The organism is Arthrobacter sp. 01N444 (assembly GCF_056399305.1).
In genome coordinates this window covers 220,035-277,705 of sequence record NZ_JBFTRB010000004.1, presented here as the reverse complement: position 1 = coordinate 277,705, position 57,671 = coordinate 220,035, and the positions used below count along the sequence as shown (strand labels likewise).

Annotated in this window: 48 protein-coding genes (2 of these 48 cut by a window edge); 34 read left to right on the top strand and 14 right to left on the bottom strand. The window is 67.8% G+C overall.

What is annotated here, in order from left to right:
• The 8 genes from mltG to nusB all read left to right on the top strand — a co-directional run.
• Positions 1–448, top strand: the 3' portion of a protein-coding gene (gene mltG, locus AC1DKN_RS07660) for an endolytic transglycosylase MltG (protein ID WP_476870921.1). Its footprint begins 1,349 nt before the window's first position; 448 of the gene's 1,797 nt are visible here — the last part of the coding sequence; its start codon lies off the left edge, out of view; it ends in the stop codon at positions 446–448.
• Positions 445–1,356, top strand: a complete 912-nt coding sequence (locus AC1DKN_RS07655; RefSeq protein WP_476870920.1) for a shikimate dehydrogenase — start codon at positions 445–447, stop codon at positions 1,354–1,356. Before mltG ends, AC1DKN_RS07655 begins: the two co-directional genes overlap by 4 nt.
• Positions 1,357–1,382: 26 nt before the next feature.
• A complete protein-coding gene (gene aroC, locus AC1DKN_RS07650; protein ID WP_026266381.1) occupies positions 1,383–2,582 on the top strand; it encodes a chorismate synthase in 1,200 nt (399 codons plus the stop codon).
• Between the two features lie 65 nt (positions 2,583–2,647).
• Complete coding sequence (locus AC1DKN_RS07645; protein ID WP_476870919.1) at positions 2,648–3,202, top strand: shikimate kinase; 555 nt, start codon at positions 2,648–2,650, stop codon at positions 3,200–3,202.
• A complete protein-coding gene (aroB, locus tag AC1DKN_RS07640; RefSeq protein ID WP_079554549.1) occupies positions 3,202–4,293 on the top strand; it encodes a 3-dehydroquinate synthase in 1,092 nt (363 codons plus the stop codon). The genes AC1DKN_RS07645 and aroB overlap by 1 nt, the downstream gene beginning before the upstream one ends.
• Positions 4,293–4,811, top strand: coding sequence for a tetratricopeptide repeat protein (locus AC1DKN_RS07635; RefSeq protein WP_476870918.1), 519 nt, complete (start codon positions 4,293–4,295; stop codon positions 4,809–4,811). Before aroB ends, AC1DKN_RS07635 begins: the two co-directional genes overlap by 1 nt.
• Positions 4,812–4,966: 155 nt before the next feature.
• The gene (efp, locus tag AC1DKN_RS07630; RefSeq protein ID WP_018773146.1) at positions 4,967–5,530 is read left to right on the top strand and encodes an elongation factor P; all 564 of its coding nucleotides are present in this window, start codon (positions 4,967–4,969) and stop codon (positions 5,528–5,530) included.
• The gene (nusB, locus tag AC1DKN_RS07625; RefSeq protein ID WP_018773145.1) at positions 5,530–5,940 is read left to right on the top strand and encodes a transcription antitermination factor NusB; all 411 of its coding nucleotides are present in this window, start codon (positions 5,530–5,532) and stop codon (positions 5,938–5,940) included. The genes efp and nusB overlap by 1 nt, the downstream gene beginning before the upstream one ends.
• Before the next feature lie 103 nt (positions 5,941–6,043).
• Here the strand turns inward: nusB and AC1DKN_RS07620 are convergent, their stop codons facing one another.
• Positions 6,044–7,318 carry a PrsW family intramembrane metalloprotease gene (locus AC1DKN_RS07620; RefSeq protein ID WP_476870917.1) on the bottom strand — a complete coding sequence of 425 codons (1,275 nt, stop codon included), beginning with the start codon at positions 7,316–7,318 and terminating at the stop codon, positions 6,044–6,046.
• A 136-nt stretch (positions 7,319–7,454) separates the two neighbouring features.
• On the opposite strand from AC1DKN_RS07620, the gene pyrR reads away from it, so the two are divergent.
• The 13 genes from pyrR (at position 7,455) to AC1DKN_RS07555 (ending at position 23,045) form a co-directional block, all read left to right on the top strand.
• Complete coding sequence (pyrR, locus tag AC1DKN_RS07615; RefSeq protein WP_476870916.1) at positions 7,455–8,093, top strand: bifunctional pyr operon transcriptional regulator/uracil phosphoribosyltransferase PyrR; 639 nt, start codon at positions 7,455–7,457, stop codon at positions 8,091–8,093.
• Entirely contained in the window at positions 8,090–9,154 is a 1,065-nt protein-coding gene (locus AC1DKN_RS07610; protein WP_476870915.1) for an aspartate carbamoyltransferase catalytic subunit, read from the top strand. The genes pyrR and AC1DKN_RS07610 overlap by 4 nt, the downstream gene beginning before the upstream one ends.
• Positions 9,154–10,542, top strand: coding sequence for a dihydroorotase (locus AC1DKN_RS07605; RefSeq protein WP_223916683.1), 1,389 nt, complete (start codon positions 9,154–9,156; stop codon positions 10,540–10,542). Before AC1DKN_RS07610 ends, AC1DKN_RS07605 begins: the two co-directional genes overlap by 1 nt.
• Positions 10,539–11,060 (top strand): PH-like domain-containing protein, encoded by a 522-nt coding sequence (locus AC1DKN_RS07600; RefSeq protein ID WP_476849297.1) that lies wholly within the window; start codon positions 10,539–10,541, stop codon positions 11,058–11,060. Before AC1DKN_RS07605 ends, AC1DKN_RS07600 begins: the two co-directional genes overlap by 4 nt.
• Before the next feature lie 37 nt (positions 11,061–11,097).
• Positions 11,098–12,357: a glutamine-hydrolyzing carbamoyl-phosphate synthase small subunit gene (gene carA / locus AC1DKN_RS07595; RefSeq protein ID WP_476870914.1), complete on the top strand. Its 1,260-nt coding sequence runs from the start codon at positions 11,098–11,100 to the stop codon at positions 12,355–12,357.
• Positions 12,357–15,656 (top strand): carbamoyl-phosphate synthase large subunit, encoded by a 3,300-nt coding sequence (gene carB / locus AC1DKN_RS07590; RefSeq protein WP_459384934.1) that lies wholly within the window; start codon positions 12,357–12,359, stop codon positions 15,654–15,656. The genes carA and carB overlap by 1 nt, the downstream gene beginning before the upstream one ends.
• Positions 15,649–16,515 (top strand): orotidine-5'-phosphate decarboxylase, encoded by an 867-nt coding sequence (gene pyrF / locus AC1DKN_RS07585; RefSeq protein ID WP_476870913.1) that lies wholly within the window; start codon positions 15,649–15,651, stop codon positions 16,513–16,515. The genes carB and pyrF overlap by 8 nt, the downstream gene beginning before the upstream one ends.
• Before the next feature lie 190 nt (positions 16,516–16,705).
• On the top strand, positions 16,706–17,023 hold the full coding sequence (gene mihF / locus AC1DKN_RS07580; protein ID WP_028276460.1) for an integration host factor, actinobacterial type: 318 nt from the start codon (positions 16,706–16,708) through the stop codon (positions 17,021–17,023).
• 40 nt (positions 17,024–17,063) lie between these two features.
• On the top strand, positions 17,064–17,636 hold the full coding sequence (gene gmk / locus AC1DKN_RS07575) for a guanylate kinase (protein WP_028276459.1): 573 nt from the start codon (positions 17,064–17,066) through the stop codon (positions 17,634–17,636).
• 39 nt (positions 17,637–17,675) lie between these two features.
• Complete coding sequence (rpoZ, locus tag AC1DKN_RS07570) at positions 17,676–17,936, top strand: DNA-directed RNA polymerase subunit omega (RefSeq protein ID WP_018773134.1); 261 nt, start codon at positions 17,676–17,678, stop codon at positions 17,934–17,936.
• A gap of 52 nt (positions 17,937–17,988) precedes the next feature.
• Positions 17,989–19,317, top strand: coding sequence for a bifunctional phosphopantothenoylcysteine decarboxylase/phosphopantothenate synthase (locus tag AC1DKN_RS07565; RefSeq protein ID WP_476870912.1), 1,329 nt, complete (start codon positions 17,989–17,991; stop codon positions 19,315–19,317).
• A gap of 77 nt (positions 19,318–19,394) precedes the next feature.
• Complete coding sequence (gene metK, locus AC1DKN_RS07560) at positions 19,395–20,630, top strand: methionine adenosyltransferase (protein ID WP_028276457.1); 1,236 nt, start codon at positions 19,395–19,397, stop codon at positions 20,628–20,630.
• A gap of 195 nt (positions 20,631–20,825) precedes the next feature.
• On the top strand, positions 20,826–23,045 hold the full coding sequence (locus AC1DKN_RS07555; RefSeq protein ID WP_476870911.1) for a primosomal protein N': 2,220 nt from the start codon (positions 20,826–20,828) through the stop codon (positions 23,043–23,045).
• Positions 23,046–23,294: 249 nt separating this feature from the next.
• Here the strand turns inward: AC1DKN_RS07555 and AC1DKN_RS07550 are convergent, their stop codons facing one another.
• The 4 genes from AC1DKN_RS07550 to AC1DKN_RS07535 all read right to left on the bottom strand — a co-directional run bounded on the left by AC1DKN_RS07550 (position 23,295) and on the right by AC1DKN_RS07535 (position 27,235).
• Positions 23,295–24,386 (bottom strand): glycosyltransferase family 4 protein, encoded by a 1,092-nt coding sequence (locus tag AC1DKN_RS07550; RefSeq protein ID WP_476870910.1) that lies wholly within the window; start codon positions 24,384–24,386, stop codon positions 23,295–23,297.
• The gene (locus AC1DKN_RS07545; protein ID WP_476870909.1) at positions 24,383–25,309 is read right to left on the bottom strand and encodes an alpha/beta fold hydrolase; all 927 of its coding nucleotides are present in this window, start codon (positions 25,307–25,309) and stop codon (positions 24,383–24,385) included. Before AC1DKN_RS07545 ends, AC1DKN_RS07550 begins: the two co-directional genes overlap by 4 nt.
• A gap of 11 nt (positions 25,310–25,320) precedes the next feature.
• Complete coding sequence (locus AC1DKN_RS07540) at positions 25,321–26,190, bottom strand: aldo/keto reductase (RefSeq protein WP_476849290.1); 870 nt, start codon at positions 26,188–26,190, stop codon at positions 25,321–25,323.
• A gap of 82 nt (positions 26,191–26,272) precedes the next feature.
• The gene (locus AC1DKN_RS07535) at positions 26,273–27,235 is read right to left on the bottom strand and encodes a sugar-binding transcriptional regulator (RefSeq protein WP_476849289.1); all 963 of its coding nucleotides are present in this window, start codon (positions 27,233–27,235) and stop codon (positions 26,273–26,275) included.
• 123 nt (positions 27,236–27,358) lie between these two features.
• Between AC1DKN_RS07535 and AC1DKN_RS07530 the strand changes: the two genes are divergently transcribed.
• The 3 genes from AC1DKN_RS07530 (at position 27,359) to glpK (ending at position 31,615) form a co-directional block, all read left to right on the top strand.
• Positions 27,359–29,137: a glycerol-3-phosphate dehydrogenase/oxidase gene (locus AC1DKN_RS07530; RefSeq protein WP_476870908.1), complete on the top strand. Its 1,779-nt coding sequence runs from the start codon at positions 27,359–27,361 to the stop codon at positions 29,135–29,137.
• Between the two features lie 156 nt (positions 29,138–29,293).
• Positions 29,294–30,046, top strand: a complete 753-nt coding sequence (locus AC1DKN_RS07525) for an MIP/aquaporin family protein (protein ID WP_476857068.1) — start codon at positions 29,294–29,296, stop codon at positions 30,044–30,046.
• Positions 30,047–30,100: 54 nt separating this feature from the next.
• On the top strand, positions 30,101–31,615 hold the full coding sequence (gene glpK, locus AC1DKN_RS07520; protein ID WP_476857067.1) for a glycerol kinase GlpK: 1,515 nt from the start codon (positions 30,101–30,103) through the stop codon (positions 31,613–31,615).
• A 75-nt stretch (positions 31,616–31,690) separates the two neighbouring features.
• On the opposite strand, the gene AC1DKN_RS07515 is transcribed toward glpK, so the two are convergent.
• From AC1DKN_RS07515 to AC1DKN_RS07500, 4 genes are read right to left on the bottom strand one after another with little or no spacing between them, the layout of a single operon-like run.
• Positions 31,691–32,629: a hypothetical protein gene (locus AC1DKN_RS07515; RefSeq protein WP_476870907.1), complete on the bottom strand. Its 939-nt coding sequence runs from the start codon at positions 32,627–32,629 to the stop codon at positions 31,691–31,693.
• Between the two features lie 31 nt (positions 32,630–32,660).
• Positions 32,661–35,807 (bottom strand): efflux RND transporter permease subunit, encoded by a 3,147-nt coding sequence (locus tag AC1DKN_RS07510; protein ID WP_476849284.1) that lies wholly within the window; start codon positions 35,805–35,807, stop codon positions 32,661–32,663.
• 1 nt (position 35,808) lies between these two features.
• Positions 35,809–36,267, bottom strand: a complete 459-nt coding sequence (locus AC1DKN_RS07505) for a hypothetical protein (RefSeq protein WP_476870906.1) — start codon at positions 36,265–36,267, stop codon at positions 35,809–35,811.
• Positions 36,264–39,413 (bottom strand): efflux RND transporter permease subunit, encoded by a 3,150-nt coding sequence (locus tag AC1DKN_RS07500; RefSeq protein WP_476870905.1) that lies wholly within the window; start codon positions 39,411–39,413, stop codon positions 36,264–36,266. The genes AC1DKN_RS07505 and AC1DKN_RS07500 overlap by 4 nt, the downstream gene beginning before the upstream one ends.
• A gap of 876 nt (positions 39,414–40,289) precedes the next feature.
• Between AC1DKN_RS07500 and leuS the strand changes: the two genes are divergently transcribed.
• The 3 genes from leuS to AC1DKN_RS07485 all read left to right on the top strand — a co-directional run bounded on the left by leuS (position 40,290) and on the right by AC1DKN_RS07485 (position 44,324).
• Positions 40,290–42,821, top strand: a complete 2,532-nt coding sequence (leuS, locus tag AC1DKN_RS07495) for a leucine--tRNA ligase (protein WP_476849282.1) — start codon at positions 40,290–40,292, stop codon at positions 42,819–42,821.
• A gap of 136 nt (positions 42,822–42,957) precedes the next feature.
• Positions 42,958–44,034, top strand: a complete 1,077-nt coding sequence (locus AC1DKN_RS07490; RefSeq protein WP_476870904.1) for a DegV family protein — start codon at positions 42,958–42,960, stop codon at positions 44,032–44,034.
• Positions 44,035–44,138: 104 nt separating this feature from the next.
• Complete coding sequence (locus tag AC1DKN_RS07485) at positions 44,139–44,324, top strand: hypothetical protein (protein WP_476870903.1); 186 nt, start codon at positions 44,139–44,141, stop codon at positions 44,322–44,324.
• Here AC1DKN_RS07485 and AC1DKN_RS07480 read toward each other — a convergent pair.
• The gene (locus AC1DKN_RS07480) at positions 44,308–44,907 is read right to left on the bottom strand and encodes a hypothetical protein (protein ID WP_476870902.1); all 600 of its coding nucleotides are present in this window, start codon (positions 44,905–44,907) and stop codon (positions 44,308–44,310) included. The genes AC1DKN_RS07485 and AC1DKN_RS07480 overlap by 17 nt on opposite strands.
• A gap of 886 nt (positions 44,908–45,793) precedes the next feature.
• On the opposite strand from AC1DKN_RS07480, the gene AC1DKN_RS07475 reads away from it, so the two are divergent.
• Genes AC1DKN_RS07475 through holA form a run of 3 tightly spaced genes read left to right on the top strand, consistent with a single transcriptional unit; the run spans position 45,794 to position 49,465 of the window.
• On the top strand, positions 45,794–46,465 hold the full coding sequence (locus tag AC1DKN_RS07475; protein ID WP_476858438.1) for a ComEA family DNA-binding protein: 672 nt from the start codon (positions 45,794–45,796) through the stop codon (positions 46,463–46,465).
• Positions 46,466–46,481: 16 nt separating this feature from the next.
• Entirely contained in the window at positions 46,482–48,515 is a 2,034-nt protein-coding gene (locus AC1DKN_RS07470) for a ComEC/Rec2 family competence protein (RefSeq protein ID WP_476870901.1), read from the top strand.
• Positions 48,449–49,465, top strand: a complete 1,017-nt coding sequence (holA, locus tag AC1DKN_RS07465; protein WP_028276695.1) for a DNA polymerase III subunit delta — start codon at positions 48,449–48,451, stop codon at positions 49,463–49,465. The genes AC1DKN_RS07470 and holA overlap by 67 nt, the downstream gene beginning before the upstream one ends.
• A 268-nt stretch (positions 49,466–49,733) precedes the next feature.
• Here the strand turns inward: holA and rpsT are convergent, their stop codons facing one another.
• Positions 49,734–49,994, bottom strand: coding sequence for a 30S ribosomal protein S20 (gene rpsT, locus AC1DKN_RS07460; protein WP_018773112.1), 261 nt, complete (start codon positions 49,992–49,994; stop codon positions 49,734–49,736).
• 203 nt (positions 49,995–50,197) lie between these two features.
• Positions 50,198–50,803: a type II toxin-antitoxin system PemK/MazF family toxin gene (locus AC1DKN_RS07455; protein WP_476870900.1), complete on the bottom strand. Its 606-nt coding sequence runs from the start codon at positions 50,801–50,803 to the stop codon at positions 50,198–50,200.
• A 359-nt stretch (positions 50,804–51,162) separates the two neighbouring features.
• On the opposite strand from AC1DKN_RS07455, the gene lepA reads away from it, so the two are divergent.
• Positions 51,163–53,016 carry a translation elongation factor 4 gene (gene lepA, locus AC1DKN_RS07450; RefSeq protein ID WP_026266375.1) on the top strand — a complete coding sequence of 618 codons (1,854 nt, stop codon included), beginning with the start codon at positions 51,163–51,165 and terminating at the stop codon, positions 53,014–53,016.
• 45 nt (positions 53,017–53,061) lie between these two features.
• The gene (hemW, locus tag AC1DKN_RS07445; protein ID WP_476870899.1) at positions 53,062–54,300 is read left to right on the top strand and encodes a radical SAM family heme chaperone HemW; all 1,239 of its coding nucleotides are present in this window, start codon (positions 53,062–53,064) and stop codon (positions 54,298–54,300) included.
• Positions 54,301–54,426: 126 nt separating this feature from the next.
• On the opposite strand, the gene AC1DKN_RS07440 is transcribed toward hemW, so the two are convergent.
• Positions 54,427–54,846, bottom strand: a complete 420-nt coding sequence (locus AC1DKN_RS07440; RefSeq protein ID WP_476870898.1) for a DUF4870 domain-containing protein — start codon at positions 54,844–54,846, stop codon at positions 54,427–54,429.
• Positions 54,847–54,989: 143 nt separating this feature from the next.
• A complete protein-coding gene (locus AC1DKN_RS07435; protein ID WP_476849275.1) occupies positions 54,990–55,841 on the bottom strand; it encodes a DUF3097 domain-containing protein in 852 nt (283 codons plus the stop codon).
• 318 nt (positions 55,842–56,159) lie between these two features.
• Here AC1DKN_RS07435 and hrcA point away from each other — a divergent pair, with 318 nt between their 5' ends.
• Complete coding sequence (gene hrcA / locus AC1DKN_RS07430) at positions 56,160–57,173, top strand: heat-inducible transcriptional repressor HrcA (RefSeq protein ID WP_476849274.1); 1,014 nt, start codon at positions 56,160–56,162, stop codon at positions 57,171–57,173.
• Between the two features lie 92 nt (positions 57,174–57,265).
• Positions 57,266–57,671, top strand: partial view of a molecular chaperone DnaJ gene (dnaJ, locus tag AC1DKN_RS07425; protein WP_028276700.1) — the 5' end (the start) only. It continues 725 nt past the right edge of the window; only the first 406 of its 1,131 coding nucleotides appear in the window; the start codon lies at positions 57,266–57,268; the stop codon falls past the right edge of the window.

Here is a 57,671-nt window from a genome sequence, read left to right as displayed (position 1 = left end):
CGATCCCGCGAAACAGTACGACGTCGTGACGGTGGCCAGCATCGTCCAGGCCGAAGGCGGCCAGGCCGAATATGGTGACGTCGCCGGCGCCATCTACAACCGCCTCAAGCCCAACAACACCGAGACCAACGGGCTCATCCAGTCCGATGCCACCGTCACCTACGGCCTGGGCATCCGCAGCTTCCACATCGACGAGGCCCAGAAGGCTGACAAGTCGAACCCTTACAACACCTACGCCAACCAGGGGCTGCCCGCCGGACCCATCGGTTCCCCCGGCAAGACGGCCATTGACGCCGCCGCCAAGCCCAAGTCCAACAGCTTCCTCTACTGGGTCACCATCAACCTGGACACCAAGGAGACCAAGTTCTCCAAGACCCTGGCGGAACACAACGGCTACGTGGCGCAGTACAACGCCTGGTGCGAGGCCAACCCGGGACGCTGCGTATGACGCTGCGGGCGGCCGTCCTCGGGCATCCCATCAGCCATTCGAAGTCGCCCGCGCTGCACCGCGCCGCGTACGCCCACCTCGGCGTGGATATCGCCTACTCCGCCATTGACGTGACCGAGGCCGCCCTGCCCGATTTTATGAGGCAGGTCAGGGACGAGGCGCGCGCTGACGGTTCCTGGCGCGGCCTCTCGGTCACCATGCCGCTCAAATCGGCCATGGTGGCGGAAGTGGACGAGGTCCGGGGCGTGGGGCGCGCCCTCGGGGTCGTCAACACGGTTGCGTTCGAATCCGACGACGGCAGTGCCGGCCACACGCGATTGGTCGCGTACAACACCGACGTCACCGGAATCGTCAACGCGCTCCGGCACGCGGGGGCAGCCTCGGCGCCCACCGCCGTGATCCTCGGCGGGGGCGGGACCGCGGCAGCAGCCATCGCGGCGCTCAAGGAATTGGGGTCGGTGTCCGCCGAAGTGTTCGTCCGCGATGTCAGCCGTGCGGCAGAGGCCCACGCGGCCTCCGCCGCCGTCGGCGTCCCCATCCGGGTGCTTCCCCTCGCCGGGGCGGCAGCCGCCGTCGCCGCGGCCGACGTCGTCATCTCCACGCTGCCGCCCCGCGCGGCAGACGCACTGGCCGCGGAACTGGCCGAAGAACTGGCGGCGAAACGTCCAGGAGAACCGCCTCCGCATGGCAGCCCGGGCATCCTCCTGGACGTCGCCTATGATCCATGGCCCAGCCGGATCGCCGCGGTCTGGCAGGAAGCCGGCGGCACGGTGGTCCCCGGACTGGAAATGCTGATCTACCAGGCCGTGGAGCAGGTACGGCACTTCACCGGGCTGGGCGGGGCCCTCCCTGCCGGTGTCACAGATGTGATGTGTGACGCAGTCGGGGCGCCCCGACGGGTGTTCTAACCGCCCGACATGGCAGGATGGAATGTATGTTGCGTTGGTTGACTGCCGGAGAATCCCATGGCCCGGCACTGGTCGGAATAATTGAAGGCGTGCCCGCCGGTGTGGAACTCACCAGCGCCCACATCAGCGAGGCGCTGGCCCGCCGCCGGCTCGGCTATGGCCGCGGCGCCCGGATGAAATTCGAGCAGGACGTGGTCACGATCCTCGGCGGAGTCCGCCACGGCCTGACCCAGGGCGGCCCCGTCGCCATCCAGGTCGGCAACACCGAATGGCCCAAGTGGGAACAGATCATGTCCTCCGATCCCGTGGAGCCCGAAATCCTGGCCGACCAGGCCCGGAACGCCCCGCTGACGCGCCCGCGGCCCGGCCACGCAGACTTCACCGGCATGCAGAAATACGGCTTCGACGAGGCCCGCCCGGTCCTGGAGCGCGCCAGCGCCCGCGAGACGGCCACGAGGGTGGCGCTCGGCACGGTCGCCGCGGCCTTCCTCAAGCAGCTCGGCATCGAGCTCGTCTCCCACACCGTATCCATCGCCAGCGTCGCCGTGCCGGAGGGCCGGCCGCTGCCGGTGCCGGGGAACGTGATCGCCCTGGATGCCGACCCGCTGCGCTGCTTCGACCGCGAAACCTCGGACGCCATGGTGGCCGAGGTCGACGTCGCGCACAAGGAAGGCGAGACCCTCGGCGGCGTCGTCGAAGTGCTTGCCTACGGCCTCCCGCCGGGACTCGGCAGCTACGTGCACTGGGACCGGCGCCTCGACTCGCGTCTGGCGGCGGCCCTCATGGGCATCCAGGCCATCAAGGGCGTTGAAGTTGGCGACGGCTTCCTTACCGCCGCGCGCCGGGGCTCCGCCGCCCACGACGAGATCGTCAAGGACGCGGACGGCAAGATCATCCGTACCTCCAACCGCGCAGGCGGGATCGAGGGCGGCATGAGCATCGGCGATGTCCTGCGCGTCCGTGCCGCCATGAAACCGATCGCCACCGTACCCCGCGCGCTCAGGACGGTCGACGTCAGCACGGGGGAGGCCGCCAAGGCCCACCACCAGCGCTCCGACGTCTGTGCCGTGCCGGCCGCCGGCGTGGTGGCCGAGGCCATGGTGGCCCTCGTGATCGCCGAAGCGGTCGCGGAAAAATTCGGCGGTGACTCCGTGCAGGAGACCGCGCGCAACATCAAGGGTTACCTGGACAGCATTCCGGCGTCCCTGGACTCGATCGGCCACTAGTGCCGGCCGGGAAAACCGACGGGCCCTCCGCCGCGGCGGCGCCCGCGGCAAATAACGTTGGGCCGGTGGTCCTGATCGGACCGATGGCCGTGGGCAAATCGGCGATCGGACAGCAGCTCGCCGAGCACTTGGGGTGCGCCTTCATGGACACCGACGCCCTCGTGGTGGCCCAGCACGGGACGATCGCCGAGATCTTCGCCAGCCGTGGCGAGCACGCCTTCCGCGAGATGGAGGCCCGGGCCGTGGCCCAGGCCATCGAAGAGGCACAGGGCGGCACCGCCGTCATTTCGCTCGGCGGCGGGGCCGTCCTTGATTCCGGTACGCAGCAGCTCCTGGGCCGCTGTACCGTTGTTTACCTCGAATGCGACGCCGAGACTGTGGCGGAACGCATCGCCAGAAATTCGGGCCGGCCGCTCCTGGCCGGCGACGCCATGGGCCGGTGGCGGACCTTGTTCGCCACCCGGCAGCCGGTCTACGAACGGCTCGCCGACCTCGTCCTCGATGTCCGGCGCGGCAGCGTTCCGGAGCTGGCTCACCGGCTGGAAGATGCGCTGGGGGAGCGCGCCGCGGCTAAGGCCGCGGCGGTGCCCATTCCGGCGTCGACAAAGGAAGTTGAATAGTGAGTACCGAATCAACCGTCATCAAAGTCACCGGACAAACGCCGGGTGAGAACTACGACGTCGTAGTGGGCCGCGGCCTTCTGGCAAGCCTGCCGGGCCTGCTGGGTGAGCGCGTCAAGCGCGTCCTGGTCATCCACCCCCGTGCGCTGCGGTTGACCGGGGACACCGTCCGGGAAGAGCTGGCCGCCGCCGGGTTCACCGCGCTGACCGCAGAAATCCCCGACGCCGAAGAGGGCAAACACATCGAGGTCGCCTCGTTCTGCTGGCAGGTGCTGGGGCAGAACGACTTCACCCGCTCCGATGCCATCGTCGCCGTCGGCGGCGGCGCCGTCACCGACCTGGCCGGCTTTGTCGCCGCGACCTGGCTGCGCGGCGTGAAGGTCATCCACATGCCCACGAGCCTGCTGGGCATGGTGGACGCCTCGGTCGGCGGCAAGACCGGCATCAACACCGCCGAGGGCAAGAACCTGGTGGGCGCGTTCCACCCGCCGGCCGGTGTCCTCGCGGACCTCGACACGCTGGAGACGCTGCCGAAGAACGAGATCATCTCCGGCATGGCCGAGGTCATCAAGTGCGGCTTCATCGCCGACCCGGCCATCCTGGACCTGATCGAGAAGGACCCGTCCGCGGTTTCCGATCCGCGCTCGGACATCCTGCGCGAACTGATCGAACGCGCCATCAGCGTCAAAGCCCGGGTGGTGTCCGAGGACCTGAAGGAAACCGGCCAGCGCGAGATCCTGAACTACGGCCACACCCTGGGCCACGCGATCGAACTCGCCGAGCGCTACTCCTGGCGGCACGGCGCCGCCGTCTCCGTGGGCATGATGTTCGCCGCCGAGCTCGCCCGCAGCGTCGGCCGGCTCAGCGACGCCGACGCCGACAGGCACCGGAGCATCCTGGAAAGCCTCGGGCTTCCCATCACGTACCGCCGCGACCGCTGGCAGGCCCTCCTGGACGGCATGCGCCGGGACAAGAAATCCCGCGGTGACCTGCTGCGGTTCGTGGTGCTCGACGGCGTTGGCCGGCCCGGCATCCTCGATGTCCCGGACACGTCCCTGCTGTTTGCCGCCTACCAGGAGATTGCCTCCTGATGCACATGGTCAAGGGCGGCACGAGCGAGTGGCCGGACGCGGGATTTCCCGGGATCCGGATCAACCCGCAGTCCCTGATGCCCCAGGTCGTCAATGACGAGGTCATGGCCGAGGCCCTGGCGGCCTCGACAGACCCCGGGGACCTGATCCTGGTCCGGCTCGTAGAAGGGCACGCGGCCGAAGCCGCCGAGCTCCTCGCCGAGGCCCGCTACAAGGACCCCGGCTCGCTCCGGCTGCGGATCTTCGAGGCGGACGTGCTCCGGGTCTCGAACCGGTTCGACCGGGCGGTGGAGGTGTTCCGCCAACTCCTCGCCGAGACCCAGGGCACCCTGGAGGAGGGCGCCGTCCGCCAGCACCTCGGCCGGTCCTACTTCGCCGGCGGGAACATCGGCGCCGCCGTCGAATCCTTCGCCAAGGCGCTGGATCTGCGCGTCGCCGGGTCCGCCGACGCGGCCCTCATCTATGCCTCCACCGTTGCGTTGCAGCGCGCCAGGGACGTCCTGGAACAGCAGTCCTGAGCCTGCGTCAGGCAGCTGTCCGCCGGAACCGGTAGAATAGATCTTGGATTTTTGACAAATACGCGCTGGCGGCCCGCTTGGCATGCCGGCCCGGCATAGATCGTCCGGCCGATAGCACCGGCCTGATGGAACCAGAGAGAAACTAAGAGGATACAGTGGCAACCACTAACGACATCAAGAACGGAACCGTCCTTAAGCTCGAGGGCCAGCTTTGGAACATCATCGAGTTCCAGCACGTCAAGCCCGGCAAGGGTGGCGCGTTCGTGCGCACCAAGATGCGCAACGTGATGTCCGGCAAGGTCGTCGACAAGACCTTCAACGCCGGACTGAAGATTGAGACCGCCACGGTGGACCGCCGCGACTACCAGTACCTGTACCAGGACGGCGCCGACTTCGTCTTCATGGACACCTCGGACTTCGACCAGCTCACCGTCTCGGCCGCCACCGTCGGCGACGCCACCAACTTCATGCTCGAGAACCAGATGGTCAACATCGCCATCCACGAAGGCAACCCGCTCTACATCGAGCTGCCCCCGAGCGTCGTCCTCGAGATCACCTACACCGAGCCGGGCCTGCAGGGCGACCGCTCCTCGGCCGGCACCAAGCCCGCCACCCTCGAAACCGGGTACGAGATCCAGGTACCGCTGTTCGTCGAGAACAACACCAAGGTCAAGGTCGACACCCGCGACGGCAGCTACCTCGGCCGGGTCAACGACTAGTGAGTGCGCGCGGTAAGGCCCGGAACCGGGCCCTCGATGTGCTCTTTGAGGCCGAGCAGCGCTCAGCCTCCGCGTTCGACGTGCTGAAGTCCCGCCGCGAGCAGACAGACCAGATCGTCAACCCCTACACCCTCGAAATCGTCGAAGGCGTGGTCTCGCACCAGGTGGCCATCGACGAATTCCTGGAGACCTATTCGCAGGGCTGGACCCTGGAGCGCATGCCCTCCGTGGACCGCATCATCCTGCGGATCGGCACGTGGGAACTGCTCTACAACGACGACGTCCCGGACGGCGTGGCGGTCAGCGAGGCCGTGGCCTTGGCCAAGACGCTCTCCACGGACGAGTCGCCGTCGTTCATCAACGGCCTGCTGGGCCGGCTGCAGCAGCTCAAGCCCTCGCTGCTGGCGTAAGCTCTCAGTGCCCCGAAGAACCCCGGCCAGGACATCCTGGCCGGGGTTCTTTCTTTTCCCCGGTTGCCCACGCTGAGCTGGCCCCACTGGGTTCCAACTGTCCCTAACCGACGACGGCGGCCCGGAGCGCGGCGATCCCGGCGAGCTGGTGCTGCTCATCGCGCTGGTGTGCCGGCACGTCCCGGCCGCTGAGGATGCGTTGCCGGGTGAGGGCGAGCTGGGTCGCGGCATCGAGCAGCGCCTTCATCTGCACGCCCCGCCCGGTGGACCTGGCCCAGCGCAGCGCGGAACGGCGGCCGGCGGCGGTGGCCAGCATGTCGACCTCGGCCGAGGTAAACCAGCCCGCGGCCGTGTATTCCGTCAGCCGCTGACGCGTGAGCCTGCGCTCAGCCACCCGCAGCAGCGCGATCACCAGCACCGCCAGCAGGAAGATCGGCACCTGCACCATCACGTACCGGCCCAGGAAGTCCCGGCCCATGCTGTTCCAGGCGCTGTGCAGCAGCATCGCGGGGACGAGGCCGGCGAAGAACGCCAGCACGGACAGCCCGGTGTTCCCGCGGCCGGCTGCGAAGCCCATCACCAGACCGGTCGTACCCGTGAAAATGGCGTGGGCGAAGGGTGAGAGGACCCCGCGGAGAAAGAAGACCACCGCGAGGTCCGTGCCGGGATCGCTGGATTCGGCGATGGCGCGGCCGAAGTAGAGGATGTTCTCGGTAAACGCGAAGCCCGCCGCGATCGTGAAGGCGAACACCACGCCGTCGACCGGTCCGTTGAAGTGTTTCGGGGCAAAGAGCACGAGCAACAGCAGCCCCAGGGACTTGGCGAATTCCTCCACCACCGGCGCCTGGACCGTCACGGCGAACGTCGTATAGTCCAGTCCCGAGGCGGGCCCGGCCACCAGTGAGAAATAGGGCTGGATCAGCATCGTCACCGCGATCGAGACGACGGCTCCCCAGGCAAACGCGAAAAGCAGCAGGGGTTTCGGCTCAGGTTCCCAGCGGTCGATGAAGCGCACCGTCAGCAATACGGTCCCCAGGGGAACCAGCGAGGCCACGAAACCAACGGCAAAGCCGGTGATTCCGGTCCTTTCCAGCAGGAAGGGCACCACCAGGAAGAGGCAGAGGAACGCCAGGAATCCGCCGGCCATCACCAGGCCGAATACGCCGGAACCGCGGCCGTTCTTCCAGCCCGGGCTGCCTCCCGCCGGCCCGGCGGGAGGCAGTGCCGGCTGCAGCTGGCCGCCGTCGTTGGCAGGGGCCAGCCGGTAGTTCGCGGGCTGGACACGCCCCAGCCACGTCGGGTTGGCCTGCCGGGGCAGCGGCCCCTGGCGCGGGCCGCCGGGGTGCTCATGCCCCGGCCGCGGTCCGTTCATCGTCATGGAACCGAGCCTATGTCCGTGTGAGGTTAAACGCATTCCGGCGGCGACGGGGCAGCAGTGCCGTTGTGGTAATTTGAAAGAGCAAATAATCCTTTTTTAATTCCGTCCCGTGAGGCGGGGAAAGGGGAGACGAGCTTTGACTTCCGTGCCTTCAGCACCGGGTCCGGCGCAGGTGGTGCTCACCCGGGTTGTCCTCAACCAGGCTGACATCGACCGCGCGCTCACTCGTATCGCCCATGAAATTCTTGAGGCCAACAAGGGCTCCCAGGACCTCGTCCTGCTGGGCATCCCGCGCCGGGGATATCCCCTCGCCGTCCGCCTCGCCGCCAAGATCGCCGCCGCGGATCCCACCGTGGACGCCGCGGCCATTGTCGGCCAACTCGACGTCACGATGTTCCGCGACGACCTCTCGCACCAGCCCACCAGGCCGCCCTACCCCACCCAGCTGCCGCGCACGGGCATCGACAACAAAGTTGTGGTGCTGATCGACGACGTCCTCTATTCCGGGCGCACCATCCGGGCAGCACTGGACGCCATCATCGACCTCGGCCGGCCGCGGATTGTCCGCCTCGCCGTGCTGATCGACCGCGGCCACCGGGAACTGCCCATCCGCGCCGACCATGTCGGCAAGAACCTGCCTACCTCCTCATCGGAGAAGGTCCGGGTCCGGCTCGAGGAAACCGATTCTGCCGGAGGCGGGGCAACAGTCGGCGCCCCCGACGGCGCCCCCGACGGCGCCCCCGTCGATGAAGTCGTCATCGAGGCCACCGCATGAGGCACCTGCTCTCCACCGAAGACCTGAGCCTGCACAACGCCATCCGCATCCTGGACACCGCCGAGGAAATGGCTGCGGTGGGGGAGCGCGAGGTCAAAAAGCTCCCGGCCCTGCGGGGGCGCACCGTGGTCAACCTCTTCTTCGAGGACTCCACCCGCACCCGGATCTCCTTCGAAGCCGCCGCCAAGCGGCTCTCCGCCGACGTCATCAACTTCGCCGCGAAGGGCTCGTCCGTCTCCAAGGGCGAGTCGCTGAAGGACACCGCCCAGACGCTCGCCGCGATGGGCGCCGACGCCGTCGTCATCCGGCACTGGGCCTCCGGCGCCCCGCACCGGCTCGCCGCGACCGACTGGATCGACGCCGCCGTCATCAACGCCGGCGACGGCACCCACGAACACCCCACCCAGGCGTTGCTGGACGCGTTCACGATGCGCCGGCACTGGTCGAAGCTGGCCGGCACGCCCTCGGCCGGCGCCGACCTCAAAGGCATGCGCGTCGCCATCGCCGGTGACGTCCTGCACTCGCGCGTTGCCCGCTCCAACGTCTGGCTGCTGCGCACCCTCGGCGCCGAGGTCACCCTCGTCGCGCCGCCCACGCTGCTCCCCATCGGCGTCGAAAAATGGCCGTGCGCCGTCAGCTTCGACCTCGACGAGACCCTCGCGCAAGGCGTGGACGCCATGATGATGCTCCGCGTCCAGGGCGAACGGATGAATGCCTCCTTCTTCCCCACCACCCGCGAATACTCGCGGCGCTGGGGCTTCGACGACAACCGGCTCCGTGCCCTCGACAGCCTGGGGCTCAAGGACACCATCATCATGCACCCCGGTCCCATGAACCGCGGGCTGGAAATCTCCGCAGCCGCGGCCGACTCCCCCCGCTCCACCGTGCTGGCGCAGGTGCGCAACGGCGTCTCAGTCCGGATGGCGGCACTGTACCTGCTCCTGTCCGGGGAGAACCGCGAGCCGGCCGCCGCACCAGTTTCTGCCGCTGCCTCTGCGGCCGCGTCCGCGGCGCACGCCGCCATTCCGAACCTCACTTATTCCCACCAGGAGAGCCACTGATGGCCGATCAGCACCAGAACGCAGACAACAACGGCGCCTACCTCATCCGGGGGGCCTCGATCCTGGGCGGAGCAGCCGAGGACCTCCTGATCCGGGACGGCGTGATCGCCGCCCGCGGCCGTCAGCTGGACGCCGAAGGCGCCGGGGTGCGGGACGCAACAGTAATCGACGCCGCGGGCCTCGTCGCGCTCCCGGGCATGGTGGACATCCACACCCACCTGCGCGAACCCGGCCGCGAAGACGCCGAAACCGTCGAAACCGGCACCCGCGCCGCCGCCCTGGGCGGCTACACGGCCGTGCACGCCATGGCCAACAGCACCCCGGTGGCGGACACCGCCGGCGTCGTGGAGCAAGTCCTCACCCTTGGCCGGACCGCCGGCTGGGTGGACGTCCGCCCGGTGGGAGCAGTCACCGTGGGCCTCGCGGGGGAGCAGCTCGCCGAGCTCGGCGCCATGGCCGACTCCCGCGCCCACGTCCGCGTGTTCTCCGACGACGGCATCTGCGTCCACGATCCGGTGCTGATGCGCCGCGCGCTCGAATACGTCAAGGCGTTCGACGGCGTCGTGGCCCAGCACGCGCAGGAACCCCGCCTCACCGCCGGCGCCCAGATGAACGAGGGCGAGGTCTCCGCCGTCCTCGGCCTGGCCGGCTGGCCGGCCGTCGCCGAAGAGAGCATCATCGCCCGGGACGTGCTGCTGGCCCAGCACGTCGGGTCCCGCCTGCACGTCTGCCACGTCTCCACGGCGGGGTCCGTGGAGATCATCCGCTGGGCCAAGTCCCGCGGCGTCAACGTCACGGCCGAGGTCACCCCGCACCACCTCTGGCTCACGGATGAGCTCGCCCGCAGCTACGACCCCGTCTACAAGGTCAACCCGCCGCTGCGCACGGACGCCGATGTCCAGGCCCTCCGGGCCGCCCTGGCCGATGGCACGATCGACGTCGTCGGCACCGACCACGCCCCGCACCCGAGCGAACACAAGGAATGCGAGTGGGCGCAGGCGGCCATGGGCATGACCGGGCTGGAAACCGCGCTCTCGGTGGTCCAGCACACCATGATCGAAACAGGCCTGATGGGCTGGGAGGATTTTGCCCGCGTGACCTCCACGGCGCCGGCCGCCATCGGCCGGGTCCAGGACCAGGGCCGCCCGCTCGAAGCCGGGGAGCCTGCCAACGTCATACTCGTGGACCCGGCTGCGCGCTGGACCGTGGACCCTTCTAAGATGGCAACCATGGGCCGTAACTCTCCGTTTGCCGGCCGGGAACTGCCGGGGAAGGTAGTGGCGACGTTCTTCAAGGGCCACCCGACCGTTCTCGACGGAAAACTCAACACCCCGTACCGGTGGCCGGCCGAAGCGCTCGACGCAGGACCGGCGGGCCGCCGCCCGTGAGTGTCAAGGACCTCTCCCTGCTCTTCACGCTCGTCCTGATTGGCGTCGCGCTTGCCCTCATCGCCGTCGGCTGGCGTAACCGCCTGCGCCGCCAGTCCGACGTCGAGCCCCTCCCCGAGGTTCCCGCCGAACTCGGCGCCCCGCTGGCCGCCGCCGACGGCCAGTACGTCGCCTCCACCACCGCCGGCGACTGGCTGGACCGGATCGCCGTGCACAATCTGGGCATCCGCACCAACGCCAAGCTCTCCGTGCACCCCGAAGGCGTGCTGTTCGAGCGCGCGGGCGCCGGCCCGGTGTTCATCCCGGCCGGATGCCTGACCGGTGTGCGGCAGGAAAGCGGCATGGCCGGAAAGTTCGTGGAAAAGGACGGCCTGCTGGTGCTCAGCTGGATGCTCGGTTCCCACGAACTCGACACCGGCTACAGGACGCGCCGCGCCGAGGACAAGGCCGTGCTCCTCACCACCCTCCAAGATTTGATCTCCGCAGCCCCTCAGGCAGAAGCCGATAGTGGAAAGTAACGACGTGACGGAATCCAACGAAGTGACAGAAACAGCAGTGTCAGAGAAAACAGTGACAGAAGAATCATTGCCAGCTAACCCCACTGCACCCGCAGCAGCATCCACCCCCGCGGTCCTCGTGCTCGAGGACGGCCGGATTTTCCGCGGCACCAGCTACGGCGCCACCGGAACGGCCCTCGGCGAGGCAGTCTTCGCGACCGGCATGACCGGCTACCAGGAGACCATCACCGACCCCTCCTACGCCCGCCAGCTCGTGGTCCAGACCGCGCCGCACATTGGCAACACCGGCGTCAACACCGACGACGCCGAGTCCCGCCGCATCTGGGTGGCCGGCTACATCGTCCGCGACGCCGCGCGCCGGCCCTCCAACTGGCGCTCCGAGCGATCCCTCGACGACGAGCTTGTCGAGCAGGGGATCGTCGGCATCCAGGGCGTCGACACCCGCGCCATCACCCGCCACCTGCGCGAACACAAGACCATGCGCGCCGGCATCTTCTCCGGCGACGCCGCCCGCGCCACGGACAAGGAACTCGTCGACGCTGTCCTGGCCAGCGCGCCGATGGAAGGCTCACGGCTCGCCGAGGAAGTCAGCGTGGACGCCGCATACACGGTGGAGCCCAAGGACTTCGGCTGGGACGGCGAGCCGCGGTTCAGCATTGCCGCCATCGATTTGGGCATCAAGCGCATGACCCCCGTACGGTTCGCCGAGCGCGGGGTCCGGGTGCACGTGCTGCCCGCCACGGCAACCCTCGCCGATGTCCAGGCCGTCAACCCGGACGGCTTCTTCATGTCCAACGGACCCGGCGACCCCGCCACCGCGGACAACCAGGTGGCGCTGCTGCGCTCGGTGCTCGATGAGAAGATCCCGTACTTCGGCATCTGCTTCGGCAACCAGATCCTCGGCCGGGCCCTCGGGTTCGGCACCTACAAGCTCCGCTACGGCCACCGCGGCCTGAACCAGCCCGTGATGGACCGCCGCACCGGCAAGGTCGAAATCACTTCGCAGAACCACGGCTTCGCCGTCGACGCCCCGCTCAACGGCGCCACCCAGGCCCCCGAGGAGCGCTTCGGCCGGGTCGAGGTCAGCCACGTGAGCCTCAACGACGACGTCGTCGAGGGGCTGTCCTGCCTCGACATTCCGGCCTTCTCCGTGCAGTACCACCCCGAAGCGGCCGCCGGCCCGCACGACGCCGCCTACCTCTTCGACCGCTTCATCGAGCTGATGGCGGACGCTTCTTCAAAGACAGAGACCGGCACAAAGACTGCCACCGATTCCAAGACTGGGGACACGAAGTAATGCCCAAGAGAACTGACCTCAAGAGCGTCATGGTCATCGGGTCCGGCCCGATCGTGATCGGCCAGGCGGCCGAATTTGATTACTCCGGCACCCAGGCGCTGCGCGTCCTCAAGGAGGAAGGCCTGCGGGTCATCCTGGTCAACTCCAACCCGGCCACCATCATGACGGACCCCGAGTTCGCTGACGCGACCTACATCGAACCGATCACCCCCGAAGTGGTGGAGAAAATCATCGCCAAGGAGCGCCCCGACGCGCTCCTGCCGACCCTCGGCGGCCAGACGGCCCTCAACACGGCCATCGCGCTGGACAAGAACGGCGTCCTGGAGAAGTACAACGTCGAGCTGATCGGCGCCAATATCGCCGCGATTGAGCTGGGCGAGGACCGCGAGAAGTTCAAGGGCGTCGTCGAGCGCTGCGGCGCCGAGTCGGCCCGCAGCCACATCATCCACACCATGGACGAGGCACTCGCCGCGGCCGGTGACCTCGGTTACCCGATGGTCGTCCGGCCCTCCTTCACCATGGGCGGCCTGGGCTCCGGGCTGGCCTACGACGAGGGGGACCTGCGCCGGATTGTCGGCCAGGGCCTGCAGTACAGCCCCACGTCCGAGGTGCTGCTCGAAGAGAGCATCCTCGGCTGGAAGGAGTACGAGCTCGAGATGATGCGGGACAAGAACGACAACGTCGTGGTGGTCTGCTCCATCGAGAACTTCGACCCGGTCGGCGTGCACACCGGCGACTCGATCACCGTCGCCCCGGCGCTGACCCTGACGGACCGCGAATACCAGCGGCTGCGCGACATCTCCATCGCGGTCATCCGCGAGGTCGGCGTCGACACCGGCGGCTGCAACATCCAGTTCGCCGTCGAGCCGGACACCGGCCGCGTCGTCGTGATCGAAATGAACCCCCGCGTCTCCCGTTCCTCCGCCCTCGCGTCCAAGGCCACCGGCTTCGCGATCGCCAAGATCGCCACGAAGCTGTCCCTCGGGTACACCCTGGACGAGATCCCGAACGACATCACCCAGAAGACCCCGGCGTCCTTCGAACCGACCCTGGACTACGTGGTGGTGAAGGTCCCGCGCTTCGCCTTCGAGAAGTTCCCGGCGGCGGACCCCACCCTGACCACCACCATGAAGTCGGTGGGCGAGGCCATGGCCATGGGCCGGAACTTCACCGAGGCGCTGCAGAAGGCCTTGCGCTCCCTGGAGCAGAAGGGCTCCCAGCTGGACTTCAGCCACGTCCCGGAATGGGAAGTCGCGGAGCTGATCGAGAAGGCCAAGCGTCCCACCACCGAGCGCCTGCACCAGGTGCAGCGCGCCATGCTCGGCGGCGCCACCGTGGAACAGCTCTTCGAAGCGACCAAGATCGACCCCTGGTACCTGGACCAGCTCCAGCTGCTGAACGAGATCTCGCTCGAAATCCGCCAGGCCGCGGCGCTGACGCCGGAGATGCTGACCCGAGCCAAGCGCCACGGCTTCTCCGACGAACAGATCGGTGCGCTGACCCACAACTCCGAGGACGTAGTCCGCGGGGTCCGGCAGGCCCTGGGCATCCGTCCCGTCTACAAGACCGTGGACACCTGCGCGGCCGAGTTCGCCGCCTACACCCCGTACCACTACTCCTCCTATGACGAGGAGGACGAGGTTGCGCTGCACGCCAAGCCGTCCATCATCATCCTCGGGTCCGGCCCCAACCGGATCGGCCAGGGCATCGAGTTCGACTACTCCTGCGTGCACGCCTCGATGGCGCTGCGCAAGGCCGGCTACGAGACCGTGATGGTCAACTGCAACCCGGAAACCGTCTCCACCGACTACGACGTCTCCACCCGGCTCTACTTCGAGCCGCTCACCCTGGAGGACGTCCTCGAGGTCATCGCGGCCGAGGAGCGCACCGGCGGGGTCATGGGCGTCTTCGTCCAGCTCGGCGGCCAGACCCCGCTCAAGCTCGCCCAGCAGCTCGCCGACGCCGGCGTGCCGATCCTCGGCACCTCGCCGGAGGCCATCGACCTGGCCGAACACCGCGGCGCCTTCTCCCGCGTCCTCGACAAGGCCGGGCTCGTCTCGCCGAAGAACGGCACCGCCGTGTCCTTCGAGGACGCCAAGAAGATCGCCGACGAGATCGGCTACCCGGTCCTGGTCCGGCCCTCCTACGTCCTCGGCGGACGCGGCATGGAGATCGTCTACGACGAGCCCAACCTCTCCCGCTACATCGCCAACGCCACCGAGATCACCCCCGACCACCCGGTCCTGATCGACCGCTTCCTCGAGGACGCCGTCGAGATCGACGTCGATGCCCTCTACGACGGCACGGAGATGTACCTCGGCGGCATCATGGAACACATCGAGGAGGCCGGCATCCACTCCGGCGACTCGGCCTGCGTCCTGCCGCCCATCACCCTGGGCGGCAACGTACTGGAACGGGTGCGCACCGCCACCTTGGCGATCGCCGAGGGCGTGGGCGTCCGCGGCCTGATCAACATCCAGTTCGCCCTGGCCTCCGACGTGCTCTACGTCCTCGAAGCCAACCCGCGCGCGTCCCGCACCGTCCCGTTCGTCTCCAAGGCCACGGGTGTCCAGATGGCGAAAGCCGCGGCCCTGATCGGCACCGGCGTCACCATCAACCAGCTCCGCAGCGCCTACAAGATGCTGCCGGAGAGCGGCGACGGCTCCACCCTGCCGCTGGACGCGCCGGTCTCGGTCAAGGAAGCCGTGCTGCCGTTCAGCCGCTTCCGCACCCCGGAGGGCAAGGTGGTCGACTCCCTGCTCGGCCCGGAAATGCGCTCCACGGGCGAGGTCATGGGCATCGACAAGCACTTCGACACGGCCTTCGCCAAGAGCCAGGCGGCCGCGAACAACGCCCTGCCCACCGAGGGCAAGATCTTCGTCTCGGTGGCCAACCGGGACAAGCGCTCGGTCATCATGGGCGTCAAGCGGCTCTCGGACCTCGGCTTCGAGATCGTCTCCACCGGCGGCACAGCCGACGTGCTCCGCCGCAACGGGATCCAGGCCACCCCGGTCCGGAAGGTCGCCGAAGGTTCCAGCGCCGAAGGCGAAGGCACCATCGCCGACCTCATCATCGCCGGCGAGATCGACATGGTCTTCAACACCCCCTCCGGCGGCGAGGCCCGCAGCGACGGCTACGAACTCCGTGCCGCCGCGACCTCGATCGGGATCCCGTGCATCACCACCGTGGCCGAGTTCAACGCCGCCGTCCAGGCCATCGAGGCGCTGCGCACCTACGAATGGTCGGTCACGAGCCTGCAGGAACACGCCGCGAACCTGAAGGCGCTCCAGGATGCCTGAGGCATCCACCGCCCCGGCGGCCGGCCGGGAGACTTTCGGCTCCCGGCTGGGGCGGGCCATGGCGGACCGCGGCCCGCTGTGCGTCGGCATCGACCCGCACCCGGCGCTGCTGCAGCGCTGGGGGCTCACTGACGACGCCGCCGGGCTGGAACGCTTCTCGCTGACCGTGCTGGAGGCCGTGGGCTCCCTCGCCGCCGCGGTGAAACCGCAGGTGGCCCTGTACGAGCGTCACGGATCGGCTGGAATCGCCGTGCTCGAACGCACCCTGGCCGCGGCGGCGGAAGCGTCCGTGCTGACCATCGCGGACGCCAAACGCGGCGACATCGGCTCCACCATGGCCGCCTACGCGGATGCCTGGCTGCGGGACGGCTCGTCCCTGGCCGCGGATTCGGTGACGTTGAGCCCGTACCTGGGCTTTGAGTCGCTCCGGCCCGCCCTGGACCTGGCGGCCGGGACCGGCCGCGGGGTGTTCGTCCTCGCGCTGACCTCGAACCCGGAGGGCGCCTCGGTCCAGCACGTCGGCGGGGCCGATTCCGTCGCGCGGCGGATCACGGAAGCGGCCGCGGTGGAGAACCAGCGCTATGACGGTTCGCTCGGTTCCGTGGGCCTGGTGGTCGGTGCCACGGTGGGCTCGGCCCTCGCCGCACTTGATATCGATCTGGCGGCGGTCCGCGGGCCGATCCTGGCCCCGGGGCTGGGCGCTCAGGGCGCCACGGCCGCGGACCTGCGCCGCACGTTCGGTGCGGCCTATCCCCAGGTCCTGGGGACCTCGAGCCGGGAGATTCTCGGCGCCGGTCCGCAGCTGCAGTCCCTCCGGGATGCCGCGCGGCGCACCCTCGACGCACTCCTCGCGGCTTAGCGGCAGCCGCCTCGCCGGCCCGGGACCGGAGCTGCCGGACCCGGGCCGGGGGGCTGTCCCGTTCGGGATTGCGCTTTTCCCGTTCCCGAACTGGCCGGCGCGCAGATTTCCATTGATTTCTGCCGCCGCCTGACGGTAGGTTCGGGGCAAGGGCATGAGTGCCCCGTCCCGCCATGCAGGGAGGCCTTCCGTGAGTTTGAGACCACTCACTCCTCAGGAGCGTTCCGACGCCCTTCGCAAGGCCGCTGCCGCAAGAGCCACCAGGGCCGAGGCAAAGGAGCGGCTCAAGACGGGCGAGCTGACCATCGCCAATGTCATCAGTGCAGGCGAATCCGACGACGCCATTGCCCGCATGAGAATCGTGGAGCTGCTCGAGGCCCTGCCCGGGATCGGCCGGGTCCGGGCGGCGGCCATCATGGACCAGCTCGGCATCGCACAATCCCGACGGGTCCGCGGCCTGGGAATCCACCAGCGCCGGGCGCTGGTAGATTTTATTGACGACAAGTAGCCCGGTCCGCCGAGCTGCCCACCACCGCCCAAAGGAATATGTGAGCAAGAAACCGGGACTGACAGTCCTCGCCGGCCCGACGGCTGTTGGCAAAGGCACCGTGTCCACCTACATCCGGGACAACTACCCCGGCGTCTGGCTCTCCGTGTCGGCCACCACGCGTCCGCCGCGGCCGGGGGAGCAGGACGGGATCCACTACTTCTTCAAATCGGCCGAGGAATTCGATTCCCTGGTCGAAAACGGCGAACTGCTCGAGTGGGCCGTTGTCCATGGCCGGAACCGCTACGGCACGCTGCGCAGCACGGTTGACGCCGCCATTGCCGAGGGCCGCTCGGTGCTGCTGGAGATCGATCTGCAGGGCGCCCGGCAGGTCAAGCAGGCCGTCCCGGATGCCCAGTTTGTGTTCCTGGCGCCCCCGAGCTGGGACGAAATGGTCCGCCGGCTGGTCGGCCGCGGCACGGAAAGCGCCGAAGAACAGCAGCAGAGGCTGGAAACCGCTAAACTAGAACTTGCCGCTGAACCGGAGTTCGACCACACCGTCATCAATGATGACGTTCGTCGGGCAGCGGACGAGCTTGTTTCACTCATGGGGCTGACCCCGAACCCGCGCTAGGCGCCGGGACGTACCGGCCCGTTAGAATTTGGAGAATTCGTGTCCACGAACCTTGAAGGCATCATCAACCCGCCGATCGACGAGCTGCTGAAGGCCGCCGACTCGAAGTACGGACTGGTGATTTTTGGTGCCAAGCGCGCACGCCAGATCAACGCGTACTACGCCCAGCTGCATGAGGGCCTGTTTGAGTACGTTGGCCCGCTGGTCGACACCAAGCTGAACGAGAAGTCCCTGTCGATCGCCCTGCGCGAGATCAACGAAGGCAAGCTCGTCTCCACGCCGATCGAAACCGCAGAGTAATTCCCTCCGCGGGAAGAGCCAAGTAAACAGACTGCCTGCTGACGGAGATCACGTGCGCATAGTCCTCGGAGTCGGGGGAGGGATCGCCGCCTACAAGGTGGCATCGCTCCTCCGGCTTTTTACTGAAGCCGGGCATGACGTCACGGTCATCCCCACCGAGGCGGCCACCCGCTTCGTCGGCGTCGCCACATGGGAGGCCCTGTCCGGGCACCCGGTGAGCAACAGCGTGTTCGACGCCGTCCACACGGTCAACCATGTCCGGCTCGGCCACGAAGCCGAACTGATCGTCGTGGCCCCGGCCACGGCCGATCTCCTGGCCCGCGCGGCCACCGGCCAGGCCGATGACCTCCTGACCAACACCCTGCTGATGGCCGGCGAATGCCCGGTGCTCATGGCCCCGGCCATGCACACCGAAATGTGGCAACACCCCGCCACCGAGGCCAACGTCGAAACCCTGCGCAGCCGCGGCGTCACTGTCCTCGAACCCGCGAGCGGGCGGCTGACCGGCGCCGACTCCGGTCCCGGCCGCCTGCCCGAGCCGGAGGCGATCTTCACCGCCGCCATGGCCCTCGCCGGCGCCGAAGCAACCGCCGCCAACGCTTCCGCAACTTCCGCGGCGATGCCGGCCGTTGACCCGGACGTGACAACTGCCCTGGCCGCCGTGCCTGCAGCGGCGCAGTCGGCGGTTACGCCGTTGGCCGGACTGACGGTGACCATCAGTGCCGGCGGCACCCGGGAACCGCTGGACCCCGTGCGGTTCCTCGGCAACCGCTCCTCCGGCAAGCAGGGCGTGGCCCTGGCCGCCGCGGCCCGCGACGCCGGAGCCCGCGTCCGCCTGCTGGCCGCCCACATGGAAGTCCCGGCGCCCGCCGGCGTCGAAATCGTCCAGGTCGAAACGGCCCTGGAACTGCGGGAGGCGGCGCTGCACGCGGCCGCCGACTCCGACGTCGTCATCATGGCCGCCGCGGTCGCGGACTTCCGGCCGGCGGACGTCGCCGGGACCAAGATCAAGAAGCGCGACGACGTCGCCGATCCCGTGATCAACCTGGTGCGCAACCCCGACATCCTGCGCGAACTCGTCGAGGTCCGCGACGCCGCGTCCCGGAATCAGCTGATCGTCGGCTTCGCCGCCGAGACGGGCGATGCCGGCGGCGATGTCCTGGACTATGCCCGGGCCAAGCTGCACCGGAAAGCCTGCGACCTGCTGGTCGTCAACCAGGTGGGCCGGGACTTGGTCTTTGGCGAGGACACGAACACAGTAGTCATCCTTTCCCGTGACGGCTCCGAACCCCAAGAGGCGTCGGGTTCCAAATCCGACGTCGCGGCTGCCGTGATCGACCGGATCAGCGCCGAGCTGAGCCGGGCTGTACCGCCGGCGTAGCCCGGCGTAACCAACATCTCCTTAGCACGGGGACACACGCCGCCGGACGTCCGTTATCCAACCAGTAAGGTAGTTGAGTGACTTTACCGCTGCACATCCCCGCCTTCCACGGGTCCACGCCCGCCGCGCTCCGGCTCTTCACGTCCGAGTCGGTGACGGAGGGCCACCCCGACAAGATCTGTGACCAGATCAGCGATGCGATCCTCGACGCACTGCTCGACAAAGACCCCGAGTCCCGGGTAGCCGTGGAGACGCTGGCCACCACCGGGCTGGTCCACGTCGCGGGCGAGGTCACCACCGATGCCTATGTCGAGATTCCGCAGATTGTCCGGGAGACCATCCTGGGCATCGGGTACGATTCTTCGGCCAACGGCTTCGACGGCGCCCGGTGCGGCGTCTCGGTATCCATCGGCCAGCAGTCCAACGACATCGCCGGCGGCGTGTTCAACTCCCTCGAAGCGCGTGAGGGCCGCCAGGAGGACGACTACGACCTCCAGGGAGCCGGCGACCAGGGACTCATGTTCGGCTACGCCAGCGACGAAACGCCGTCCTACATGCCCGTGCCGATCTGGCTCGCGCACCGGCTCTCCGAGCGCCTGACCGAGGTCCGCAAGAACGGCGAACTCGCCTACCTGCGCCCGGACGGCAAGACCCAGGTCACCGTGGGCTACGACGGCGACCGCCCGGTCTCAGTCGAAACTGTCGTCATCTCCAGCCAGCACGCCGAAGGCACCAGCCTGGACCAGCTCCGGGCCGACCTCGCCGAGCACGTGGTGGGGCCGGTCATGGCACTGTCCAACCTGGACACCTCACGGACCCGCAACATCCTCAACCCCGCAGGCGCCTTTGTGATTGGCGGCCCGGTAGGCGACGCCGGCCTCACCGGCCGCAAGATCATCGTCGACACCTACGGCGGCATGGCCCGCCACGGCGGCGGCGCGTTCTCCGGCAAGGACCCGTCGAAGGTGGACCGTTCGGCCGCCTACGCCATGCGCTGGGTCGCCAAGAACGTGGTGGCCGCCGGCCTCGCCAAGCGCGCCGAAATCCAGATCGCCTACGCGATCGGCCAGGCCCGCCCGGTGGGAACCTACGTTGAGACATTCGGAACCGAAACCGTGGACCCGGCCCGCATCAGCGCCGCGATCGCCGAGATCTTCGACCTGCGCCCGCGGGCCATCATCGACGCCCTCGACCTCAAGCGCCCGATCTACGCCAAGACCGCCGCCCACGGTCACTTCGGCCGCGAAGACCCGGATTTCACGTGGGAACGCCTGGACCGGGTGGACGAGCTGAAGGCGTTCTTCAACGCCTAAGGCCCGGCCAAACCGTCCCATGCTGTCCAGGCGGTTTGTTTTGACAGTGAGTTTGTCAGTCCTGCGTGATGCACTGTAGCCAGGCCGCCCTCCGGTGGCCTGGCTACAGTGCATTTGGGAATACAGTGCATTTCGGAAACAGTGCATTTCGGAAACAGTGCATGTGTCGAACGATCCTCAGGGGAGGTGCGAGCCGTGAGTCCCATTCCTGCCGGCGGCGCGCCCGGTGAACCCCAGCAGCTGTCCCTGCTCCAGGGTTTTCCCGCCTCCGCCGCGGAAGCGTCCGGGCCGGCCCTTGCGGCCCACCTGCCGGTGGCGCGGGTGCTGATCGAGTCCTCGCTGCCCCACCTGGACAGGCCTTTCGACTACAGCGTCCCCGCCGCCCTCGACGCCGACGCCATGCCCGGAGTCCGGGTCAAGGTCAAATTCAACGGGCAGGAACTGGCCGGATACCTGCTGGAGCGCACCGCCGGATCCGACGCCGGCCACCCCCTGGTGCCGCTGCACAAGGTGCTCTCCGCCGTCCCGGTCCTGACCCCCGCAGTGGCCGAGCTCGCCGGCCGGATCGCCTCGCGCTACGCCGGAACGGTCAGCGATGTCCTGCGCGTGGCCGTGCCGCCGCGCATGGCCAAGCTGGAAAAGGAATTCGCCCCGGACGGCCGGCTCGATCCCGCGCTGTTCGGCACTGAGACGTTCGGTCTGGCGACCGACGTGTCGCTTCCGTCGCCGGCCGCCGGCAGCATCTGGACCCGGTACCGCAACGGTGCGGCATTCCTCGCCCACCTCGCCGCGGGGGAGTCGCCCCGGGCCGTCCTGACCGCCCTGCAGGGGTACGGGCCCGCCGGCTGGCCGCGGATGATCGCCGAAGCCGTGGCCGCAGTGCGGATCTCCGGCCGCGGCGCCGTCGTCGTGGTGCCCGACTACCGGGACCTTGACCGCGTGGAATCTGCCTTGCTGGAACTGCTTCCCGCCGGCGACGTCGCCCGGCTCACCGCGGACGACGGCCAGACGCCGCGCTACCGCAGCTTCCTGCGCGTGCTCAGCGGCGCCGCCGGGGTCGCCGTGGGCACGCGGTCCGCGGCCTACGCGCCGGTGCCGAACCTCGGGCTCGTCATCTGCTGGGACGACGGCGACGACCTCCACATCGAACAGCGCTCCCCGTACGCGCACACCCGCGAAGTCCTCCTGCTCCGGGCGGGCCAGGAGGGGGCCGCGTGCCTGCTCGCGGCCCATTCGCGCAGCACCGAAACGGAGCGGCTGGTCGCCTCCGGCTGGGCCCAGGCCGTGGAAGCGGACCGGGCCGTCGCGCGGCGGACAGTCCCGCGGGTCCTGAACACGGCCGACAGCTACGAACTCGAGCATGACCCGCTCGCCCGGATCGCCCGGCTCCCCGGCGCGGCCTGGCGGGCCGCCAAGGAAGGCCTGGAACGGGGTCCGGTCCTGGTCCAGGTGGCCCGCGCCGGCTACGCCCCCTCGCTGGTGTGCGACACCTGCCGGGAACCGGCCCGCTGCACCGCCTGCAGCGGCCCGCTGGCGATCGCCGGTCCGGGCGGGAGCAGCGCCGTGCCGCAATGCCGCTGGTGCTCGGCCCCGGCCCCGGCCTGGCGCTGCGGCACGTGCAACGGCGCCAGGCTAAGGCGCGGCGCCACGGGAGCCCTCCGCACCGCGGAGGAGCTGGGCCGGGCGTTTCCGGGAAAACCGGTCATCACCTCCTCCGGGGACCAGATCAAGGCCACCGTTGCGGAGACCGCGGCCCTGGTGGTGGCCACCGTCGGCGCCGAACCCGTGGCCTTCGGCGGGTACGCCGCGGCCCTGCTGCTCGACGGCGATTCGCTGCTGCGCCGGGAAAACCTGAGGGCGGGGGAGGACGCGGTCCGCCGCTGGTTCAACGCCGCGGCCCTGGTGCGGCCCGCTTCCGAGGGAGGCCTGGTGGTCATCACGGCCGACGACGCCGCCGGGGTTGGCGCCCTGCTGCGCTGGGATCCCGCCGGGTACGCCAGCCGGGAACTGGCACTGCGGCAGGAGCTGCAGCTGCCGCCCGCCGTGCGGGTCGCTTCCGTCACCGGCGGCAGGACCGCCGTCGGCCATTTCACGGATGCCATCCAGCAGCGGCTGGCGGCGCAGGGAACCGTCCTCCGGACGGCCGGGCCCGCGCCGGTCATTCTGCCGGCGGCCGCGGGGGCAGGCCGCACGCCGCCGCAGGATGCTGCGACGCGGGATACTGTGCCCCGGGATGCTGTGCCCCGGAATGCTGTGCCCCGGGACTCCGGCCAGGAGGTCCGGACCCTGCTGTTCATCCCCTACGCCCAGGCCGCGGCTGCCACGGCCGTCATGCGGGCCGTCAAGGCGGCGGCCGCAGCCAAGCGCAGCGACGACCCGGTGCAACTGCGCCTGGACGGCGTCGACGTCCTCTAGGACCCTCCATTGCGTCTCCGCGGCTCACATGGCCCCACCGGCACGGCGGTCCCTCTATTCAAAGGGCGCGCACGCCGCAACAGGCCCGCAGGCCGGCGGCCATTCGCCGCAGATGGCCGGAATGAGGCTCCGTATTGCGGCCCTCCGCGGCAAATGGGTGGTCGGGACCGTGGCGCCGGCGTCATCCCGGCCTCGCTTTGGGTGCGGCGCGGAGCGGATCTCCGCGCCGGCCACTTACAGCCGTTCCGGCTATCTCCGGTCGCGGGGCCGGTTCCGGAGCGCGACGGCCTCTTCGGCGACGGCCACGAGCCGCCGCGCCGACTCATCCCAGCTGAAGTCTGCGGCCCGCTCCACTGAACGGCGGGACCGGGCCTTCCACAGGGCGGGGTCCTCGAGCGTGCGCACCGCCTCGGCAAACTCCGCCGGGGAGTCCGGATGCACGTAGGTGACGGCATCGTCACCGACCTCCCGGAAGATCGGGATGTCGCTGGCAATCACCGGCGTGCCGTGGGACATGGCCTCGACGAGCGGCAGTCCGTAGCCCTCGGCCCGGGACAGGCTGACCAAGGCGGTGGTGCGTGCCAGGAGGGCCTCATACTCGGCGTCGGTCACCCCGTTGTGGAAGACGATGCTTGCGCCCTCCGGAGCCAGGGCCTCGAGCTCGGCCCGCCGCTCGGGCGTGGTGCGGCTGAGCAGATGCAGGGTCATGTCCGGGAGCTCCGCCATGCCGCGGACCATGGTCTCCACGTTCTTATAGGGCATGAAGGAACCCATGTAGAGCAGCGTCTTGTCGGCCCCCGCCCCGGGATCGCGCGGGGTGTGGCCGTGCTGGGGGGCGTTGCCGACAATCCTGACAGGACGCCGGGTGAGCCGGTACTTGGCCATCAGGGCCGCCGTGGTGGAGCTGATCGTCGCCACGATGTCCGCCCGGTTCAGCAGGAGCCGCTGGGGCCAGAAAGCCTTGTGGTACAGGCGCCACAGGACCCTGACGGGGGCCGGCAGGAATCCGGGAGGGGTGGGGTGCTCGTAGTAGATGAGGTCGTGCAGGGTCAGCACCAGGGCGTACTTCCGGCCCCAGCTGCCCATGGTCTGCATGGGGCATACCACCACGTCGGCGCCCAGCTTGTTGACCTTGGCCGCCACGAAGAGTTCGGCCGGGGACAGCGGGCTGTTGATCAGGGTGTAGGGAACATCGGGCAGGAGCGCGAGCTGGCGGGTGTCGCTGATCAGCATCGAGACGTCGGCGATCCTGGCGGCCGCCGCGATCAGGCTGGCGCCGTAACGGCTGATTCCGTCGTGGTGGTCCAGCCGGGTGAAGCGGGCATCAATGAGAATTTTCACGCGGCGTGGTCCTTTAGGAAGCGTCTGATGTAGCGGGCAGCGGGCACGGGGGTTTCGTAGTGGATCAGGTGCCCGACGCCGGGAATGACCTCCAGCCTCCCGTCCGGGAGCCGCGCCGCGAGTTTGTGCTGGTCCGCCAGCATGGCGATCTCGTCCTTCTCGCCCGCGATCAGCAGCACCGGCAGCGTCAGGTCGCCGGCCACCTCGGTGACGTTGCTGCCCACCGAGGCCTTGAAGGCCTGAAGCAGGCTGTCCCGGTCCGCGAAGGAGGAAAAATAGGCGCTGTGCTGGGCGTGCACGAACCGGCGGATGTCCTTGTCCCCGGTCTTGGCCATGGTCACGCTCATCACCCGCACGATCGCCTGGCTGCGCAGCAGGGCCAGCCCGAGCCGCTGGGGAAGGCGTGCGGCGGCCTCGTAGTAGAGCACCGCGAGCTTCGTCATCAGGCCCTTGGGCCCTTCGAGGGCGGGCGCCGCGATGGGATTGACAAGGATCAGCTCGGCCACGGCACCGGGGTTGGCCGCCACGAAATGGCTGGCAATGATCGAACCGAACGAATGCCCCAGCAGGACCGTGTCCGCGCCCAGTCCCAGAGCAGCCATGAAACCGCCCAGGAACTGGCTGTAGCCGGCAACGCTGTGCCCGGTTCCCGCGAAGGCGGCCGAGCTGCCGAAGCCCGGCAGGTCCGGCATGATCAGGCGCATGTCCGTCAGCTGGTCGGCTACCCGGAGCAGGCCGTGGTGGTCGCCGCGGAACCCGTGCACCACCAGGATGGTGCGCGTTTCGGGGGTGACCTCGGCGGGTTCGTAGACCCAGTACGCGATCCGGGCACCGTCAACCTCAACGGACGCGGCCCGGGTGCGGGCGTCGAGTCCGCCGCTGAAGAGGGGCGTGCGTGAGGACCCGGTATCCACTTGTTCCATTGGTTCGAATCCTATGCGACGTTGTCGGGGTGGGAGCCGGTCCGGAAGCCGCGTTCGAGGCCGCCGACCTCCGTCATATCCAGCGGGGAGAGCTCAAAGTCGAAGACCTCGAAGTTTTCACGGATCCGCCCGGACGAGCTGGCCTTGGGGATGGCGATATTGCCCAGCTGCAGGTGCCAGCGCAGGATGATCTGTGCCGGCGTGCGGTCGTGTTCGGCCGCCAGGGCCAGGATCACGGGGTCCTTCAGGACCTGGCCGCGGCCCAAAGGACTCCACGCCTCGGTGCGGATACCCAGCAGCTCGTGCTTTTCCCGCAGTTCATCCTGCTGCAGCCAGGGATGAAGTTCGATCTGGTTCACGGCGGGCACCACCTCCGCCGTTTCCAGGAGCCGGTCCAGGTGCTGCGGCTGGAAGTTGGAGACGCCGATTGCGCGGACCTTGCCCTCGCGGTACAGCGTCTCCAGGGCCCGGTACGTTTCCGGGAACAGGCCACGGCGCGCGCACGGCCAATGGATCAGGTAGAGGTCGATGTATTCCAGGCCGAGGTTGGAGATCGAGGTGTCGAACGCACGCATGGTGGCGTCGTAGCCGTGGTCGTCATTCCAGACCTTGGTGGTGATGAAGAGGTCCTCGCGGGAAACGTAGGGTGCGGTTTCCCCAGGCCCGCCGCCGGTGCCCTCAAATCCGGACAGGGCACCGATTCCCTTGCCGACGCCCGTCTCGTTGCCGTACATGGCGGCGGTGTCGAAGTGCCGGTAGCCGGTCTCGACCGCCATGGTCACCAGGCTGGCGGCGTCGGCCGGGGGGACCTTGTACAGCCCGAACCCCAGCCGGTCGATCAATACGCCGTTGTTCAGGGTCAGCCGGGGGGAGAGTCTCATGACAAAGACTTTACCCACTGGCGCTGGCGAGTGCCGGACCGCCGTTGCCGCCGGCCGCGCCGGTCACGGTGCCCGCAACCGCTCAGCCCAGTCCGTCGAACCGGACGAGCCTGCGGGCGCTGGCCTCGTCCAGGATCAGGTCGGTGGCCAGTCCTGCCGCCAGCGCGCCCCTGAGCCCGTTGATTTTGGAAGCACCGGACACCACGCAGATGCGGCGCCGGACCTGGCGGAGCTGGGCCAGGTCCGGGCCGGTGGAGCGCGCGTTGAGCGTGATGCCGTCCGAGGACCCGTCGGCGCGGAAAAACACCGTGGCAACATCGCCCACCACATCGGAGTTCGCCAGGACGTTCAAGTCGTCTTCATCGAGGTAGCCGCCGGCGTAAACGTGGCTGGGATAGTCGGCGTCGACCGATCCGACACCAAAGATCGCGATGCTCATCCGGGCCTGCAGCTCCAGGATCCGCTGAACACTCCGCTCATTCCACATGGCCCTTTTGGTCGCGGCGTGGTCGAAGAAGGCCGGCACGGGAAACTGTTCCACCCGTGCTCCGTAGGCGCTGCCGAACCGCCTCATGATGTCCGAGGCATAGGTGATGCCGGTGGTCTGCATGTTCCCGGCGCCGTTGAGCTGGACGATCACGCTGTCGTGGGTGATCTTGCGCGTCAGGTGCCGGCTCACGGCGCTCAAGGTGGAGCCCCATGCGACGCCGATGATGGCGTTGGAGTCCACCAGCGGTCCGATCGTCCGGGCGGCCTGCATGGCCACACGGTCCAGTGTTTCCGCCTCATTGAGGGTGTCCACCACCGGAACGACATGGACATCCACCTTGTATTCGGCGCGGATCATGCCCTCGAGTTCGGGCCCGGTGTCCAGCGGGCTGCGGATCTGGATCTGCACGAGACCCGAATCGCGCGCCGCGGACAACAGCCGGGAAACCGTGGACCGGGACGTCCGGAGCTCGCGGGCGATGGCGTCCATGGTCAGGTCCTGCAGGTAATACAGCTGGGCCGCGCGGAGGGCGTCGGACTGGCGTGATTGCATCATGACATTTCCCATCTGCACGTTTGTGCATAGTGCTTGACTCCATTTTCCATTAGTCCAAAGAATAGTGTTGAACGGCGCCGCGCCACGGGCGTGCCGCACAGAATCAAACCCAAGGGAGCAATTTTGGGACAGAAGGACTCAGTCGGCACACCGGCGAACGATCGCGCCTCGGTGCAGAAGCTGCGGACGCGGCGGCACGCGCAGGTTCTGATCATCGGAGGCGGAATCAACGGGGTCGGAACGTTCCGTGACCTGGCGCTGCAGGGCGTGGATGTGGCGCTCGTTGAGCGCGGCGATTACTGCCAGGGTGCCAGCGGCGCCTCTTCCCACATGATCCACGGCGGTATCCGGTACCTCGAAAACGGCGAGTTCCGCCTGGTCCAGGAGTCGGTGACCGAGCGCAACAGGCTTCTGCGGATCGCGCCGCACTACGTCAAGCCGCTGCAGACCACGATCCCGATCTTCAGCACCTTCTCCGGGGTCCTGGCCGCCCCCATGCGCTTCCTGACCCACAAGCAGGGCAAGCACACCGAACGCGGGGCGTTCCTGATCAAGCTCGGCCTGAGCATGTACGACTTCTTCTCCCGCGACGGCGGCACGGTTCCGCGCCACCAGTTCCGCGGACGCAAACGCGCCCTCGCCGAGCTGCCCCGCCTGCACCCCGGGATCAAGTACGCGGCCACGTACTTCGACGCCTCCGTCCACAACCCCGAGCGCCTCACCCTCGACGTGCTCCAGGACGGCGAGAAGGCCGGCGGCGCGGACGGCCACGCCCGCGCCAGCAACTACGTCTCCCTGGTCTCGCTGGGCGGCTCCGGAACCCCCGGAACCCCCAGCACCCCCGGAACCACTGTCCAGCTGCGCGATGAACTGACCGGTGAGGTGTTCGACTTCACTGCCGACGTTGTCGTGAACACCACCGGCGCCTGGGTCGACCTGACCAACGAGGCCATGGGGGCGGCGTCGTCGTTCATGTGCGGAACCAAGGGTTCGCACATCGTGCTGGACCATCCGGAGCTGCTCGCGGCGTGCAACGGCCGCGAAATCTTCTTCGAGCACACCGACGGCCGGATCGTACTGATCTACCCGATGGGGGACCGCGTCCTGGTCGGCACCACCGACGTCGACGCCGACATGGCCCAGGACGCCGTGTGCACCGAAGCGGAAATCGACTACTTCTTTGACCTGATCGGCCACGTGTTCCCGGACATCCCGGTGGGCCGGGACCAGATTGTCTACTCGTTCTCCGGTGTTCGCCCGCTTCCGAAGCACGACGCGACCCAGCCCGGCTTCGTCAGCAGGGACTACCGGATCGAACGCCGTGCGGCGGCGGGCGGCGCCGTCCTCAGCCTCGTCGGCGGCAAGTGGACCACGTTCCGGGCCCTCGCCGAGCACCTGAGCAACGACGTCCTGGCCGAACTCGGTATGGAACGGAAGGTTTCGACGGCGAAGCTCGCCATCGGCGGCGGCGCCGGCTTCCCGGACAGCGAGGACGGCGTCCAGCGCTGGATCAAGGCCCACATGTCGGCCGGCCGCGACGCCGCCCGCGTCACCGGGCTGCTGACCCGCTACGGGACCCGTGCCGAAGAAGTCATCCGCTTCCTGGACGGGGCCGCGGCCGGCGAGCCGGACCGGCTGCTGCATTCCACCCGCGAGCTGAGCACCCGGGAACTGGAGTTCATGGCCGCCCATGAGCAGATCGGGCACCTCGTGGACGTCCTCATCCGCCGCACGTCCCTGGCTTTTCGCGGCCTGGTGACAGGGGAACTGCTCAACGAAGTCGCGGACATCCTTTCCGGACCGCTCGGCTGGGACGCGGCACGCCGGGCCTCAGAGATCAGCCACGCACAGGAGGTGCTACAGCGGTTCCACGGTGTCCGGGTCCACAGCCTGGTCGCCTGATATTGCTTGCGTGCCCGGGCAGGGAAGCCCGGGTGCAAGCACTGCGCGGTCCGCCCTGGCGGCCGGCGCAGTGGCCGGCCGGCAGCACGAACATGCTGCCGGCCCAACGGCTTCCAAACTCGCGGAGGCCGACAACAGAAAATAGAGGAGTCAAAGATGTCTCTTGGAATAGTTTTCCTATCCGAATTATTCGGTACCGCCATGCTGACCCTGCTGGGTTGCGGCGTTGTGGCCAACGTTGCGCTCAAAGGCACCAAGGGCAATAACGGCGGGTTCCTCATGGTCACCTGGGGGTGGGGCCTTGCCGTCTTCTCCGGTGTCTATGTTGCTTCCATCTCAGGTGCGCACCTGAACCCGGCCGTGACTTTTGGCCTGCTGGTCAACGGCAAGAAGTTGTACGCCCCCGGTGTTCCGGTTGACTTCGCCTCGACCCTGACGTACTTCGGCGGTGAACTGACCGGTGCCTTCCTCGGCGCCGTCGTGATGTGGCTGGCCCACAAGCAGCACTTTGATCTCGAGCAGGAGCCCGCCAGTCAGCTGGCCGTCTTCTCCACGGGCCCGGCGATCCGCTCCAACCAGTGGAACCTGATCACCGAGATCATCGGCACCTTTGTCCTCGTGTTCGTTATCCTGACCTTCGGCGGGACGCCTTCCGGGCTCGGCCCGCTGTCGGTGGCCCTGCTGGTCGTCGGTATCGGTGTTTCGCTCGGCGGCCCCACCGGCTACGCCATCAACCCCGCCCGTGACCTGGGCCCCCGCATCGCGCACGCCTTGCTCCCCATCAAGGGCAAGGGCTCCAGCGACTGGAGCTACTCCTGGATCCCGGTGGTCGGTCCGCTCATTGGCGGCGGCCTCGGCGGCCTCGTGGCAGCAGTCGTGCCGATCATCATCCCCGTCATCCCTCACTAACTGCCCGTTCAACCGTCAGTACAACTGCCACGCCAAACAGACAAGGACGTCACTATGAACCAGTACGTAGTTGCAATCGACCAGGGGACCACGAGCACCCGAGCCATCGTGTTCGACCACAGCGGCAGCATCGTCTCCTCCGGCCAGATGGAGCACGAGCAGATCTTCCCCCAGCCCGGCTGGGTGGAGCACAACCCCGCTGAAATCTGGAACAACACCCGCGAGGTGATCGGCTCGGCCCTGTCCAAGGCGAACCTGACCCGGCACGACATCGCCGCCGTCGGCATCACCAACCAGCGCGAAACAGCGGTGGTGTGGGACAAGACCACCGGCGAGGCGATCTACAACGCCATCGTGTGGCAGGACACCCGCACCCAGCCGATCGTGGACGAACTCGCGAAGGACGGCGGCGTAGAACGCTTCAAGCAGAAGGTGGGCCTGCCGCTGGCGACCTACTTCTCGGGCACCAAGATCAAGTGGATCCTGGACAACGTCGAGGGCGCCCGGGCCAAGGCGGAGGCCGGCGACCTCGTCTTCGGCAACACCGACTGCTGGGTGCTCTGGAACCTGACCGGCGGGACCGACGGCGGAGTGCACGTCACCGACGTGACCAACGCCTCACGGACCATGTTCATGGATCTTGAGACGCTGTCGTGGGACCAGGAGATTCTGGACGCGTTCGGCGTCCCGGCCTCCATGATGCCGGCCATCAAGTCCTCCTCCGAGGTCTATGGCACGGTGCACACCTCCCAGCTGCTTCGCGAGGTTCCTGTGGCCGGGATCCTGGGCGACCAGCAGGCGGCCACGTTCGGGCAGGCGGCGTTCGATGCCGGGGAAGCCAAGAACACCTACGGCACGGGCTGCTTCCTGATCTTCAACACGGCCGAGGAAATTATCCATTCCAAGAACGGGCTGCTGACCACCGTCGGCTACAAGCTCGGCGACGCGGCGCCGCACTACGCGCTGGAGGGCTCCATTGCCGTCACCGGTTCCTTGATCCAGTGGCTGCGGGACAACCTCGGCATGATCAGCAGCGCCCCGGAGGTCGAGACCCTCGCGGCCTCGGTGGAGGACAACGGCGGTGTGTACATTGTGCCGGCATTCTCCGGCCTCTTCGCACCGTACTGGCGCTCGGACGCCCGCGGCGCCATTGTGGGCCTGACCCGCTATGTTACCAAGGCCCATATCGCCCGCGCGGCGCTGGAGGCCACCGCCTTCCAGACCCGTGAGGTGCTGGACGCCGTCAACGCCGACTCCGGCGTACCGCTGACGGAGCTGAAGGTCGACGGCGGCATGGTCGCCAACGACGCCCTGATGCAGTTCCAGGCGGACATCCTCGGCGTGCCGGTCATCCGTCCGAAGGTGGTCGAGACGACGGCGCTGGGCGCAGCCTACGCGGCCGGCCTGGCGGTCGGATTCTGGAAGGACCTGGGCGAGTGCTCGGCCAACTGGGCCGAGGACAAGCGGTGGGAGCCGCAAATGGACCAGGCCGAGCGGGAACGCCAGATGCGTCTCTGGAAGAAGGCCGTCACCAAGTCGATGGACTGGGTTGACGACGACGTGAAGTAGGCGCGCACAAGGAGCCCCGGCCGGGAAGATCCCGGCCGGGGCTCCTTTGTCTATTGCCCGGGAGCGGCAGGGCCGTTAGTGGTAGTGGTGGCCATCGTAGCCACGTGCCACCTCAGCGCGCGGCGTCTTCGCGTAGACGTCCTTGCTGACCGTGTAGCCCCGGCGGTCGATCTGCAGTGCCTGCTCGTTGACGCTCTTCAGCTCGGAGCGGCTGAGCTTCTTGATCTTGACGAGATTCAGGAACTCCTGGTCCTCTCCGCCCACGGCCGTGACCTTGATCAGACCCGTGTGCTTGGAATAGAACTTTCGCTGGTGGCCGGCGCTTGGCGGGTCCAGCGGGTTGAACTCATCGATGACCAGCACATCGCTGTAGCAACCAGTGGCGACGCAGACGCGTTGGTCCTTCGCGAACACATCACCGCAGTCCAGGAAGTCCACGCTGGGTGCGTAGGCCTGGGGGTAGGCGGGGGTCTTCAGGCGCGGGTGGCTCTGCATGGCGATGCCCGCCTGGGCCTTGTCGATGCCGCTGATGAACGTACTTGGCGCACCCACAAGCTTCCCGTTCTCGTACTCCTCCGGATATTCGCCGAAGAGCCACACGTCGCCCTTCCGTGTCTCGGCGAAGAAGGCAAGTTCCGATTCCGCGAGCTCACCGTCGGAGTAGTCCCGGTCCCAAATCGCGATGGTCTTCACCCCGTCGATCACCTTGGTCAGCCCCGTGACCGTGCTGACAACCTTGCGGGTGGTTGTCCCGTCCGGGGAGACTACTTTGCCGGTGGTGGTGTACTGCATGCCGGGTTCGAGGGGGAACCACTTGTTGTCAATCTCCGGCCTGGACGGGAAGGCGCTGCGGTTGAATTTGATTGCCGAGCCGGGGCCGCACAGTTCCTGCGAACGGGCGGCCGCCGGCGCGGTGGCTGCCGTCGCCGCGGCCGCCGTCGCCGCCGTCAGCGACGCCACCACCAGCAAGACCGCGGAGCCGTAAGCGGTAAATCTCTTAGATAGTGGAGTCATCTGACTGGCCTCTCATTGTTGGTAGTTGTTGCTATACGGCTGATACAGGTTCCGGCTCGCGGGGCTGACGGTCATGACGTGCCGGACCCTTCTTGGCGAACCGCAGGTAGAGCGATGGAACGATGAACAGGTTGACCAGTGTCGATGTCACCAGCCCGCCCAGGATCACCACGGCCATGGGGTGCTCGATCTCATGGCCGGGGCGGTTGCCCATCACCACCAGCGGGACCAGGGCGAGTGCGGTGGCGAGCGTGGTCATCAGGATTGGTGACAGGCGTTCGGCTGCGCCCCGCAGGACCAGGTCCCGGCCGAACGGCACGCCTTCGAACTGTTCCAGGTGCTGGCAGTGGTTGATGAGCAGGATGCCGTTGCGGGCGGCGATGCCCATCACTGTCAGGAACCCGACCAGCGACCCGAGGGACAGGATTCCGCCGCTCATGTGCGCGGCGATCACCCCGCCCACCAGTGCCACCGGCAGCGTCAGGATGCCCAGAACGGCAAGCCGCCAGCTCCGGAATGCCGCCTGGAGCAGGAGGAACACCACAACCAGGGCGCCCATCGCGAAGAGGAGAAGCCGCTGCGACGCGGCCTGCCGCTCCGCGTATTCGCCCAGGATCTCGGCGCTGTATCCGGTGGGGAACTCCACGGACTTGAGATCGGATTCGAGCTTCTCGACGACTTTGGCCAGATCGCCTTCCTTGACGTTGGCGCTGACATCGAGGCGGCGGGACCCTTCCGAACGCTCAATGACGTTGGGGGTGGGCTTTACCGTGATCTTGGCGACATCGGCCACCCGGATCTTCTGCCCGCTGGGAGTGTCCAGCGGGAGGTTCTCGATGCTTGTGACGCTGGTCCGGATCGCCGGAGGACTCCAGACCTGGACGTCATAGGCCTTGCCGTCCCGGTAGACGTCGCCGACCTCTTCGCCGGATACCAGGGTGGCTGCGGCACGGCGGACGTCACCGGGCTTCAGGCCGTAGCGGTTGGCGGCGTCCAGGTTCACCTCGACGTCCACCTGCGGAACGTTGACCTGGAGTGCGACTTTGGCTCCGATGGCACCCTCGATGCCGGCCAGGGCAGTCTTGACCTTGTCCGCCTGCTTCTTCAGCGTGTCCAGGTCATCGCCGTATACGCGGACCACGATCGAGTAGCCCGTACCGGTGAGCACCTCGCGGACACGTTCCTTGAGGTAGGTCTGGACGTCCCGGTGGATGCCGGGATACCCGTCCACGACTTGCTGGATGGAGGCCAGGGTCTTGTCGTAGTCGACCGAGGGGTCAACGCTGATCCAGTTCTCGCCAAAGTTGACTCCCACCACCTCATCGGCGGCGAAGGCCTGACCGATGTGGGACCCGCAGTTGTTGACGCCTGGAATGGTCATCAGCTCCTGGCAGGCCAGTTGGCTGACGCGCACTTCCTCGGCGTTGGAGGTGCCGGGTTGCGTGACCCAGTGCATGAGGAAGTCACGTTCCTTGAAGGAGGGCAACAGTGACTGGCCCAGGAGCGGGGCCGCTATGATTCCGACGACGCCGAGTGCCCCCACCGCGAGGTAGCCCGGGAGCGGGCGTTTCACAATGGGACGCAGGGCGGCGCCGTACCAGCGCTTGAGGACCCGGACCACCGGCGGATCGCGGTCTTCCAGCTTGGCATTGCGCAGGAAGATGTACGCCATGGCCGGCGTGACCGTGAGGGCCACCAGCATGGACGCCAAAACCGCCAGGGTGTAGGCGGTCGCCAGGGGCCGGAAGAAGGCGCCCGTCAGGCCGTCCAGGAAGAAGATCGGCACCGTGGCGGCAACGATAATCAGGGTGGCGTAGACGATGGGGCCGCGGACTTCCAGGGAGGCGTTGACGACCACGCGGGCGGTGCTTTCGGTCCCGCCGCTGGCGCGGTGGTGCCGGAGCCGCCTGACGATGTTCTCGACGTCGATGATGGCATCGTCCACCACGACCCCGACGGCAATCACCAGCCCCGCAAGCACCATCGTATTAATCGTGCCTCCGGTCCAATACAGCACCAGGGCCGCTGCCATCAGCGACAACGGGATCGCCGTCACGCTCACCAGGGCTGTCCGCCATTGGAACAGGAAGACGCTCAGCACCAGGACGACCAGGAAGCAGCCCAGCAGCAGCGCGAGGCTCAAGTTGCCGAGCGACTCCTCGATGAACGAGGCGGGCCGGAACAGGGTGGTGTCGACTGCGATTCCGGTCAGGCCGGGCTGCAGTTCCTTGAGCGCTTCCTCGACCCCGCGGGTGACTTCGAGGGTGTTGCCCCACGGCAGCTTTTCGACGATCAGCATCAGTCCGGGGCCGCCATTGATAACCGCGTCACCGATCAGTTGCTGGTGGTCCTCCACGACGGTTGCCACGTCGGCGAGCTTCAGGGGAGGCAGTCCCTCGCGTTCCTCCAGTGGCACCTGGGCAAGGTCCGCCGGAGACGTGATGGGTTGTACGTGCCTGATGGACATGCTCTGGCTGGGTGTTTCCAGCGCCCCTCCGGTGCCGATCAAGGCACCGGGGGAGTACTTGAGCAGGCCGGCGTCCAAGGCGTCGGACGTGGAGTTCATGACGTTTTCCAGCGTCACGTTGTTGGCTGCCAGCTTGGTCGGATCAACCTGGACCTGGAGCATCTGAAGCCGTTCGCCCCAGATCGCAACGTTCGCCACGCCAGGCACCCGCAGCAGGTGTGCCCGGATGTTCCAGTAGGAAACCATGGACATTTCGATCAGGGAGCGGGTCTCTGAGGAGAGCCCGATCTTCATGACACGGCTGGTGGAGGACAGCGGCTGGAGCATTATTGGCGGCGCGGCCCAGGTCGGCAGAGTCGGTATGACCGTTGCCATCCGCTCCGACACCAGCTGCCGGGCGGTGAGCAGATCGGTCCCGGGTTTGAACTCCATCACGATGGCGGACAGCTGCGACACAGACTTCGACCGCATCTGGTCCAGGCCGTCTATGCCGTTGAAGGCCTGCTCCATCGGAACCGTTACGAGTTCCTCGACTTCGGAGGCAGTGAGACCCAGACATGCCGTCTGGACCTCGACGCGGGGCGGTGCGAACTCCGGGAAAACATCCACCGAAGCGCTGCTGAGTTGCGCGCCGCCCACGATCATGAGGGCGGCCGCCATCGCAATGATGATCGACCGGAACCTCAGGCTTGCAGCGACAATCCGGCGCATGTCAGTGCGCCGTATCGAATTCAGCGCCGAAGAGTTCAGCCGCGCCGACGGTTACGATTGCGGTGCCGACCGCGGGGCCGGCCGAGGCCGTGACCACTCCGTCCTCCACCTTGGCTACCGTGACCGACTGCCGCTGGTAGACCCGCGGGGCCGGGTTGGTGTACACCCAGGTTTTTCCGCTGGCGTCGTAGAGCAGGGCTGAGTAGGGCACGACGACGTCCTTGCCCTTTCCGGCCTTGACGGTGTCGGTCTTCAGGTCGAGGCGTTCGATTCCCTTCTCCGTCAACGTCAGTTTCGCGATGCCTGTTGCGGCATTCTTCTCCACCTTGGCGGGTTCGTTGGCCGAGACGGCGGCGGGGGCCGCCGCCGTCGTCTGGGCACATGCGGGCAACGCGAACAGAAGTGCTGCGCATAAAGCGGCCGCCAGGGGCAGGCGCCGCGAGGGCTGTTGGCTGGTCATTTTGCTTCCACCTTTTCCTGCGTAACGGGCTGGACGGGAACTTCGGCCTCGTACACTTCGGCCCACTCTTCCGGGGCGGAACCGGGCCCGAACCAGAGAGCGAGCAGGGGGAGTACGAAGATCCCGATGAGAGTTGTCGTGATGAGTCCGCAGACGATGATCAGGGCCATCGGGCCCAGGAAGGACCCGCCGACGGCGCCGCCGAAGAGTCCCGGCGGGATCAGGACCGCCACCGTGATCAGGGCTGCCTTCAGAATGGGCGAGACCCGGTCCCGGGCCGCCATCATGATGACCTTGTCAGGGGATTCGTGCGGGGCGGCCCGCCACAGCTCATCCGTCCGGGCGGAGAGCAGCGCCGCGTTGCGGGCGGCAACGGCCAGCACCGCGGCAAAGGCCGTGAGCGCCAGCACAGTGATGGCGCCTCCCGCGATCCACGCTGCCACGGCGGCCCCGGCCAGCGCGGCCGGCAGGGACAGGAAGATGGCAAGCGCCAGCTTCCAGCTCCGCACCGCTGTCTGGAGAAGGAGCAGGATTCCCAAGAGGGCAGCCGCGCCGATCCACAGAACCATGGCGTCCCCGGCGAGCTGTTCACTGTACTTGGTGGGGATTTCGGCGTGGTATTCCAGCGGGAACTGGATCTGCTCGATCGCCGCGTTGATGTCGCGCTGGATATCCGCGAGCGGACGTCCGCTGACCTCGGCCACCACATCGATCCGGCGTGAGGTGTCATCGTGCAGAATCACGACTTCATTGGGAACGAGCCGGATGTCGGCGATTTGGCCCAGCTGGACCTGGCCGCCGCTTGGCGTGTCCAGCAGGAGCTCACGGATGCTGGTCAGGTCATCCCGGACGTCCACCGCGCCGCGCACCACCACTTCAAAGACCTTCTGCTGTTCGAAGAGGTTGCCGACGACGATGCCTTGCATCAGGGCGGCGGCGGCGCGGCGTGCGTCGCCGGGTTTGATGCCGACCTTCTGCGCCGCCTCGAGGTTGACCTCGACTTCGACAATGGGCGTCATGGCGCTGGCGTTGATCGTCGGGTTCTTCACGCCGTCGACCTTTTCGATGGCCTTGCGGACCTCTTCAGCCTTCTCGCGCAGGACGGGCAAGTCTGTTCCGTAGACGCGGACGGCGAATCCGGGATCCATGCTGCTGCGCTCCTGGCCGATCTGCTGCTGGGAGTAGTTCACCACGTTGTGGGCGATGCCGGGGTAGCCCTGGACGACGTCACGGACCGCCTGCTCCGTTTCGCTGAAGTCGGCATCCGGGGTGATGGACACCCAGAGTTCCGCGGAGCTGTTCCCGACAACCTGGTCGGAGGAAATGGCGCGGCCGATGTGGCCGCCAACTCCCGAGACACCAGGCAGGGTCCGCAGTTCGTCGGACGCCTTGGACGCCACCCGACGCACCTCGTCGTTGGACGTGCCGGCCATCGAGTCCCACTGCACCAGGAGTGTCCGGTCCGGAATCGTCGGCACGACCGCCCGGTTCCCGACCAGCTGCGATGCCGCGGCGAGCCCCAGCAGTCCAACGACGGCGACAGCGACAATGCCGAGGGTGCGGCGGGAACGTGCCCCCTCGAGTGCCCTGTCGTAGGTGGACCTGGCCCGGACAACACCGGGCGAGTCCGCCCGCCGGGCTTTCTCACCGGGAAGCAGGAGGTACGCCAGGACCGGTGTCACGGACAAACCCACCAGCATTGACACGGCAAGCGCCAATGCCAGGGACCAGAAGAGGGGCTGGAAGAACGCGCCGCCGACTCCCGTGACGAACAGCGTGGGTACGAGCGCGAGGGCCATGATGAGGGACCCGTGGAACAGCGGTGTGCGGACGCTGCGGACAAGCTGGACCATGCGGAACCTGATGGTGGCATCTGTCTCGGTCCCGGTGGTCCGCAACGGCCGGCGCCGCTGCGCCTGCACATCCTCCACGATGTCTCCGACAATCACAGACACGCCCAGCAAGATGCCGGCGAGGATTGAGATATTCAGTGTGGAGTCGAGCAAGTAGAGCACCACTCCCGCCGCCATGACGGTGGTGCTGATCGCTACGAGGGCGATCACGGCCACCCGCCAGGAACGGAACAGGGCCCAGAAGAGCAGGACGGCGATCAGGAGGCTCACGAGCAGCGCCAGGCCGAGTCCGTCCACGGCATCCTGCAGGAAGGAGGCGGGCCGGAAGACGGACGTATCCATCTGGATTCCGGAAAGCCCGGGCTGCATGTCGTTCAGCGCAGCCTCGAGGTCCTTGGTGACCTGCAGCGTGCTGGCTCCGGGGAACTTCTCCACGACCAGCAGGAGGCCCGCATCCTGGCCGACGACGGCATCGCCGATCAGCGGCTGGTGGTCCTCCTTCACCTGGGCAATGTCACCCAGGAGCATGGGAGATCCGGCGTCTTCGACACTGACCTTGGCGAGGTCCTCCGGTGTTCGGATGGGCAGCACGTGCTGGATGCCCAGGCGTTGGCTTGGCGACTCCACGAACCCGCCGGTGCCGGGGGTGGACGCCTCAAGGAAGCTCAGCGGCGACACCCAGACTGCGTTGCCGGTGGTCTTGATGACCTGTTCGAGCGTGATGCCCTTGTCACGCAGCTGCGTGGGGGTCACCTCTACCTGGAGCTGCTGCTCGCGCTGTCCCCAAATGGAAACGTTGGCGACCCCGGGAATACCGATCAGCCGCGGCTTGATCTTCCACCGGGCCAGGACCGACATTTCGATCCCGGATAGCTCTTTGGAGCTCATCCGGACCATAAGGACGCGGCTGGTTGACGACAACGGCTGCATGATCAGCGGCGGCGCCGAGACGTTCGGCAGCGCGTGGGCCTGGGTCATGCGCTCGGCCACGAGCTGGCGCGCCCGCAGAAGGTCGGTGCCCGGCTCGAACACGAGCTCGATCGAGGACAGGCCGGGAACTGATTTGGACCGGATTTCATCGAGCCACGCCACCCCGTTAAGGAGGTCGGCTTCCATCGGAGCAGTGATGAGCTGTTCAACTTCGGCAGCTGAGAGGCCCAGGGCCTCGGTCTGGATCTCGACGTGGGCCGGGGCGAACTCGGGCATGCTGTCGATGGCGACGTGGGGGACGTTCACTACCCCGAAGGCAATGAGTCCGGCCGCCATGGCGAGAACCAGGATGCGGAACTGCATACTGAAACGGGTGATCCAGCCGAACATGGCTAGCCCTGTTCCAGGGAGCCGGCGTCGCAGGTGCGGCCGGCGGGGGATTTCGGCAAATGCACGGAAGAATTGCGCAATTGATACATGACAGGCTCCTCAACCCGAGACCATTTGCGAATCCCCCCAAGAGATCCCATTTCTTGCTGATCTTTATCGAATAGTGTTCCCATTTGAATCGTTTGGCAAGATCAAAATTTTAGGCCTGCTTCACGGTTTTTCACGGGTTTCTCCCAGCTTGGAGGCTCACAATGCGCTCTCCGAAGAAACTTCGCGGAAGGGCCCGGGCGCCCGTGGCCGGCCACCCGGGTGTTCGTTGTTTTTCTACTTGTTTTCCGCGCCGAGCTACCCGAATTTCTGTCGTAGTTACTTGCCCGATACGTCGGGCAATTGGCAGTAAGTACCGCTATTCCATAGGTATGTCGTTTGTAACAATTGCGGACATAGCAGCCCGCGCAGGCCGCCGGAGCGCGAGTCGACTGCGACTACCGGGCCGCAACCGGCCCGTCGGTTCAGCACGAACCAGCCCGAGGGGCTAAAGTGGTCCTATGCGCGCCGTGCTCCTGCTTAGCTAGCCGCCCGGCATCCCGGCGAGACCTCGTTTCCGAAGAGTCCCCGGATTGCCGAGCGGCGGCCCCTCCATGTCGAGGGGCTTTTGTGTGTCCGGGGTAAATTCCGGTCCGCAACGCACGAAGTTACAGCAGGAGTACCACGTACGGACAGTATGGAGTCAGGACCGGGCAGCCGGCCGTGACAGTGCAGACTTGATGGTGAACAGGCCTGGCGGCAGGCAGGCCTGAAGGTAGACAGGCCTGGGTAACAGGCCGCACAGAACAGAAGAGGCCAGCAGTGAGCGTTCAGCCGGAAACACAGACCGGATCGCCAGCAGCCGCGGCGGAGGGGCCTGAGGAAGGTGCCTACAGCTTCGCGGCAATGGAAGCCAAATGGCCGCAGGTCTGGGAAGACCTGAAGGTCTTCACGCCGCTCGACGACGGCTCAAAGGAACGCCGCTACGTGCTGGACATGTTCCCGTATCCGTCCGGTGACCTTCACATGGGCCACGCCGAGGCGTTCGCGATGGGCGACGTTGTGGCGCGCTACCTGCGCCAGCAGGGCTACGATGTGCTGCACCCGATCGGCTGGGACTCCTTCGGCCTGCCCGCGGAAAACGCGGCGATCAAACGCAACGCGCACCCCAGTGAGTGGACGTACGCCAACATCGACACCCAGGCGGCGTCGTTCAAGCGCTACGCAATCTCCGCGGACTGGTCCCGCCGGCTGCACACCTCGGACCCGGAGTACTACCGCTGGACCCAGTGGCTGTTCACGCGGTTCTACGAACGTGGACTGGCCTACCGCAAGAATTCGCCGGTCAACTGGTGCCCCAAGGATCAGACCGTGCTGGCCAACGAACAGGTGGTCAACGGCGCCTGCGAGCGGTGTGGCACTCCCGTGACCAAGAAGTCCCTGAACCAGTGGTACTTCAAGATCACCGACTACGCTGACCGCCTGCTCGATGACATGGACGAACTGCGCGGGCACTGGCCCGAACGCGTCCTGGCGATGCAGAAAAACTGGATCGGCCGTTCCGAGGGTGCCCACGTCAACTTCGTGATCGAGGCCGACGGCGGCAAGGCCGCCAAGGACGTCACCGTCTTCACGACGCGCCCGGACACCCTCTACGGCGCCACGTTCTTCGTCGTCGCCGCCGACGCGCCGCTCGCCGTCGAACTGGTCACCGACGAGCACGCCGCCGCCCTGGACGCCTACCGGGAGCAGGTCAAGGCGCTCTCCGAAATCGAGCGCCAGTCCACCGAGCGCGAGAAGACCGGCGTCTTCACCGGGCGCTACGCGACCAACCCGCTCAACGGCGAAAAGCTGCCCGTCTGGGCCGCCGACTATGTCCTGGCCGACTATGGCACAGGCGCCATCATGGCCGTCCCGGCCCATGACCAGCGCGACCTCGACTTCGCCAAGACCTTTGACCTGCCCGTCCGGGCAGTCCTGGACACGGGCGAGGAAGACCCGGCTGCCACGGGCATCGCCACCACCGGCGAGGGGACCCTGATCAACTCCGGCGGCCTCGACGGGCTGCCCAAGGCCGAGGCCATCCCGGCGGCCATCGAAATCCTGCGCGAGTTGGGCACCGGCGAGAAGTTCGTGAACTTCCGGCTGCGTGACTGGCTGCTCAGCCGGCAGCGGTTCTGGGGCACACCGATCCCCATCATCCACTGCCCGGCCTGCGGGGAGGTCCCGGTCCCGGATGATCAGCTGCCCGTGACCCTGCCGGCGGACCTGCGCGGCGAGGACCTGTCCCCGAAGGGCACGTCACCGCTCGCCGCGGTCGAAAGCTGGGTCAATGTCGAGTGCCCCAACTGCCAGGGCCCGGCCAAGCGGGACACGGACACGATGGACACCTTCGTGGATTCCTCCTGGTACTTCCTGCGCTTCGTCTCTCCGCAGTACACCGGCGGTCCGTTCGATCCGGAGAAGATCAACGACTGGATGCCGGTCGGACAGTACGTGGGCGGCGTGGAGCACGCCATCCTGCACCTGCTCTATGCGCGGTTCTTCACCAAGGTCATCCACGACCTCGGCATGATTGAGGCGGACGAGCCGTTCAGCGCACTGCTGAACCAGGGGCAGGTGCTCAACGGCGGCAAGGCCATGAGCAAGTCCCTGGGCAACGGCGTCGACCTCGGCGAGCAGTTGGACAAGTTCGGTGTGGACGCTGTCCGCCTGACCATGATCTTCGCCTCCCCGCCGGAGGACGACGTCGACTGGGCGGACGTATCGCCGTCGGGCTCCGCCAAGTTCCTGGCCCGGGCCTGGCGCCTCGGGCAGGACGTCACAAGCGCACCCGGCGTCGATGCCGCCACCGGTGACCGTGCGCTGCGCACCGTCACCCACCGCACGATCGCCGATGCGCAGGCCCTGCTGGACAACAACAAGTTCAACGTGGTTGTCGCAAAGCTGATGGAACTGGTCAACGCGACCCGCAAGACCATAGATGCAGCCAGCGGTGCCGGCGGTGCGGACCCAGCAGTCCGCGAGGCCGTCGAGGCCGTAGCCGTAATCCTGAGCCTGTTTGCACCGTATACCGCCGAGGATCTGTGGAACGTCCTGGGGCACCCGGCATCGGTCGCCAACGCCGGCTGGCCCACGCACGACGACGCACTGCTCGTGGAGGACACGGTCACCGCCGTCGTCCAGGTGCAGGGCAAGGTGCGGGACCGGCTGGAGGTTTCCCCGGACATCTCCGAGGAGGACCTGCGCGAACTGGCGCTGGCATCGGAAAATGTCCAGCGCGCCCTCGATGGCCGTGCCCTGCGCACGGTGATCGTACGGGCGCCTAAACTGGTCAACATCGTCCCGGCCTAGCCGGACGTACCAGCTTGACACTGGCCGCCGGCTGATCCCGGCGGCCAGTGCAGACAACCAGCGCAGACAATGGGACGGGCACAAGTGCCCCCGCCGGAGAAGCAAGTCCACGCGTCCCCACAGCAGGAGGTCCTTCGTGCCACACCGCGAGCCGTCAGGCTGGCCATGGCTGCGCGAGCGGCTTGTTCGCCTGCGGCAGGGTTCCCGGGACAGCATCCCCGAAGCGGCTCCCGCCGCCGTCGTGCAGGTTGCGGTGGTCACGGACTCTGCCGCCGCGCTGCCCGCGGACTGGGTCCGGGCTTTCGCTGCTGACGGCCGGCTCACCGTGGTCCCGATGCCCGTGATGATCGGCGCCGAAATCTACGGCGAGGGTGAGGACGACATTGCGGAGACCATCGCCGTGGCCCTGGCCAGCGGCAAGCCCGTCAAGACCTCGCGTCCGTCACCGGGACAGTTTGAACACGCCTACCGGGAGGCCAGCGAGCGTGGCTTCCAGTCGGTGGTCTCCATTCACATCTCGGCGGGGCTGTCCGGGACAGCCGACGCCGCCCGCCTGGCAGCCCAACGGGTCGGCATACCCGTAGAGGTCCTCGACTCCCGGACGGTCGGAATGGCCCAGGGGATGGGCGTGCAGGGCGCGGTGGTCGCGGCCGCCGACGGCAGGAGCGCGGCCGACGTCTTGGCCTTCGCGCAGGACCGGCTGGACCGGACCAAAGTGTACTTCTATGTCCCGACCCTGGAACAGTTGCGCCGGGGCGGCCGGATCGGGGCGGCGGCCTCGCTCTGGGGGACCATGTTCTCCATCAAACCCATCCTGGCGGTGGAAGACGGCCGGATCATCCCGCTGGAAAAGGTCCGGTCAGCGGCGAAGGCCATCGCACGCCTGGAAGAAATCGTGGCCGCGGACGCCTCCGGCCGCCCTGCCGGGCAGGCGCGGCTGGCTGTGCACCACTTTGGCAACCAGGCCGAGGCCGAAGACCTTGCCCGGCGCCTGGCCGTGGCATTACCGGCATGTCCGCCGGCCCAGATCAGCGCTCTCCCGGCAGTCCTGGCGGCCCACGCCGGGCTCGGTGTGCTCGCCGTGATCGTGGGGGAGGGCAGCACCCCTGCTGCAGCGAAGCCCGATGCCTTCGCCGGGGACATCGCCAGCCCGGACAGCGGGGAAGCGCACCCTGGCAGGGCGGCGGCCGAAGCGACGGAAACCGGCGACTAGCGCGGCGGGTCCATCCGCTCGGACGCCGGACTCTGGCCGTGAACGGGCGGCGGCGGTAAAGTCACTCCACCGAACCCAGCGAACCAGCGAATCCGGAGGCCGCCATGGCAATGCAGGTGCACCACGTAGTCCAGTTCGATCGCGACGTTGCCGAAGAGGTGACCAAGTGGCTGAAATACCTCAAAGGCCAAGTGACCAGCGTTCAATTCCTCACCACCACGGTCCCGGATCCCAAGGCCGCGGACAAATGGCGGGTGCAGTACGAGGCATACATCACCTACCAGAAGTGAACCCCCGACTGTAGCTGCATTTCAGGGGGTGGGCACGGGCGATGTCCGTCCGGGCGTGGGCGATGCTGTACGCGCGGGTGTGGCTGGTTCCGTTGGCGCTGTCTCTGGCGTTGTCGCTGACACGGACGTCGGCGGGATGGTTGGTGGGGCGGCCGGCTCGGACGTTGGCGGGGCGGGCGTTTCCGGGACCGTCGGTGGGGCGGCCGGCTCGGACGTTGGCGGGGCGGGCGTTTCCGGGACCGTCGGTGGGGCGGCCGGCTCGGACGTTGGCGCGGCGGGCGTTTCCGGGACCGTCGGTGGCGCGGCCGGCTCGGACGTTGGTGCGGCGGCCGGCTCGGACGTTGGCGCGGCGGGTGTTTCCGGGACCGTCGGCACGGTGACTGGCGCGGACGTTGGCTCGGTGGTCGGTATGACGGTTGGCGTCGTGGGCGCGGGTACCGACACTGACGTTGGTGGAGTCGTTGGCGTTAGGGAGGCCGGCGGGGCTGTGGGAGGCGGAGTCGTTGGCGGCGGGGTTGGCCCGGGGGCTGGCTGATTCGGCCCGATAGTGTAGCTGGGCTGCTGGCCTGAGCCGTTGACCCACAGGGCGGCCTGCACCCGGCGGGCACTTCCGGGCTCCAGCCACCAGAGCACCTGTACGTTGCAGTGGTAGACAATCGTGACATTGGCGACGGCGCCCTGCGGCGGAACTGCATGGATCGAGGTGGCGGCTGTTTGGGTGGTCCAGATGAAATTCTGGTCGGCAGTCATTCCGGCCGTGCCGTCGACCGAAACATGCGCTATGCCGTACAGACCGTACTGGGGGCAGAAACTGCTTTCCAGAGAAAAATTGACCACCTGGGTTGAGGTGGCTTGCGTTGTGTCTGCCACGACCGGTGGGGCTGGCAGCATGGTGCCGCCAAGCGCCAGCACCGCCGCGGGCCCAAACAACCACTTCATTGCACACCAGCTTTCGACGCCTGAAATTTACCTCCAGGCGATCAGGGTTGCCCCCAGCCGGCAAAGTCTTCTCGATTGGATGCAGACGTTACCACCGGGTCCGGGCGGGCACCAGCGTAGGGAATACTTGCCTGATGCCGCGGATCTACGCGTATTACTCAGGTATATCCACATACGCCCGGTCCCCGGTATCAGCGGGGGTGAGGGCTGCCTAGAGTCGTTCCATGCCACGCCGCAACCCGGGAACTGAATCCGCCACAGGCGTCAGGGTTGCCCGTGATCGCCTGGCAGCGACGCGCTGGGCTGCCCGGGGTGCGGAAGATACTGCGGAGCCGGGCGAATCCCCGGCTCCGGGCCGGGAACCGGGCGACTCAGCGGGGCTGCTGGAGTTGCAGGTTCCGGCGCCCGGCAGCCCTGTCCCGGTCCGGGCTGATGGCGTCCTCGCTGCTGGACGATGCGTCGGGGGCGGCCCTTCACACCATGCGGATGAAACCCGCGGGTACCGCCGGGGAAGAAGGCCGACGCTGGCTATGCGATTTCGGGCCAGGACAGGGGTTAAGGCCGCTGCCCTGCTGGGCGTCCTTGCCGTTGTGCTGGGCGGCTGCTTCTGGTGGCAGGCCGGAACCGGCGGCGCGCAGGTGGTGGCTCTCAGCGACTCCGCCCCGGCCGCCGAGGAAGCACCCGATCCGGCGGATGACGGGTCAACCGCGCCGCCGGGAGATGAGGCCACCGCGGCGCCCGAAAGGATCGAGGTCCATGTTGCCGGTGCCGTGGCCAGCCCGGGGGTGGTTCAACTGCCGGCGGGAAGCCGGCTGCATGAGGCGATTGCAGCGGCGGGCGGACCCACGGTCCTCGGGGATCCGGACCGGCTCAACCTGGCCGCCGTGCTGGAGGATGGGCAGAAGGTCCTGGTGCCCATCCGCGGCGAACCCGGTCAGGCCGATACGCCCACGGACGGCCCACCTGCGCCCGGTTCCGGTCCGGGCGGCACGGGGCCAGTCGGCGGAGGCGGGAAGGTCAACCTCAACACCGCCGGCCTCGAGGAACTCGGGACCCTCCCGCGCGTCGGGCCGGTGCTGGCGCAGCGGATCGTGGATTGGCGCCAGCAGCACGGGCGGTTCAAGACAGTGCAGGAGCTCGACGCCGTCGACGGGATCGGTCCGAAGTTGCTCGAGGCCCTGCTCCCGTTGGTGGGTATCTGACGTGGCAAATCCTGAGATGGAAAAGCCTGACACTGCACAGCCTGGCACTGCACGGCGTGGCGTGGACCGGACCGGCCCGCTGGGTTCTGTGGCGGTCCCGCAGAGTCGCTGGCAGCGCTACGTCGATGCGGCCGTCGATTCCCCGGCGCCTGCGGAGCACGAGGATCCGGTGGCCTCCGGCCGGATCCGCGGATCCGGTAAACCCGCGCGAGACACCGCCGCGCGTCGGCGCCCGATCGAACGGACACGACGGACGGACCTTCGTCTGGTGCTCCCGGCACTTCTTGTCTGGGGGACCGCCGTTGCCGGAAACTGGCTGTCCCCTGCAGGGCTGGCCGGTCTCTGCACGGCGCTGGCGGCGGCCGGAGGCATGCTCTTCCTGGCCGGTCGCGTCATCCTCGGCCGTTCTGGGCTCCGCCCGGCGAGGGAGCGGGGCGCCAGGATTGGGCGGGGTGGCCACGGGCGCGGCCGCAGCGCCGGGCAGGCGGTTCCGCGCAGCATTCGCGCCACAGTGGCAGCGGCGCTGCTGTTGTCCTTCGCGGCAGGCTCACACGCCGCCGTCGAGGCCTCCCGGCGGCACGACGGCGCCATAGCAGAAGCTGTGGCCGCCCGCGCGGCCGTCGTCGCGGAACTGGAAATTGCAGGCGCCCCACGGCCGCTCAGGATTCCCGGTGCCGGTGGCCTGCCGGACCGCTGGGCAGTTCCCGTGATCCTGACGGCGATGACCTTCGGCGGCCACAGGGTCGCCGGGGACGCACGGATCGTGGTCATGGGCGGGGCCACCTGGGGAGACGCCGTTCCGGGCCAGCTCCTGCGCGCCACAGGCAAACTCCGTCCCGCCGCGCCAGGGGAGCCGGAGGCCGGACTCCTGGCAGCGACGTCTGCGCCAACCCTGCTGCGGGGACCCGGGCCCTGGCAGCAGGGTCCCGGGGAGCTTCTCCGCGCCTTCACCGCCGCGGCGGCAAGGTTCGGGGGCGACGCCGGCGGGCTGCTGCCCGGCATGGTCACCGGCGACACCAGCGCCCTGGACCCCGAGTTGGAAGCCGCCATGAAGACCGTCGGGATGACGCATCTGACCGCCGTCAGCGGGGCCAACTGCAGCCTGATCCTCGGGACGCTGCTGCTCGCCGCCCGCACGCTCCGCCTTCCGCGCGCGGCCGCCGCCGCGGCCAGCCTCGCGGGGCTGGCGCTGTTCGTCGTCATGGTGGGACCGGATCCGAGTGTGCTGCGGGCCGCACTCATGGGCAGCATCGGCCTCGCGTCCGTAGCTCTTGGCCGGGCGGGGCGCGGACTCAGCCTGCTCTGTGTTGCCGTCATCGGCCTACTGCTGGCGCAGCCGGTCCTGGCTGCCAGCTTCGGATTCCTGCTCTCGGTCCTGGCCACGCTGGGAATCGTAGTCGCCGGACGCCGCATCATGGACTGGCTGCCGCCTTCGGTGCCGCGCTGGGCGGCAGCCGGCGTCGCCGTACCCCTGTCCGCCCAGCTCTTCTGCGCCCCGGCGATCGTGTTGTTGCAGCCGCAGTTCGGCGCCTACACCCTGCCCGCGAATGTGGCCGCCGCAGCGCTCGTGGCGCCAGTTACACTCCTCGGCACTGCCGCCGTGGTGCTCCTGCCCGCTCTCCCGGCCGCAGCGGGCCTCCTCATGGCCGCCGCTGCTGCCTTCGCAGGCGCGGTGGCGGGGGTCGCCCGGTTCTTCGCGGCACTCCCGGGCGCCGCCCTGCCGTGGCCGGAAGGAGTCTTCGGTGCAGCCACCATGGGAATGTTTTCCGCGGCTGTGCTGGCGGCGGCGTGGCTCGCCCTGCACCCTGCCGCGGCCGCCCGTGGCGTCCTCGCGGCACACGTACGGGTGGTCGCCGTCCTCGACGGACGCTCGCATGCGGCGGCACGGTCAGCCGTCCTGCGGGCCGTCAGCCGCGGCTTGGAGCACCGGTCCGGGCGTGGGACGCTTAGAGTCCGCAAACCAACTTCCGGGAGGAATCGAGAGTGGCTGCTGCCCAGACCCAACGGCCCAGGACCTCGGCGTCGAACACCGCCACCTGGCGTGATGTGACACCTGCTGCCGTCGTCCTGGTGGGCGGTCCGGAAGACTACATAGGTGCCCGGGCCATGGACCGTATCCGCGCGCAGGTCCGCGCGGTGGCGCCCGACGTCGAAATTACGCGGCTCAATGCCGGCAGCTACACGGCCGGGTCCCTGGCCATGAACGTCAGCCCTTCGCTGTTCGGCGAACAAAAGCTCATCGAGGTCGACGGGCTCGAGGCGATGAACGATGCCTTCCTCGCCGATGCCCTGAAGTATGTGGTCCAGCCCGAACCGGAGGCCTTCCTGGTGCTCCGCCACGGCGGGGGAGTCCGCGGCAAGAAGCTGCTGGACGCCATCAAGGCCGCGGGCTGGCCCGTTGTCGACTGCCAGCCGCTCAAGAAAGACGCCGAGAAGATCGCCTTCGTCACGGCCGAGTTCCGGGCGGCCTCCCGGCGTATCGACCCCGACGCCGTGCACGCCCTGGTCAATGCGGTTGGCGCGCAGCTCGCGGAACTCGCCGCCGCCTGCAGCCAGCTGATCGCTGACGCCACCACCGGCGTGGACGCGGCCATGGTGGACAAGTACTACGGCGGCCGGGTCGAGGCAACGGGTTTCAAGGTCGCCGACGCCGCGATGGCCGGCAACGGCCCGCTGGCCCTGTCCACACTTCGCCACGCCCTGGCCACCGGCGCGGACCCGGTGCCGATCGTGGCTGCCCTGGCGTCGAAGTTGCGTTCCCTGGCCAAGGTGGCCGGCGCGCAGGGGTCGTCGTCGCAGATCGCCAAGCAACTGGGTATGCAGCCCTGGCTCGTCGAACAGGCCCAGCGGGAAGTCCGGCGCTGGACGCCCGAGGGGCTGGTCCGCTCGATCCAGGTCACCGCCGAGGCCGACGCCCAGGTCAAGGGCCTCTCCCGGGATCCTGTCTATGCCGTGGAACATGCGGTAACGGTGATTGCCACCTCGGCCAGGAGTTCCTGACACCCGCGTTCGAACCCAGGGGCCCGGCGTGTCGGCCCTGCGGGTCCGGCCGGACCGGGGCCCGGCGTGTTGGCCCTGCGAGTCCGGCCGGACCAGGTGCGGCGTGTCGGCCCTGCTGGCGCGGACCCGGCAGCGGGCAGCCGGCGGGGTACCGGAGTAGTACGAGAACGGGTGCGGAGTCGGCCCCTTGCGGAACCGGTTTAACTGGATGTGGCCGGCACCCCAGGGGGTGCCGGCCACAATCATCAGTTCAAGTGAACTGGAAACCTTAGAGCGCGTTGACCTTCTTGGAGATGGCCGACTTGCGGTTTGCAGCGTTGTTCTTGTGGAGAACACCCTTGCTGACGGCCTTGTCCAGCTTGCGGCTGGCAGAAAGCAGTGCAACAGCCGCAGCATCCTTGTCGGTGGACTCAACGGCGGTGTTGACGGCGCGGATGGCCGTCTTCAGCTCAGACTTGACTGCGTTGTTGCGCAGGCGAGCCTTTTCGTTGGTCAGGATGCGCTTCTTCTGGGACTTGATATTAGCCACGTGTGAACTCTCTTTTTCAATGCGGAAAATGGTCTAGAGGGCTTTCAGATTGGCCATTGACTGAGCGGCGTGGGGATACCTATGGCGACCAACCATCTGTGGCCGTCGACCTGCACGGACACACAGCTGTAAATAATAGCAGAGATCAACGTACAGGCACGAGTGCGCGTGGCGATCCGCCGCCGCGCACGGTGTCCGCCGGGTCAGCTCCAGCCGTGCCGCTGCCGCAGCGCGGCCGCGATGTGGTTGAAGCGGCCTGCGTCCAGGATCGCTCCTTCGCGCCGGATGTCCTTCGCGTTGATCTGCAGAACCCGGTCCAGCTTCGCTTCGCTGGGCCGCCACTGGCGGTCCCAGGGTCCCGTGCCGATGTCCACGTAGTCATCCGACCGGCGGGAGTCGCCGTCGTGGTCCTTGCTCGTCAGCATCAGGCCCAACAAATACCGGCCGCTGGTGCCCACCAGCAGCACCGGGCGGTCCTTGCCCTGGGAGTGGTCCTCTTCGTAGGGCACCCAGGTCCAGACGATTTCGCCGGGCTCGGGCAGGCCGTTGGGTGCGGGGGCATAGCGGACGGCGGCCCGCCCCTGGAAGTCGCCGGGATATGTTCCGGTCAGTCCGGCGGCCGGGGTGCCCCCTGTGGAGCGGGCCGGGGTGCCGGGACGCGCCTGGCCCGGCCGCCGCTTCGCCGCAGGCTTTCGGGCGGGTTTTGCCGCCGGCCCACGGGTGGTTCCCGGTGCGGAGCCGCCAAGTTTATCCAGGAAGCGCAGGGCATCGCGGACCGCGCCGCTGATCGATCGTAAGTTCCAAGCCATGGGGAAACCATACCGGCACCCCTGCAGAGAAAGGGGCAGGGAATGAGCGGGGGATAGGTGGGGCAGAGGGTGGCCGCAGTCGGCCGGCGGGCAGGCAGGGGCGGACCCAGGCACGGCGCAGCACGCAGCCAGATCCGCGCGCGGAACCGCAGCCGAGCCGAAGCCAGATCCGCGGGCGGAATCCCTCCGAGAGTCCACCGGACCCAGGAGAGTCCGCAACGCAACGCAGGGATGCACTGCCACTGGCCCGGACGTGGGAGACTATAGGGACAGAAATGCGCCACGTCGCAGGATGGCATACGAGCATCCGCACCGAGCCGTGGAAAAGCCAACCGTAATGCCAACAGTAAGGACCCTGCGTGTCTCCCATGGCCCGCACCGCCCCGGTGCCCGCCGCAACAGATCCGGCCATCATCCGGAACTTCTGCATCATTGCGCACATTGACCACGGCAAATCCACACTGGCCGACCGGATGCTCCAGTTCACCGGTGTTGTCCAGTCCCGTGACATGAAGGCCCAGTACCTGGACCGCATGGACATTGAGCGCGAACGCGGCATCACCATCAAATCCCAGGCCGTCCGCATGCCCTGGGAACTCGACGGCACCAGCTACGCGCTGAACATGATCGACACCCCCGGGCACGTCGACTTCACGTACGAGGTCTCCCGCTCGCTCGCGGCCTGCGAAGGCGCGATCCTGCTGGTGGACGCGGCCCAGGGCATCGAGGCCCAGACTCTCGCCAACCTCTACCTGGCGATGGAAAACAACCTCACCATCATCCCGGTCCTGAACAAGATCGACCTCCCGGCAGCCCAGCCCGAGAAATACGCGGCGGAACTCGCCAACCTGATCGGCGGCGACCCCGACGACGTGCTCCGCGTCTCCGGCAAGACCGGCATGGGCGTCGAGGTCCTGCTGGACAAGATCGTCCGCGACCTGCCGGCACCGGTGGGCGACCCGAACGCCCCCGCCCGGGCCATGATCTTCGACTCGGTCTACGACACCTACCGCGGTGTGGTCACCTACGTCCGCGTCGTCGACGGCATGCTGCACCCGCGTGAACGCATCCAGATGATGTCCACCCGTGCCACGCACGAGCTCCTTGAGATTGGTGTGAGCTCCCCGGAACCCACCCCCTCCAAGGGCCTTGGCGTCGGCGAGGTCGGCTACCTCATCACCGGTGTGAAGGACGTCCGCCTGTCCAAGGTGGGCGACACCGTCACCAACCTGGCCAAGCCCGCCACCGAGTCCCTCCCCGGCTACGCGGACGCCAAGCCGATGGTGTTCTCCGGCCTGTATCCGCTCGATGGCACGGACTATCCGGTGCTCCGCGATGCGCTGGAGAAGCTGATGCTCAACGACGCCGCACTGGTGTACGAGCCCGAAACGTCGGCCGCGCTGGGCTTCGGCTTCCGGGTGGGATTCCTGGGCCTGCTGCACCTGGAAATCACCCGCGAGCGGCTCGAACGCGAATACAACCTGGACCTCATTTCCACCGCGCCCAACGTGGAATACGAGGTCACGCTGGAGGACAAGAAGGTCGTCCACGTCACCAACCCCAGCGAATACCCCACCGGCAAGATCGCTGAGGTCCGTGAGCCGATGGTGTCCGCCACCATCCTTGCGCCGAACGAGTTTGTCGGCGCCATCATGGAGCTGTGCCAGAGCCGGCGCGGCGTCATGGGCGGCATGGACTACCTCTCCGAGGACCGGGTGGAAATCCGCTACCGCCTGCCGCTGGCCGAAATCGTCTTCGATTTCTTCGACATCCTCAAATCCAAGACCCGCGGCTACGGGTCACTGGACTGGAAGGCCGACGGCGAGCAGGTGGCCGACCTGGTCAAGGTGGACATCATGCTCCAGGGCGAACAGGTTGATGCGTTCTCCGCCATCACCCACCGCGACAAGGCCTACGCCTACGGCGTGATGATGACCGGCAAGCTGCGCGAACTCATCCCGCGCCAGCAGTTCGAGGTGCCCATCCAGGCCGCCATCGGCTCCAGGATCATCGCCCGCGAAAGCATCCGCGCCATCCGCAAGGACGTCCTTGCCAAGTGCTACGGCGGTGACATCACCCGAAAGCGCAAGCTGCTGGAAAAGCAGAAGGAAGGCAAGAAGCGCATGAAGATGGTGGGCCGCGTCGAGGTGCCGCAGGAGGCTTTCATCGCCGCGCTGACAACGGACGAGTCCAAGGACAAGGCCAAGAAGTAACGGTGCAGGTAATGATTGTTGCTGCAGTATCGGCAGGCCGGGCCCGTGCCTAGCGTTCTTCCCCTCGGCGACCCGGCGCCGGCGGACGGGCTGCTGCCCGCCCAGGCGGGCGAGGGCGCCGATCAGCGAGCATTCGGGCTGTACGTGCACATCCCGTTCTGCGCGGTCCGCTGCGGGTACTGCGACTTCAACACCTACACCGCCACCGAGCTGGGCGGCGGGGCCTCCCAGGACGCCTACGCCGCCACCGCGATCGCGGAAGTGGAGTTCGCCGCCGCGGCCCTGAAGGGCAGCGGCCTGCCCGGCCGCCCCCTCAGCACGGTCTTCTTCGGCGGCGGCACCCCCACCCTGCTGCCGGCGGAGGATCTGGCGCGCATCCTCAGCGCCGCGATCGACGCCTGGGGACTGCGGCCCGGCGCCGAGGTGACCACCGAGGCGAACCCCGATTCCGTCACGCCCGCATCCCTGCAGCTGCTAGCCGACGCCGGGTTCACCCGCGTTTCGTTCGGCATGCAGTCGGCTGTGCCGCACGTCCTGAAGGTCCTGGACCGCACCCACACGCCCAGCCGGGTGCCCGAGGTGGTGCAGTGGGCGCGTAATGCCGGGCTCTCGGTCAGCCTCGACCTCATTTACGGGACGCCGGGGGAGTCGTTGGAGGACTGGCGCTACTCGCTCGAGACCGCACTGTCCTACGCCCCCGACCACATCAGCGCCTATGCCCTGATCGTTGAAGACGGCACAAAGCTTGCCGCGCAGATCCGCCGTGGCGAAGTGCCGGAAATCGACGACGACGACCACGCCGCCAAATACGAACTCGCCGACGAACTGATTTCCGCCGCCGGGCTCAACTGGTACGAGGTCAGCAACTGGTCCCGCACCCCCGAACAGGCCTGCCGGCACAACCTCGCTTACTGGCGCGGGGACGACTGGTGGGGCATCGGGCCGGGGGCGCACTCGCACGTGGGCGGCGTCCGCTGGTGGAACGTCAAGCACCCCACCGCCTACGCCAACCGCCTCGGCGCCGGCGCCTCACCCGCCGCCGGACGCGAAACGCTGGACTCTGAAACCCGCAACGTGGAACGGGTCATGCTCGAGGCCCGGCTCAATTCCGGGCTCGACATCCCAAGCCTCGGCGGCCTGGGGGACACCGGCAGGCACGCTGTGGCGGGGCTGATCGCGGACGGCCTCGTGGACCCCGCGGCGGCTTTCAAAGGCCGGCTCATTCTCACCCTTAAGGGCCGGCTGCTGGCCGACGCCGTCGTCCGCAGGATCCTGCCGGACTAGTCTGCCGCCAAAACTTCCACGACTTGGCTGCCCGCACCAGCGGCCACAACACCCTGCCGCACAAAACAGAGCCGGCCGCTGCCCCTGACGGGCGGCGGCCGGCTCTCGTGCTTGGGTCCGGGCCGGCTATTTGATCCAGCGCAGGTTGACCTCGTAGCGGTGCGGCTGGCCGCGGTTGACGTGGATGCCTGCCGCCACCGAGAAGCACGTCACGGCGATCCAGATCACCGTGGCGAGCACGGCGAAGAGGTTGCCCACCACCGGGATGAAGACCAGCAGATTGGCCAGCACTGCGGCCAGGGTCGGCGGCAGCGTGAAATTGAGGGCTTCCTTGGATTCCTGTGCCGTGAACGGGCCGCGGTCCTTGAAGATGAGGTAGATCAGCAGCGACGGCACGCAGCCCAGGATGCCGCCGAAGTGCGCGAGCGTGGCCCACTGGCGGTCCTCGCTGGCCGTCAGCGGCAGCGCGTTTGCCGGAACGCCATGGTACGGGGGCTGGCCATGGCCAGCCTGATTGCCCGTGTGTTCGCGTGCGTTATCTGCCACGGTGTAGCCCTTCGGATTGCGGTGATGCGTTGCTGCCTGGGTTGTGCCTGAAATAGCCGGGACCGCGCTGGAAGCGCGGCCGCCGTTTCAAGAATACTTGCTCGGGCAAGGAAATGGAGATCAGGGGCGGCCGCCGCGGCGGACTAGGGCACGGTGAGGAAGTCAATGACCTCTTCCACGCGGCCAAGCAGCGACGCCTCCAGATCAGCGTAGCTGCGGACAGCCCCCAGGAGTTTCTGCCAGCCGAGGCCGATGTCCTCCTTCGTGGAGTGGGGCCACCCGAAAGCCATGAGGATCCCGGTCTTCCAGTCCGTGCCGCGGGGGATCACGGGCCACTGCTCGATCCCCAGGACCGAGGGCCGGATGGCCTGCCACACGTCCACGTAGGGGTGCCCCACAATCAGGACGTTGCCTGCGGCGCCCGGTGAGGCCATGACGGCGTCGGCGATCCGCGACTCCTTGGAGTCGGCCACCAAGTGGTCTACGAGCACGCCGAGGCGCCGGCCAGGGCCCGGGCGGAAGTCCGCCACGGCGGCCGCGAGGTCGTCAATGCCGTGCAGGGGCTCGACGACGATGCCCTCCACCCGGAGGTCATCGCCCCAGACCTTCTCCACCAGCTCGGCGTCGTGCTTTCCTTCCACCCAGATGCGGCTGGCCTTGGCCACCTGTGCGCGCTGCCCGGCCACCCGCACCGAGCCCGACGCCGTGCGGCCGGCACCGGCGGCCGGTGCCGTCTTTTTCGGGGCCGGCGGCATCAGGCGGATGGGCTGGCCGTCCAAGAGGAAGCCGAAGCCGAGGCGGAAGGATCGCGACTTGCCCCGCCGGTCCTCCAGCGCCACCACGTGCATGCCGCCGGACTTCTCCACCCGGGTTACGGCGCCCACCCAGCCGGACTGGACCTCCTCGAGGACCATCCCGCGTTCCACCGGGACTTCCGGCAACTGGGTCTTGGCGGGGGCGGACAGGTCCTGGGGTCCCCAGTTCTGGTACGACATCTCTTCACGCTTACTTTGCACTCGGAATGTACGGCGGTCGGTGGAACTCTCCGGGGGCCGGAACCGGACCGCGACGGCGCGGCAACGGCAGCATCTGCCACGGTCTCGGCGCCGGCGTGACGGGAATCGCGTTCCCGCGGGCCACGCCTGGAGCGAATCCAATGCTAACAACGCGGCGACTCATATTAGACTGGTTAGCACTTAGGCATGTCGAGTGCTAACCCTTGTCCTGTGGCGGGCCGTCCGTGCACCACTGGTGTACCCGGACCGGACGCGGGGGGTGGCACCGGCTGCGGGACAGTCGATTGGAGGTGGAGCGTGAGCGAACCGCGCAAACTCGAAGTGCTGCGCGCCATCGTGGAGGACTACGTCCATTCGCGTGAGCCCGTTGGTTCCAAAGCGCTCGTTGAACGGCACCATCTCGGCGTCTCGAGCGCCACGATCCGAAATGACATGGCGGCGCTGGAAGACGAGGGCCTGATCACGGCACCGCACACGAGTGCAGGCCGGATCCCCACTGACAAGGGCTACCGGTTGTTCGTCGACCAGATCTCAGCGGTGAAGCCGTTGTCCCAGGCCGAGCGTCGGGCCATTCAGGCGCTGCTGGAAGGATCCGAGGACCTTGACGACATCCTTGACCGGACCGTGAGGCTCCTCTCGCACCTGACCAACCAGGTCGCCGTCGTGCAGTATCCGCTGCTCAGCCGCGCCCGGGTGCGGCACATTGAGTTCGTGCTGCTGGCGCCCAGGAAAGTGCTGGCTGTTCTGATCGCTGACACCGGCAAGGTGGAGCAGCGCGTGATCGACGTCGGGCAGGACATTCCCGACGACGCGCTGTCGGAATTGCGGAGCAGCTTTCTGGCCAGCCTCTCCGGTACGCCGCTGAGCCTGATGCCGCAGCTGCTGCCCGCCGTCGTTGCCGGTGGCCCGCCCGCGCGGCGCGGAGCAGCCCAGGCGCTGGCCCGCGGCCTTGAGGCCCTGGCCACGAGCAGCCGTGAAGAGCGCATGGTCATGGCCGGCACCGCCAACCTGGCCCGCTCCAATGTGGACTTCCCGCTCAGCATCGGCCCCGTGCTGGAGGCCCTCGAGGAACAGGTGGTCATGCTCCGCCTGCTCAGCGAAATGGCCGAAGACCCGCGCGGCGTGACCGTCAGCATCGGCCGGGAAAACCCCTACGACGGTCTCGCCGAGGCCTCGGTCGTGGCCACCGCCTACGGGCCGGACGCCACGGCCAAGGTCGGAGTGCTTGGGCCCACCCGGATGGACTATCCCACCACCATGGCCGCCGTCCGAGCGGTGGCCCGCTACCTTTCGAGGATCCTGGGGCCCTGACGGGTCCGGGACCGAATACGACTTCTTGCCCCACAGGCAGTGCCCCACAGGCAGTACCCCACAGGCAGTACAACAAGGAAGAGATACACACTTTGAGCAGCCACTACGACGTTCTTGGAGTCTCCCGCGACGCATCGGGGGAGGAGATCAAGAAGGCCTACCGGAAACTGGCCCGGACCCTGCACCCGGACGTGAACCCCGGGGAGGACGCCTCGGACAGGTTCAAGGCCGTCACGCACGCCTACGAGGTCCTCTCCGATCCGCAGAAGCGCCGGGTCTATGACACCACCGGCAACGAGAACGGCACCGACAACGGGTTCGGCGGCGGCAGCTACTCGGGCCAGGGCTTCGCCTTCCAGGACATCTTCGAGACCTTCTTCGGCGCCGGTGGCGGCCAGGGCGGCCCGGCGTCCCGGGTCCGCCGCGGCCAGGACGCGCTGATCAGCGTCCGGATCGACCTCCGCGATGCGGTGTTCGGCGTGAACAAAAAGCTCGAGG

Excerpts from the sequence above, each read along its gene's own strand:
- AC1DKN_RS07655 (WP_476870920.1), top strand. The coding sequence starts at position 445 with ATGACGCTGCGGGCGGCCGTCCTCGGGCATCCCATCAGCCATTCGAAG.
- aroC (WP_026266381.1), top strand. The coding sequence starts at position 1,383 with ATGTTGCGTTGGTTGACTGCCGGAGAATCCCATGGCCCGGCACTGGTC.
- AC1DKN_RS07635 (WP_476870918.1), top strand. The coding sequence starts at position 4,293 with ATGCACATGGTCAAGGGCGGCACGAGCGAGTGGCCGGACGCGGGATTT.
- AC1DKN_RS07620 (WP_476870917.1), bottom strand. The coding sequence starts at position 7,318 with ATGACGATGAACGGACCGCGGCCGGGGCATGAGCACCCCGGCGGCCCG.
- AC1DKN_RS07610 (WP_476870915.1), top strand. The coding sequence starts at position 8,090 with ATGAGGCACCTGCTCTCCACCGAAGACCTGAGCCTGCACAACGCCATC.
- AC1DKN_RS07605 (WP_223916683.1), top strand. The coding sequence starts at position 9,154 with ATGGCCGATCAGCACCAGAACGCAGACAACAACGGCGCCTACCTCATC.
- carB (WP_459384934.1), top strand. The coding sequence starts at position 12,357 with ATGCCCAAGAGAACTGACCTCAAGAGCGTCATGGTCATCGGGTCCGGC.
- pyrF (WP_476870913.1), top strand. The coding sequence starts at position 15,649 with ATGCCTGAGGCATCCACCGCCCCGGCGGCCGGCCGGGAGACTTTCGGC.
- AC1DKN_RS07545 (WP_476870909.1), bottom strand. The coding sequence starts at position 25,309 with ATGGAACAAGTGGATACCGGGTCCTCACGCACGCCCCTCTTCAGCGGC.
- AC1DKN_RS07540 (WP_476849290.1), bottom strand. The coding sequence starts at position 26,190 with ATGAGACTCTCCCCCCGGCTGACCCTGAACAACGGCGTATTGATCGAC.
- AC1DKN_RS07535 (WP_476849289.1), bottom strand. The coding sequence starts at position 27,235 with ATGATGCAATCACGCCAGTCCGACGCCCTCCGCGCGGCCCAGCTGTAT.
- AC1DKN_RS07525 (WP_476857068.1), top strand. The coding sequence starts at position 29,294 with ATGTCTCTTGGAATAGTTTTCCTATCCGAATTATTCGGTACCGCCATG.
- glpK (WP_476857067.1), top strand. The coding sequence starts at position 30,101 with ATGAACCAGTACGTAGTTGCAATCGACCAGGGGACCACGAGCACCCGA.
- AC1DKN_RS07515 (WP_476870907.1), bottom strand. The coding sequence starts at position 32,629 with ATGACTCCACTATCTAAGAGATTTACCGCTTACGGCTCCGCGGTCTTG.
- AC1DKN_RS07510 (WP_476849284.1), bottom strand. The coding sequence starts at position 35,807 with ATGCGCCGGATTGTCGCTGCAAGCCTGAGGTTCCGGTCGATCATCATT.
- AC1DKN_RS07505 (WP_476870906.1), bottom strand. The coding sequence starts at position 36,267 with ATGACCAGCCAACAGCCCTCGCGGCGCCTGCCCCTGGCGGCCGCTTTA.
- AC1DKN_RS07500 (WP_476870905.1), bottom strand. The coding sequence starts at position 39,413 with ATGCAGTTCCGCATCCTGGTTCTCGCCATGGCGGCCGGACTCATTGCC.
- AC1DKN_RS07485 (WP_476870903.1), top strand. The coding sequence starts at position 44,139 with ATGGCAATGCAGGTGCACCACGTAGTCCAGTTCGATCGCGACGTTGCC.
- AC1DKN_RS07475 (WP_476858438.1), top strand. The coding sequence starts at position 45,794 with ATGCGATTTCGGGCCAGGACAGGGGTTAAGGCCGCTGCCCTGCTGGGC.
- AC1DKN_RS07470 (WP_476870901.1), top strand. The coding sequence starts at position 46,482 with ATGGAAAAGCCTGACACTGCACAGCCTGGCACTGCACGGCGTGGCGTG.
- AC1DKN_RS07455 (WP_476870900.1), bottom strand. The coding sequence starts at position 50,803 with ATGGCTTGGAACTTACGATCGATCAGCGGCGCGGTCCGCGATGCCCTG.
- AC1DKN_RS07435 (WP_476849275.1), bottom strand. The coding sequence starts at position 55,841 with ATGTCGTACCAGAACTGGGGACCCCAGGACCTGTCCGCCCCCGCCAAG.